This is a genomic window from Mesorhizobium sp. P2_C7 (assembly GCF_056404515.1).
Map to the genome: position 1 here is coordinate 169,921 of NZ_JBFUDW010000004.1, position 55,199 is coordinate 225,119.

General features: G+C 64.3%; 56 protein-coding genes (2 of these 56 only partly in view). 40 read left to right on the forward strand and 16 right to left on the reverse strand.

Going from position 1 to position 55,199, the window contains the following annotated elements; genetic code table 11:
* The 5 genes from AC1D2G_RS10770 to AC1D2G_RS10790 form a co-directional block, all read left to right on the forward strand.
* A protein-coding gene (locus tag AC1D2G_RS10770; protein ID WP_477413825.1) for an ABC transporter ATP-binding protein crosses the window boundary here: on the forward strand, positions 1-614 show its 3' portion. Its footprint begins 115 nt before the window's first position; only the last 614 of its 729 coding nucleotides appear in the window; the start codon falls outside the window, past its left edge; it ends in the stop codon at positions 612-614.
* Positions 611-1,501 carry a branched-chain amino acid ABC transporter permease gene (locus AC1D2G_RS10775; protein WP_477413827.1) on the forward strand — a complete coding sequence of 297 codons (891 nt, stop codon included), beginning with the start codon at positions 611-613 and terminating at the stop codon, positions 1,499-1,501. Before AC1D2G_RS10770 ends, AC1D2G_RS10775 begins: the two co-directional genes overlap by 4 nt.
* A complete protein-coding gene (locus AC1D2G_RS10780) occupies positions 1,498-2,556 on the forward strand; it encodes a branched-chain amino acid ABC transporter permease (RefSeq protein ID WP_477413829.1) in 1,059 nt (352 codons plus the stop codon). The genes AC1D2G_RS10775 and AC1D2G_RS10780 overlap by 4 nt, the downstream gene beginning before the upstream one ends.
* Positions 2,557-2,558: 2 nt before the next feature.
* Positions 2,559-3,344: a coniferyl-alcohol dehydrogenase gene (locus tag AC1D2G_RS10785; protein WP_477414106.1), complete on the forward strand. Its 786-nt coding sequence runs from the start codon at positions 2,559-2,561 to the stop codon at positions 3,342-3,344.
* A 76-nt stretch (positions 3,345-3,420) separates the two neighbouring features.
* Complete coding sequence (locus AC1D2G_RS10790) at positions 3,421-4,866, forward strand: aldehyde dehydrogenase (protein WP_477413831.1); 1,446 nt, start codon at positions 3,421-3,423, stop codon at positions 4,864-4,866.
* An 18-nt stretch (positions 4,867-4,884) separates the two neighbouring features.
* On the opposite strand, the gene AC1D2G_RS10795 is transcribed toward AC1D2G_RS10790, so the two are convergent.
* A complete protein-coding gene (locus tag AC1D2G_RS10795; protein WP_477413833.1) occupies positions 4,885-5,808 on the reverse strand; it encodes an aldose 1-epimerase in 924 nt (307 codons plus the stop codon).
* 52 nt (positions 5,809-5,860) lie between these two features.
* Here AC1D2G_RS10795 and AC1D2G_RS10800 point away from each other — a divergent pair, with 52 nt between their 5' ends.
* The 8 genes from AC1D2G_RS10800 (at position 5,861) to AC1D2G_RS10835 (ending at position 14,130) form a co-directional block, all read left to right on the forward strand.
* Positions 5,861-6,661 (forward strand): FadR/GntR family transcriptional regulator, encoded by an 801-nt coding sequence (locus AC1D2G_RS10800; protein ID WP_477413835.1) that lies wholly within the window; start codon positions 5,861-5,863, stop codon positions 6,659-6,661.
* Complete coding sequence (locus AC1D2G_RS10805) at positions 6,658-8,385, forward strand: IlvD/Edd family dehydratase (protein ID WP_477413837.1); 1,728 nt, start codon at positions 6,658-6,660, stop codon at positions 8,383-8,385. Before AC1D2G_RS10800 ends, AC1D2G_RS10805 begins: the two co-directional genes overlap by 4 nt.
* Positions 8,386-8,398: 13 nt before the next feature.
* Complete coding sequence (locus tag AC1D2G_RS10810; protein ID WP_477413839.1) at positions 8,399-9,175, forward strand: SDR family NAD(P)-dependent oxidoreductase; 777 nt, start codon at positions 8,399-8,401, stop codon at positions 9,173-9,175.
* A gap of 32 nt (positions 9,176-9,207) precedes the next feature.
* The gene (gene araD1, locus AC1D2G_RS10815; protein WP_477413841.1) at positions 9,208-10,206 is read left to right on the forward strand and encodes an AraD1 family protein; all 999 of its coding nucleotides are present in this window, start codon (positions 9,208-9,210) and stop codon (positions 10,204-10,206) included.
* Positions 10,207-10,258: 52 nt separating this feature from the next.
* Positions 10,259-11,284 (forward strand): ABC transporter substrate-binding protein, encoded by a 1,026-nt coding sequence (locus AC1D2G_RS10820; RefSeq protein ID WP_477300858.1) that lies wholly within the window; start codon positions 10,259-10,261, stop codon positions 11,282-11,284.
* A 76-nt stretch (positions 11,285-11,360) separates the two neighbouring features.
* Positions 11,361-12,464, forward strand: coding sequence for an ABC transporter ATP-binding protein (locus AC1D2G_RS10825; RefSeq protein ID WP_477413843.1), 1,104 nt, complete (start codon positions 11,361-11,363; stop codon positions 12,462-12,464).
* A complete protein-coding gene (locus AC1D2G_RS10830) occupies positions 12,461-13,333 on the forward strand; it encodes an ABC transporter permease (protein ID WP_095080915.1) in 873 nt (290 codons plus the stop codon). The genes AC1D2G_RS10825 and AC1D2G_RS10830 overlap by 4 nt, the downstream gene beginning before the upstream one ends.
* Positions 13,330-14,130, forward strand: coding sequence for an ABC transporter permease (locus AC1D2G_RS10835; protein WP_477413845.1), 801 nt, complete (start codon positions 13,330-13,332; stop codon positions 14,128-14,130). Before AC1D2G_RS10830 ends, AC1D2G_RS10835 begins: the two co-directional genes overlap by 4 nt.
* Positions 14,131-14,189: 59 nt before the next feature.
* Here the strand turns inward: AC1D2G_RS10835 and AC1D2G_RS10840 are convergent, their stop codons facing one another.
* From AC1D2G_RS10840 to AC1D2G_RS10870, 7 genes are all read right to left on the reverse strand, one after another.
* Positions 14,190-15,584 (reverse strand): FAD-binding oxidoreductase, encoded by a 1,395-nt coding sequence (locus tag AC1D2G_RS10840; protein ID WP_477413847.1) that lies wholly within the window; start codon positions 15,582-15,584, stop codon positions 14,190-14,192.
* A 162-nt stretch (positions 15,585-15,746) separates the two neighbouring features.
* The gene (locus AC1D2G_RS10845; RefSeq protein ID WP_095080911.1) at positions 15,747-17,006 is read right to left on the reverse strand and encodes an ABC transporter substrate-binding protein; all 1,260 of its coding nucleotides are present in this window, start codon (positions 17,004-17,006) and stop codon (positions 15,747-15,749) included.
* Positions 17,007-17,109: 103 nt separating this feature from the next.
* The gene (locus tag AC1D2G_RS10850; RefSeq protein WP_477413849.1) at positions 17,110-17,538 is read right to left on the reverse strand and encodes a hypothetical protein; all 429 of its coding nucleotides are present in this window, start codon (positions 17,536-17,538) and stop codon (positions 17,110-17,112) included.
* The gene (locus tag AC1D2G_RS10855; RefSeq protein WP_477413851.1) at positions 17,535-18,590 is read right to left on the reverse strand and encodes an aldo/keto reductase; all 1,056 of its coding nucleotides are present in this window, start codon (positions 18,588-18,590) and stop codon (positions 17,535-17,537) included. The genes AC1D2G_RS10850 and AC1D2G_RS10855 overlap by 4 nt, the downstream gene beginning before the upstream one ends.
* A complete protein-coding gene (locus tag AC1D2G_RS10860) occupies positions 18,587-18,940 on the reverse strand; it encodes a TIGR04076 family protein (protein WP_477413853.1) in 354 nt (117 codons plus the stop codon). Before AC1D2G_RS10860 ends, AC1D2G_RS10855 begins: the two co-directional genes overlap by 4 nt.
* Positions 18,941-19,423 carry a DUF3830 family protein gene (locus AC1D2G_RS10865; protein ID WP_477413855.1) on the reverse strand — a complete coding sequence of 161 codons (483 nt, stop codon included), beginning with the start codon at positions 19,421-19,423 and terminating at the stop codon, positions 18,941-18,943.
* Complete coding sequence (locus AC1D2G_RS10870; RefSeq protein WP_477413857.1) at positions 19,420-20,154, reverse strand: GntR family transcriptional regulator; 735 nt, start codon at positions 20,152-20,154, stop codon at positions 19,420-19,422. Before AC1D2G_RS10870 ends, AC1D2G_RS10865 begins: the two co-directional genes overlap by 4 nt.
* Before the next feature lie 127 nt (positions 20,155-20,281).
* Here AC1D2G_RS10870 and AC1D2G_RS10875 point away from each other — a divergent pair, with 127 nt between their 5' ends.
* The 5 genes from AC1D2G_RS10875 to AC1D2G_RS10895 are packed head-to-tail and all read left to right on the forward strand — an operon-like array spanning position 20,282 to position 25,032.
* Positions 20,282-21,082 (forward strand): ABC transporter ATP-binding protein, encoded by an 801-nt coding sequence (locus AC1D2G_RS10875; protein WP_477413859.1) that lies wholly within the window; start codon positions 20,282-20,284, stop codon positions 21,080-21,082.
* The gene (locus tag AC1D2G_RS10880) at positions 21,079-21,846 is read left to right on the forward strand and encodes a branched-chain amino acid ABC transporter ATP-binding protein (protein ID WP_477413861.1); all 768 of its coding nucleotides are present in this window, start codon (positions 21,079-21,081) and stop codon (positions 21,844-21,846) included. The genes AC1D2G_RS10875 and AC1D2G_RS10880 overlap by 4 nt, the downstream gene beginning before the upstream one ends.
* On the forward strand, positions 21,843-22,751 hold the full coding sequence (locus AC1D2G_RS10885) for a branched-chain amino acid ABC transporter permease (RefSeq protein WP_095080901.1): 909 nt from the start codon (positions 21,843-21,845) through the stop codon (positions 22,749-22,751). Before AC1D2G_RS10880 ends, AC1D2G_RS10885 begins: the two co-directional genes overlap by 4 nt.
* Positions 22,748-23,731 carry a branched-chain amino acid ABC transporter permease gene (locus tag AC1D2G_RS10890; RefSeq protein ID WP_167391956.1) on the forward strand — a complete coding sequence of 328 codons (984 nt, stop codon included), beginning with the start codon at positions 22,748-22,750 and terminating at the stop codon, positions 23,729-23,731. The genes AC1D2G_RS10885 and AC1D2G_RS10890 overlap by 4 nt, the downstream gene beginning before the upstream one ends.
* Positions 23,728-25,032: an NAD(P)/FAD-dependent oxidoreductase gene (locus AC1D2G_RS10895; RefSeq protein ID WP_477413863.1), complete on the forward strand. Its 1,305-nt coding sequence runs from the start codon at positions 23,728-23,730 to the stop codon at positions 25,030-25,032. The genes AC1D2G_RS10890 and AC1D2G_RS10895 overlap by 4 nt, the downstream gene beginning before the upstream one ends.
* A gap of 8 nt (positions 25,033-25,040) precedes the next feature.
* Here the strand turns inward: AC1D2G_RS10895 and AC1D2G_RS10900 are convergent, their stop codons facing one another.
* Genes AC1D2G_RS10900 through AC1D2G_RS10915 form a run of 4 tightly spaced genes read right to left on the reverse strand, consistent with a single transcriptional unit; the run spans position 25,041 to position 29,387 of the window.
* Positions 25,041-25,697 (reverse strand): GntR family transcriptional regulator, encoded by a 657-nt coding sequence (locus AC1D2G_RS10900; protein WP_457150394.1) that lies wholly within the window; start codon positions 25,695-25,697, stop codon positions 25,041-25,043.
* 16 nt (positions 25,698-25,713) lie between these two features.
* Positions 25,714-27,030, reverse strand: a complete 1,317-nt coding sequence (locus AC1D2G_RS10905) for an aspartate aminotransferase family protein (RefSeq protein WP_477413865.1) — start codon at positions 27,028-27,030, stop codon at positions 25,714-25,716.
* Positions 27,031-28,089, reverse strand: a complete 1,059-nt coding sequence (locus tag AC1D2G_RS10910) for a phosphotransferase (protein ID WP_477413867.1) — start codon at positions 28,087-28,089, stop codon at positions 27,031-27,033.
* A complete protein-coding gene (locus AC1D2G_RS10915; RefSeq protein WP_477413869.1) occupies positions 28,086-29,387 on the reverse strand; it encodes an ArgE/DapE family deacylase in 1,302 nt (433 codons plus the stop codon). Before AC1D2G_RS10915 ends, AC1D2G_RS10910 begins: the two co-directional genes overlap by 4 nt.
* 179 nt (positions 29,388-29,566) lie before the next feature.
* On the opposite strand from AC1D2G_RS10915, the gene AC1D2G_RS10920 reads away from it, so the two are divergent.
* The 8 genes from AC1D2G_RS10920 to AC1D2G_RS10955 all read left to right on the forward strand — a co-directional run bounded on the left by AC1D2G_RS10920 (position 29,567) and on the right by AC1D2G_RS10955 (position 38,655).
* Positions 29,567-30,235 carry a GNAT family N-acetyltransferase gene (locus AC1D2G_RS10920; protein WP_477413871.1) on the forward strand — a complete coding sequence of 223 codons (669 nt, stop codon included), beginning with the start codon at positions 29,567-29,569 and terminating at the stop codon, positions 30,233-30,235.
* Positions 30,236-32,950, forward strand: a complete 2,715-nt coding sequence (locus AC1D2G_RS10925; RefSeq protein WP_477413873.1) for a winged helix-turn-helix domain-containing protein — start codon at positions 30,236-30,238, stop codon at positions 32,948-32,950.
* 83 nt (positions 32,951-33,033) lie between these two features.
* The gene (locus tag AC1D2G_RS10930) at positions 33,034-34,155 is read left to right on the forward strand and encodes a class II histone deacetylase (RefSeq protein ID WP_477413875.1); all 1,122 of its coding nucleotides are present in this window, start codon (positions 33,034-33,036) and stop codon (positions 34,153-34,155) included.
* 4 nt (positions 34,156-34,159) lie between these two features.
* Positions 34,160-35,017 (forward strand): urea ABC transporter permease subunit UrtB, encoded by an 858-nt coding sequence (urtB, locus tag AC1D2G_RS10935; RefSeq protein WP_477413877.1) that lies wholly within the window; start codon positions 34,160-34,162, stop codon positions 35,015-35,017.
* Positions 35,014-36,000 (forward strand): branched-chain amino acid ABC transporter permease, encoded by a 987-nt coding sequence (locus AC1D2G_RS10940; RefSeq protein WP_477413879.1) that lies wholly within the window; start codon positions 35,014-35,016, stop codon positions 35,998-36,000. The genes urtB and AC1D2G_RS10940 overlap by 4 nt, the downstream gene beginning before the upstream one ends.
* Complete coding sequence (locus tag AC1D2G_RS10945) at positions 35,997-36,701, forward strand: ATP-binding cassette domain-containing protein (RefSeq protein WP_095080870.1); 705 nt, start codon at positions 35,997-35,999, stop codon at positions 36,699-36,701. Before AC1D2G_RS10940 ends, AC1D2G_RS10945 begins: the two co-directional genes overlap by 4 nt.
* Before the next feature lie 2 nt (positions 36,702-36,703).
* Entirely contained in the window at positions 36,704-37,405 is a 702-nt protein-coding gene (locus tag AC1D2G_RS10950) for an ABC transporter ATP-binding protein (protein ID WP_477413881.1), read from the forward strand.
* An 80-nt stretch (positions 37,406-37,485) separates the two neighbouring features.
* Positions 37,486-38,655 carry a substrate-binding protein gene (locus AC1D2G_RS10955; protein ID WP_477413883.1) on the forward strand — a complete coding sequence of 390 codons (1,170 nt, stop codon included), beginning with the start codon at positions 37,486-37,488 and terminating at the stop codon, positions 38,653-38,655.
* Positions 38,656-38,728: 73 nt separating this feature from the next.
* Here the strand turns inward: AC1D2G_RS10955 and AC1D2G_RS10960 are convergent, their stop codons facing one another.
* Entirely contained in the window at positions 38,729-39,631 is a 903-nt protein-coding gene (locus tag AC1D2G_RS10960) for a LysR family transcriptional regulator (RefSeq protein WP_477413885.1), read from the reverse strand.
* A gap of 102 nt (positions 39,632-39,733) precedes the next feature.
* Between AC1D2G_RS10960 and AC1D2G_RS10965 the strand changes: the two genes are divergently transcribed.
* From AC1D2G_RS10965 to AC1D2G_RS10990, 6 genes are all read left to right on the forward strand, one after another.
* A complete protein-coding gene (locus tag AC1D2G_RS10965) occupies positions 39,734-40,723 on the forward strand; it encodes a zinc-dependent alcohol dehydrogenase family protein (protein ID WP_477413887.1) in 990 nt (329 codons plus the stop codon).
* Positions 40,724-40,889: 166 nt separating this feature from the next.
* A complete protein-coding gene (locus AC1D2G_RS10970) occupies positions 40,890-41,189 on the forward strand; it encodes a TFIIB-type zinc ribbon-containing protein (protein WP_477414108.1) in 300 nt (99 codons plus the stop codon).
* Positions 41,190-41,264: 75 nt separating this feature from the next.
* Entirely contained in the window at positions 41,265-42,287 is a 1,023-nt protein-coding gene (locus tag AC1D2G_RS10975; RefSeq protein WP_477413889.1) for a Tim44 domain-containing protein, read from the forward strand.
* A 389-nt stretch (positions 42,288-42,676) separates the two neighbouring features.
* Positions 42,677-43,228, forward strand: a complete 552-nt coding sequence (locus tag AC1D2G_RS10980) for a MaoC family dehydratase (protein WP_477413891.1) — start codon at positions 42,677-42,679, stop codon at positions 43,226-43,228.
* A gap of 2 nt (positions 43,229-43,230) precedes the next feature.
* A complete protein-coding gene (locus tag AC1D2G_RS10985) occupies positions 43,231-44,391 on the forward strand; it encodes a CaiB/BaiF CoA transferase family protein (protein ID WP_477413893.1) in 1,161 nt (386 codons plus the stop codon).
* A gap of 26 nt (positions 44,392-44,417) precedes the next feature.
* Positions 44,418-45,572 carry an extracellular solute-binding protein gene (locus AC1D2G_RS10990; protein WP_477414110.1) on the forward strand — a complete coding sequence of 385 codons (1,155 nt, stop codon included), beginning with the start codon at positions 44,418-44,420 and terminating at the stop codon, positions 45,570-45,572.
* Here the strand turns inward: AC1D2G_RS10990 and AC1D2G_RS10995 are convergent.
* Positions 45,569-46,408 carry an amidohydrolase family protein gene (locus tag AC1D2G_RS10995; RefSeq protein ID WP_477413895.1) on the reverse strand — a complete coding sequence of 280 codons (840 nt, stop codon included), beginning with the start codon at positions 46,406-46,408 and terminating at the stop codon, positions 45,569-45,571. The genes AC1D2G_RS10990 and AC1D2G_RS10995 overlap by 4 nt on opposite strands.
* A gap of 63 nt (positions 46,409-46,471) precedes the next feature.
* Positions 46,472-47,257 carry an IclR family transcriptional regulator gene (locus AC1D2G_RS11000; protein WP_184871614.1) on the reverse strand — a complete coding sequence of 262 codons (786 nt, stop codon included), beginning with the start codon at positions 47,255-47,257 and terminating at the stop codon, positions 46,472-46,474.
* A gap of 168 nt (positions 47,258-47,425) precedes the next feature.
* Between AC1D2G_RS11000 and AC1D2G_RS11005 the strand changes: the two genes are divergently transcribed.
* The 8 genes from AC1D2G_RS11005 to AC1D2G_RS11040 all read left to right on the forward strand — a co-directional run bounded on the left by AC1D2G_RS11005 (position 47,426) and on the right by AC1D2G_RS11040 (position 54,765).
* A complete protein-coding gene (locus AC1D2G_RS11005; protein WP_477413897.1) occupies positions 47,426-48,745 on the forward strand; it encodes an ABC transporter substrate-binding protein in 1,320 nt (439 codons plus the stop codon).
* 162 nt (positions 48,746-48,907) lie between these two features.
* A complete protein-coding gene (locus tag AC1D2G_RS11010) occupies positions 48,908-49,804 on the forward strand; it encodes a carbohydrate ABC transporter permease (RefSeq protein ID WP_477414112.1) in 897 nt (298 codons plus the stop codon).
* A 16-nt stretch (positions 49,805-49,820) separates the two neighbouring features.
* A complete protein-coding gene (locus AC1D2G_RS11015; protein WP_477414114.1) occupies positions 49,821-50,687 on the forward strand; it encodes a carbohydrate ABC transporter permease in 867 nt (288 codons plus the stop codon).
* Positions 50,688-50,690: 3 nt separating this feature from the next.
* Complete coding sequence (locus AC1D2G_RS11020; protein ID WP_477413899.1) at positions 50,691-51,788, forward strand: ABC transporter ATP-binding protein; 1,098 nt, start codon at positions 50,691-50,693, stop codon at positions 51,786-51,788.
* A gap of 4 nt (positions 51,789-51,792) precedes the next feature.
* Positions 51,793-52,905 (forward strand): mandelate racemase/muconate lactonizing enzyme family protein, encoded by a 1,113-nt coding sequence (locus AC1D2G_RS11025; protein WP_477413901.1) that lies wholly within the window; start codon positions 51,793-51,795, stop codon positions 52,903-52,905.
* A gap of 9 nt (positions 52,906-52,914) precedes the next feature.
* Complete coding sequence (locus tag AC1D2G_RS11030; RefSeq protein WP_477413903.1) at positions 52,915-53,244, forward strand: L-rhamnose mutarotase; 330 nt, start codon at positions 52,915-52,917, stop codon at positions 53,242-53,244.
* On the forward strand, positions 53,240-54,313 hold the full coding sequence (locus AC1D2G_RS11035; protein WP_477414116.1) for a Gfo/Idh/MocA family protein: 1,074 nt from the start codon (positions 53,240-53,242) through the stop codon (positions 54,311-54,313). The genes AC1D2G_RS11030 and AC1D2G_RS11035 overlap by 5 nt, the downstream gene beginning before the upstream one ends.
* Positions 54,310-54,765 carry a MaoC/PaaZ C-terminal domain-containing protein gene (locus AC1D2G_RS11040; RefSeq protein WP_477414118.1) on the forward strand — a complete coding sequence of 152 codons (456 nt, stop codon included), beginning with the start codon at positions 54,310-54,312 and terminating at the stop codon, positions 54,763-54,765. The genes AC1D2G_RS11035 and AC1D2G_RS11040 overlap by 4 nt, the downstream gene beginning before the upstream one ends.
* Before the next feature lie 87 nt (positions 54,766-54,852).
* Here AC1D2G_RS11040 and AC1D2G_RS11045 read toward each other — a convergent pair whose 3' ends face one another.
* Positions 54,853-55,199 carry the 3' portion of a DHA2 family efflux MFS transporter permease subunit gene (locus AC1D2G_RS11045; protein ID WP_477413905.1) on the reverse strand. It continues 1,084 nt past the right edge of the window, so only the last 347 of its 1,431 coding nucleotides appear in the window; the start codon falls outside the window, past its right edge — the gene reads right to left on this strand; the stop codon is at positions 54,853-54,855.

The window sequence follows — 55,199 nt, forward strand, 5'->3', positions numbered from 1 at the left end:
GCGCCGGCAAGACGACGCTGCTGCGGGCTATCGCCGGGGCGCATCAGCCGGCAGCCGGCCGCGTGCTGCTCGACGGCGCCGATCTCACCGGCGTGCCGTCGCACAGGCGCGTCGGCATGGGCATCGCGCTGGTGCCGGAGGGACGCAGACTGTTCGTGCGGATGACGGTCGAGGAGAACCTCCTGCTCGGCAGGACTGTCGGCCGGTCGGGCGACTGGAGCGTCGACAAGGTGCTCGAGATGTTCCCCAACCTCAAGCCGCGCCGCCATGCCAGGACGGGCCACCTCTCGGGCGGCGAGCAGCAGGCGACGGCGATCGGCCGGGCATTGATGAGCAACCCGGAACTGCTGCTGCTCGACGAGGTTTCGCTCGGCCTGTCGCCGCTGATCGTCGACCGTGTCTACGCCGCGTTGCAAGGGCTGATCGCTTCAGGCACGACGATCATCCTGGTCGAACAGGACCTCAACCGGGCGCTCGCTGTATCCGACAGGGTCATCTGCATGCTCGAAGGGCGTGTCGCGCTCGAAGGAGCAAGCAAGGAGGTTTCGCGCGACGAGGTGACGAAGGCCTATTTCGGCCTGCACCGGAAAAGCACCGGGAGCGTTCCCGCATGAGCAACCAGATCATCCAGGGTATCCTTCTCGGCGGCTACTACGCGCTGATCGCCTGCGGCCTGTCGTTCATGTTTTCGGTGATGCGCATCATCAACCTCGCGCACGGCAGCCTTGCCGTGTTTTCTGCCTATGCGCTGTGGTGGCTGGCCTCGCGATTCCACGTCTCGCCCTTTGTCGGCCTGCTCATCGTCCTGCCATTGATGGCGGCGATCGGCTGGGCGCTGCAGCGCTTCCTGCTCGAACGCAGCGCGCGCGGTGGAGCCCTGCTGCCGATCCTGACGACGTTCGGCCTGGCCATCGTCATCGACAATCTGCTGTTCGAGCAGTTCGGCGCCGACACGCGTTCGCTGGCGCCCTATATTGGCAGCCTGTCCTATGATTCCTGGGAATGGCCAGGCAGCATCTATGTCGGCAAGCTCGCGGTGATGATGTTTGCCACCGCAATTGTCCTGCTCGGCGGGCTGCAATTGTTCCTCACGCACACCAGGCTTGGCCGCTCGATCCGCGCCACCTCGGAAGACCCCGATACGGCCGGCCTGGTCGGTGTCGATGCCCGCCGCGCCAACGCCATTGCCGCGGCCATCGCCATGGTCACGGTTGGCCTTGCCGGTGCGTTCCTGGGCATGCGCGCTACCTTCGATCCCTATGCCGGGGCGCCGCAATTGCTGTTCGCCTTCGAGGCGGCGGTGATCGGCGGCGCCGGTTCGCTGTGGGGAACGCTGATCGGCGGTATCGTGCTGGCGCTTGCCCAGACGCTCGGCGCACAGGTGCATCCGCAGGGGTTTCTGATCGGCGGCCACGCTGTCTTTCTCGTCGTGCTTTTCGTGCGGCTGTCCGCGTCCGGCCTCGGCCTGCGCGGCCTGCTGCGCCTCGGGAAGACGTCATGAGTGCTCCCGCCGCCATGCCTGTCATCGAGCGCGGCACGGCGACATCGCGGATTGCCGCGATGGCCGTCGCCGTCATCATCGCCTTGCTTGCGATCGCGCCGCAGTTCCTGTCGGCCGGTGCGGTCGACCGCATGACCGCACTGTTCATCTATGTGATCCTAGCGGCGATGTGGAATGCGCTGGCCGGCTTCGGCGGGCTGGTCTCGGTCGGCCAGCAGGTGTTCTTCGGCCTCGGCGCCTATTTCGCCATCCGGCTGGCCGATGCGGGCCTCAACCCGTTCCTGGCGCTGTTCGCCTCCGGACTTGTCGTTGGCGTGGTGTCTATCCCGCTCTCGCTTTTCATGCTGCGGCTGAGAAATGGCGAATTCGCCATCGGCATGTGGGTGATCGCGGCACTCACGCATCTCTTGGTCAATCTCGACCGGCTGGTGCAGGGCGAAACCGGCACCTCGCTGATCTCGCTGAATGTCTACGACGCCGGCACTAGGCGAGCGACGATCTACTGGCTGGCGCTGGCCTCGATGACCGCGCTGCTTGCCATCCTGTTTGGTCTGCTGCGCGGCAGCACCGGTGCCGCGATCCGGGCGATCCGGGACAATGAGGACGCCGCCGCCTCGGTCGGCGTGCGCGTCACCGGCACCAAGCGGCTGCTGTTCGTGCTTGCCGCCTTCGGCATCGGCATTGCCGGTGCGCTGTGGCTGGCGACCTCCATCACCTTCCAGCCGAAGACCTACTTCAACGTGCAATGGACCGCCTACATGATCTTCATGGTGCTGGTTGGCGGCATCGGCACTTTCGAGGGCGCCATTCTCGGCGCGCTGGTGTTCTTCCTCATCGAGACATGGTTCGGCGGCACCGGTGTCTGGTATCTGGTCGGGCTTGGCGCCACGGCGGTGCTGTTCTCGCTTTTCCTGCCGCGCGGCCTGTGGGGGACGATCGAGGAGCGCTTTGGGCTTCGCCTGCTGCCGGTCGGTTATCGCGTCAGGCTCGCGGCGGCCTCCGCAGATGACGACGCGACGCCACAACAAACCACGAAGCATCAGGAAAAGGCATGACCATGCTCTTCGGCAAGACCATCCTTGTCACCGGCGTCGCTTCCGGCATTGGCGCGCGCACCGCAGAACTCGCCGGCCAGTTCGGCGCCGATGTGATCGGCGTCGATGTGCGTGAGCCGGCTGCCGCGGTTGGCAGCTTCGTCAAGGCCGACATCTCCAGCAAGGCTGGTGTCGACGATCTCATCGCGCGTCTGCCGCAGCGTATCGACGCCCTCTGCAATGTCGCCGGCCTCTCCGGCAACACCGGTGCGGCGGCGACACTGGCCGTCAATTTCTTCGGGCTGCGGGCGCTTTCGGAAGGTCTCGTGCCAAAACTTCGCGAAGGCGGCGCCATCGTCAACGTCGCCTCGATCGCCGGCTATGGCTGGCGCGCCCATCTCAATCGCGCCGCCTCGATGGTCGGCATCGAAGGTTTTCCCGATGTCGCCGAGGTGGTCTGCGACCACGCAGTCAGGAACGAGGAAGGCTATCCCGTCTCCAAGGAACTGCTGCTGCTATGGACCTTCCGTGCGGCGCACCAGGACCTGTTCAAACGCCGCGGCATCCGCGTCAATGCGGTAAGCCCTGGCCCGGTCGAGACACCGATCCTCAAACAGTTCCGCACCGTGCTTGGCGATGCCCGCGTCGACAGCGACATTGCCAGGGTCGGGCGCGCCGGCACCTCCGGCGACATCGCGCCGGTGGTGCTGTTCCTGTGCTCGGACGGCGCGCGCTGGATCAACGGCGTCAACGTGCCGGTCGACGGTGGCCTCGAAGCATCGATCAATGCCGAAATGTTCGGATTCTAGACCATGATTCCGAAAAGCGGGAACCGGTTTTCGTAAGAGATCATGGTCAAGCAAGAATAGAGGGATGGAGACAGTCATGGACATCGGACTTCTGATCGACGGCGACGAACGGGCTGCCTCAGGTGCGGCGTCCTACGAGCGCATGGACCCGTTCACCGGCAGGCTGGCGACTCGCGCCGCCGCGGCCAGCATTGCCGACGCCAACGCCGCGGTAGAGGCCGCAGCGGCCGCCTTTCCGGCCTGGTCGAAGACCGGGCCCGGTGAGCGCCGCGCCTTGCTGAGCAAAGCGGCCGACGTCATGGCCTCGAAGGTCGGCGAGTTCACCAAGCTGTTGATGGAAGAGACCGGCGCCACCGCCCCGTGGGCCGGCTTCAACGTCATGCTGGCGGCCAACATGCTGCGCGAGGCGGCGGCGATGACGACGCAGATTTCGGGCGAGATCATCCCGTCCGACAAGCCGGACACGCTGGCCATGGCGATCCGCCAGCCGGCTGGTGTGTGCCTCGGCATCGCGCCATGGAATGCGCCGGTCATTCTTGGCACCCGCGCCATCGCCATGCCGATCGCCTGCGGCAACACGGTGGTGCTGAAAGCTTCCGAAATGTGCCCCGGCACGCACCGGCTGATCGGCCAGGTGCTGGTCGAGGCCGGCCTGCCGAAGGGCGTCATCAATGTCGTCACCAACGATCCGAAGGACGCCGCCGGCATTGTCGAGGCGCTGGTCGCGCATCCTGCAGTCAAGCGCGTCAACTTCACTGGCTCGACCAAGGTGGGCAGGATCATCGCCGAACTCGCCGGACGGCACCTGAAGCCGGCGCTGCTCGAACTCGGCGGCAAGGCGCCGTTGCTGGTCCTGGACGATGCCGACATCGACGCGGCCGTCAACGCCGCCACCTTCGGCGCGTTCATGCATCAGGGCCAGATCTGCATGTCGACCGAGCGTCTGATCGTCGACGAAAAGGTCGCCGATGAATTCGTTTCCAAGCTCGCGGCACGCGCGTCGCAACTGCCAGCGGGCGATCCACGCGGCCATGTCGTGCTGGGCTCGCTGATCAGCAGCCAGGCGGCCGACAAGATGGAGGAACTCGTCACCGATGCCGTCGCCAAGGGCGCCAGGCTGGTGGCCGGCGGCAAGCGCAGTGGCACCGTGGTGGAAGCGACCTTGCTCGACCATGTCACGCCGGCCATGCGCGTCTATGCCGAAGAATCCTTCGGGCCGGTCAAGCCGGTGATCCGGGTCAAGGGCGAGGACGAGGCCGTGCGTGTCGCCAACGACACCGAATACGGCCTGTCGTCAGCCGTCTTCAGCCGCGACATCAAGCGTGCCATGGCGGTCGCCGCGCGCATCGAAGCCGGCATCTGCCATATCAATGGCCCGACCGTCGGCGACGAGGCACAAATGCCGTTCGGCGGCGTCAAGGGCTCGGGCTATGGCCGTTTCGGCGGCAAGGCCTCGATCGCCGAGTTCACCGATTTGCGCTGGGTGACGATCGAGGATCCGGGCCAGCATTATCCGTTCTGACTGTATTCATTCGGACGGTCAGACCGCCTGTGAGGGCGTGAAGCGAACACTGGCGGATCGCATCTGGCCGGGCGCCAGCACGATGCGGCCGGTGTCGATGCCCGCGTCGCGGTTGAAGGCATCGGTGATGTTGGTGACCGGCTCGGCGCAAAAGAACGGCTCGCCGGGCGGCGTGTAGAGAACGAGGAAATCGAGCGGCACCTCGGCCTCGATCTCCAGTTGCCGTCCATGTTCCGGCCAGCAAATCCGGGCCCGGCGCGTCCATCCGGTGAAGACGGTATCGAAGTCCGTCTCGGACACATCGAAGCCCGTGGTGGGGTTGGCACCGGCCGGCGGCAGGACGTGGCGGGTTGGCAAGATGTCCGCATCGGTCTCCCACATGCCGGACACCGGCGCCTGGACATGCGTCCACGGCGTCGACGGGAAATAAGGATGCAGGCCGAACCCGGCCGGCATCGGCGTGTCCGAGAGATTGCGCAGCGAAATGGTGATGCCCAGACTGCCATCGGCCAGCGAGATGACTTGCTCGGCCTCGTAGCTCCATGGCCAGGAGTCGGCGGCGTGGCGATAGCGCAAGACGACAGCGCTGGGTTCGTGCCGCCCGACTGTCCATGGCCGACGCCAGCCATGGCCGTGCTCATGATGCGGGTCATCGGGGCTTGTCGGCAGTGTGACGGTACGACCAGCGAAGGCGAAGCGACCACCCCTTATGCGGTTGGAATAGGGAACCAATGGGAAACAGGCCATGGCGCCGGCATCGCGGCGGCTGATCGCCGCCGGATCGGCCGGGCGTAGCAAGTCCACGACAGAGCCGTCTTGCCGCCAGCGATACGACGCTACCGCACCGCCGGCGGCCGGAGCAATCTCGGCCGTCGCAATGCCGTCGCTGATCGAAAGCAGCTCTGTGTGCTGCTCCACAACGGCTGCTGAATTCTTTGTCATCGGCATGTCCCCATCCCTTGACTCCAATCGCCACGGCTATAAGACATATCATATGAATAGTATGAAGAATAAGAAATCTTTTAGCACGGCGCGGACTTCGCGAGTCGCCGTCGCGGTTTCCAGCGGCTCCACGGCACTGCATGCGACGGTTGTCGAGCAGATCGGGTTGCGCATCGTGCAGGGCGATTTCCTGCCCGGCGAGGCACTGCCCAATGCGGACGATTCCAGCGAGATGTTGGGGGTCAGCCGCACGGTGCTGCGCGAGGCGATCAAGGTGCTGGCCGGCAAGGGGCTCGTCGAATCGCGGCCGAAGACCGGGACAAGGGTGCGTCCCCGCACCGACTGGAACTTCCTCGACCCGGACGTCCTGTCGTGGCGTTACGCCAGCGGCGTCAGCGCCGACGATGTGCGGGCGCTGTTCGAACTGCGCCGGGCCATCGAGCCGATGTCGGCCGCACTTGCCGCGCAGCGCGCCACGCCGGCGCAGATCGCCGAGATCAACGCCGCACTCGCCGAAATGGAAGCCGTTGTCGACGACGGCGACCGCTTCGCCAAGCCTGATCTGCTGTTCCACCAGACCATTCTGCGCATGACCGGCAACGAGCTGATCGGTTCGCTCGCGGCATTGGTCGAAACCGCTCTGGTGATGAGCTTCCGCCTCTCCAACGACAATCCGGAAGGACAGCGCCACTCTTTGCCGCTGCACCGCGAAGTGGCTGAGAAGATCGCCGCGCGCGATGCCGCCGGCGCGCAAAAGGCGCTGCTGGTGCTCATCGACGATGCCGAGGAAGACGTGCGCCGCAGTGTCGAGAACCGCAACAGGCGCCGCACCAATCGGGAGCTGGCATCGTGACCGAGACCAAACGCAAGCTGCGGTCCGAGGCCTGGTTCGGCGGCGAAGGCAAGAACGCCTTCATGCACCGCAGCTGGATGAAGAACCAGGGCATTCCCGCCGACGCGTTCGACGGCCGCCCGGTGATCGGCATTTGCAACACCTGGTCGGAACTGACACCATGCAACGCGCATCTGCGCGCCCTGGCCGACCACGTCAAACGTGGCGTCTATGAAGCCGGCGGCCTGCCGCTGGAATTTCCGGTCATGTCATTGGGCGAGAGCAACATGCGCCCCACCGCCATGCTGTTTCGCAACCTGGTCAGCATGGATGTCGAGGAATCCATCCGCGGCAATCCTATCGACGGCGTCATCCTGCTGGTCGGCTGCGACAAGACCACGCCTGCGCTGCTGATGGGTGCTGCATCATGCAATCTGCCGACCATCACCGTTTCCGGCGGACCGATGCTCAACGGCAAGTTCCGCGGACAAGATATTGGCTCGGGCACGCATGTCTGGAAATTCGCCGAAGAGGTGAAGGCCGGCCGCATGCCGGTCGCCGATTTCCTGGCCGCCGAACAGGGCCAGAGCCGGTCGGCGGGCAGCTGCATGACAATGGGCACGGCTTCGACCATGGCCAGCATGGTGGAGGCGCTCGGCATCGGCATGCCGGACAATGCCGCGATCCCGGCGGTGGATTCACGCCGTGGCGTGCTCGCCCAGATGGCCGGACGCCAGATCGTCGAGCTGGTCCGCAAGGATGTTACGATTGCGCGGATCCTCACCAGGCAAGCGTTCGAGAACGCCATTCGCGTCAATGGCGCGATCGGCGGCTCGACCAATGCGGTGCTGCACCTGATCGCCATCGCCAACCGGATCGGTGTCGATCTCAGCCTCGATGACTGGGACCGCCTTGGCCGCGACGTTCCGACCATTGTCGATCTGATGCCATCGGGCCGGTTCCTGATGGAAGATTTCTACTATGCCGGGGGGCTGGCTGCGGTCATGGCGTCGCTTGATGAAGTGGGGCTTCTTCATCGCGACGCCATGACCGTCAGCAACAAGACCATTGGCGAGTTGATCGACGGCGCGCCCAACTACAACACCGAGGTCATCCGCCCGCTAAGCGACCCGCTGACCAGGGAAGGCGGCATCTCGATCCTGCGCGGCAATCTGGCGCCCAACGGGGCGGTCATCAAACCGTCGGCGGCAACGCCCGAGCTGATGCAGCATCGCGGCAAGGCGATCGTCTTCGAAAACATCGAGCACTACTACGCCCGCATCGACGATCCGGAGCTGGATATCGACGCCTCTTCGGTGATGGTGCTGAAGAACTGCGGACCGCGTGGCTACCCCGGGATGGCCGAGGTCGGCAACATGCCGCTGCCGGCCAAGCTGCTGAAGCAAGGCGTCTCCGACATGGTGCGCATCTCGGACGCGCGCATGAGCGGCACCGCCTACGGCACCGTGGTGCTGCATGTGGCGCCGGAAGCAGCGGCCGGCGGGGCGCTGGCGCTGGTGCGCGATGGCGATCTCATCGAGCTGGACGTGGCCGGCCGGCGCCTGGAGCTTTTGGTGTCGGACGAGGAACTGGCTATCCGCCGGCACAACTGGCAGCCGCCGACGCCGCCCGAAGGCGGTTACCAGAGCCTCTATGTCGAGCGCGTTCTGCAGGCCGACAAGGGCTGCGATTTCGACTTTCTCGTCGGTCGGCGCGATGCCGGCATCCCCCGGCATTCCCACTAGAGAGGCGCGCGCGATGGATGAAATCGGCGGCTACGCCACCTACCCCAGCCTCAAAGGCCGCAGCGTCTTCATAACCGGCGGTGGCAGTGGCATCGGCGAAAGCCTGGTGCGCCATTTCTGCGCGCAAGGCAGCCGCGTTGCCTTTGTGGACCGGGCCGAGGAGCCGTCCCGGCGCCTGGTCGACGCGATCGCGGCTGATGGACATCGCGCGCCGCTGTTCATCGCCTGCGACCTGCGTGACGTCGAAAAACTGCAGGCGGCAACGGTGCAGGCGATGCAGCACAACGGCCCGATCCAGGTTCTGTGCAACAATGCCGGCAACGACGATCGCCATCAAACCAGTGACGTGACGGTCGCCTATTGGGACGACCGCATGGCGGTCAATCTGCGCCACCAGTTCTTTGCGGCGCAAGCGGTGCGCCCGCAGATGGGCTCGCTGGGCGGCGGCTCGATCATCAATTTCGGTTCCATCACCTGGATGGTCGGCGATCCCGATTGCCCCGCCTATGTGACGGCAAAGGCGGCGGTTTACGGCATGACGCGGGCGCTGGCCCGCGAGCTTGGTCCCGAGCGCATCCGCGTCAACTGCATGGTGCCTGGCTGGGTGATGACAGAGCGCCAGATGCGCTTGTGGCTGAATCCGGCCGGAGAGCGGCAGATCGAGGAGAGGCAATGCCTGCCCGACCGGCTGCAGCCCTCCGATATTGCGCGCATGGCGCTGTTCCTCGCCGCCGACGACAGCCGCATGTGCACAAGCCAGCAATTCATCGTCGATGCGGGCTGGGTGTGACCCGCACGGCCTCAAGGGAAGAAGGTTACCTCATGCGTCTTGTTCAGTTCAGAATGCCCGATGGCAACAGGCGGGTTGGCCGTGTCTCCGACGACGGCAATCACCTGCACCCGCTCGAAAGGACCAGCACCGTGCTGGAACTGGCCGAAGCGGCAATTGCTGAGGGCGTTTCCATCGCCGCCCTTGTCGAGAAGCGGACGGACACTGCAACGGTCGACTATGATGAGCTGTTGCGCGACGGCCGCGTGCTGGCCCCGGTCGATCATCCGGAACCGGCGCGCTTCCTGGTCACCGGCACGGGCCTGACCCATACCGGAAGCGCCGCGGCACGCGACAAGATGCATGTGCTTACGCATGGCGAGGACGCCGAGGAATCCGATTCACTGAAGATCTTTCGCATGGGTCTCGAGGGCGGCAAACCCGCCGCCGGGCAGATCGGGATCCAGCCCGAATGGTTCTTCAAGGGCGTCGGCACCTGCGTCGTGCCGCCCGGCGCTGCGCTGCCGATGCCGGCCTTCGCGCGCGCCGGCGCGGAAGAGGCCGAGATCGTCGGGCTCTATCTCAATGGGCCGGACGGCCGCCCCTATCGCATCGGCTATGCGCTCGGCAACGAATACTCCGACCATGTCACGGAAGCCGAGAACTACCTCTATCTTGCCCATTCAAAACTCCGCTCCTGCTCGATCGGCCCGGAGCTTTTGATCGGCGACCTGCCCGATGAAGTGCGCGGCCATTCCCGCATCCTGCGCGACGGCGCCGTCGTCTGGGAGCAGGAGTTCCTGTCGGGCGAGGCGCACATGTCGCACTCGATCGCGAATCTCGAACATTTCCATTTCCGCTACCCGATGCACCGCAGAGCGGGCGACCTGCATGCCTACTTCTTCGGCGCGGCGGTGATGAGCTACGCCTCCGGCATCAAGACGGCTTCCGGCGACGAGTATGAAATCCAGGCACAGACATTCGGAAAGCCACTGCGCAACCGGATGGAGTCGGTGCCGGACGAGGGACTGGTCGCCGTCACCCAGCTGTGACGGCAAAGGTCCGGAAACTGCGGTCCACCAGAACGACAATGGGAGATTAAAAATGGGACTGAAAAAACTGTTTCTAAGAATGGCGGCAATCGGCCTCGGCATCGGCCTGATGACATCGGCAGCCTTGGCCGCGAACCTTCGGGTTCTGGCCTGGGACGGCTACGCCGACCCGGACTGGGTGAAGGACTTCACCGCGGCAACCGGCATCGGCGTCGATGTCGTGTTCATCGGCAGCGACGACGAGATCTGGGCCAAGATCAAGGGCAGCGAAGGGCAGGACTTCGACGTCTTCGCCGTCAACACGGCCCAGTTGCAGCGCTACATCAAGGCCGATCTGGTGTCGCCGATCGACGTGACGAAACTGGCCAACCAGAAAGAGGTGCTGCCGCGCTTCCGGGATCTCACGGCGGTGAGCGGCGTCACCAAGGACGGCAAGGTCTATGGCATTCCGTTCTGCTTCGACTCGATCGGCCTGATCTACGACACCGACAAGGTCAAACCGGCGCCGACATCGATGTCGGTCCTGTGGGACCCGGCCTACAAGGGCAAGGTTCTGGCCTATGACAATGGCGAGCACAATTTCTCGTTCACCGCGCTGACGCTCGGCTACAAGGATCCGTTCAATCTGAATGAAGAACAGATGGCGGCGGTCAAGGCCAAGTTGGTCGAACTCAAGCGCAATGTGCTGAGCTTCTACACCACCGCCGACGAGGCGCAGCAGATCTATCAGAACAATGACGTGGCCCTGATCTGGGCCAATTACGGCCAGCAGCAGGTCAAGGCGCTGCAGAAGATCGGCGCCCATGTCGCCTACGTCAATCCAAGCGAGGGTGCGCTTGCCTGGCTCGACAACTGGGTCATCTCCAAGGGCGTCCGCGACAATGCGGCGGCCGAGAAATGGATCGACTTCATGCTGAGCAAGAAGGTCAGCGGCGAGCTTTCCGAGCGCACCGGTTTCGGCAACACGGTGACGGAGACCGGCAGCGCCGGCGGCAACGACAAGCTGGTCTGGCTCAACAATGTCGAGGACCCGCTGAAGCGGTCGGACATGTGGAACGAGATCAAGGCCACGCCCTGATCTTTCCGCACGAAGACTTCGAGGGACCCGGCGGTCCGGACGTTCCGGACCGCCGAAGCGTATGCGAGAGTATTCAATGAACCAGAACACCGACCTCTTGACGCTGCGGTCCGTCTCGAAATCCTACGGCACCGTTCCGGTGCTGCACGACATCGACCTGTCGATCAAGGACGGTGAGTTCCTGACCGTTCTTGGGCCGTCAGGCTCCGGCAAGACCACGGTGCTGCGGCTGATCGGCGGGCTGGAACCACTGACGTCGGGCGAGATCCGGCTCGACGGCCACGACATCAGCCGCATGCCGATCAACCGGCGGCCATTCAACACCGTGTTCCAGGACTATGCGCTGTTTCCGCATCTGACCGTTTCCGGCAATGTCGGCTACGGGCTTTCGGTTCGCCACCTGCCGCGCAAGGAGATTGCGCGCCGCGTCGCGGAAGCGCTGGAGCTTGTCCAGCTCGGGCGTTTCACCGACCGCTTTCCAGCCCAGCTCTCCGGTGGCCAACGCCAGCGCGTCGCCTTGGCCCGCGCGCTGATCTGCCAGCCGCGCCTGATCCTGCTCGACGAGCCGCTGGCGGCGCTCGACCTGGAGCTTCGCCGGCAAATGCAGGAGTTCCTGAAATCCATCCAGCGCGAAATCAAAACCACCTTCCTGTTCGTCACCCACGACCAGGAAGAAGCGATCGGCATGGCCGATCGGATCTGCGTCATGCAGGCCGGCCATATCCGCCAGCTCGGCACGCCGCACGAGCTTTACTACAAGCCGAATTGCGAGTTCGTGGCGCGCTTCTTCGGCGAGAACAATCTGGTGGCCGGAAAGCTTGGATCCGTCCAGGGCGAACTGCGATCGATCGAGACGGCGCTCGGACGCCTGGTCTGTTCGATCAGTGACCAACCGCATTTGAAGACCGCGGCGGATGGCGCCACTGCCTTCGCTGCCTTCCGTCCCGAGGCCTTGCACCTTGCCGATGCAAAGGCCACAGAGAACCGCTTCTCCGGCACGATCGCCGACATGGCCTTCGCCGGCTCATCGACCGTTGCCACCATCACGGCCGGCGCCGACCATGCTGGGCAACGCTTGCGGCTGCGCATGCCGAGCCGGGTCGACGGCAGCACGCTGAAATCCGGCGCGACGATCTCCCTTGCGTTTGCGCCGCATGAAGGCCACCTGGTGCTGGCATGAGCGGAACCGGCACGATACCGCTCGCGGAACGGCGATGGTCACTGCTGGTGACGGTGCTGGCTTTCGCCTTGCCGGTGGTCTTCGTCCTCGTGCCGCTGGCGATCTTCCTCGGCTATAGCTTCTTCAGCGTCGACCAGGGCACGATCGTTCATACGCTGTCACTGGGCAACTATGTCCGCTTCTTTACCGATCCGATCTTTCTTCCGGTATTCTGGAACACCATCGTGCTGTGTCTCTCGGTGGCGGCAATCTGCATTCTGCTCGCCTATCCCGCCGCCTATTTCCTGACGACCCTGAAGGGGCGCTGGCGCTATGCCTTGCTGATGCTGCTGCTGGTGCCGCTGCTGATGAGCTACGTCATCAAGATCTATGCGATCCGCAGCATCCTCGGCCTTAACGGCTTTCTCAACAAGGCGCTGGTCGGCCTCGGCATCCTGCAGGAGCCATCGACGCTTTTCGTGTTCAACATGAACGCCATCCTGCTGACGCTGACGCTGCTGCTGATCCCGTTCGCCATCCTGCCGATCTTCCTGTCGCTGGAGCGGATTCCGCAGGTGCTGCTGCGCGCCTCCGACGATCTGGGCGCAAGCGGCCTGCAGACGTTCCTGCGCATCACCTTGCCGCTCAGCCTGCCCGGCGTCGCCTCCGCGGCGAGCTTCGTGTTCGTGCTGGCCATCGGCGATTTCCTGACGCCGCAAATGGTCGGCGGGATCAGCGGCTTCACCTTTGGCCGCATCCTCTACAGCCAGTTCGGCACGGCCTATAACTGGCCGTTCGGCGCGGCGCTGTCGGTGGCGCTGGCGGTCGTGGTGATCGCGGCAATTCTTGTCGGCGAGCGCTTCGGCCGCAACCGGGGGACAGCGATATGACCGCCCTGCCCCGGCTATCCACCGTCTTTCTGGCTGCGATCACGACATTGGTCGCGATGCTGCTCTACAGCCCGCTGGCCGTGCCGATCGTGTCGTCGTTCTTCACCATTGCGCATGGCAATGTCGATTGGTCGTCGCCGACGCTTGCGACCTATGTCGCTCTGGCCGAAAACCACGACATTCTGGCCGCCTTGCGGACCACGCTGATCGTCGGCGTCTGCACCGTCATCCTGTCGGTGGCCAGCGGAACGCTTCTGGCGCTCTACTATCACAGCCGCCGTTCCGGGCGCACGCTGCTGCAGTTCATCATCTTCCTGCCGTTCCTGATGCCGCCGATCATCAGCGGTCTGGCGCTGCTGATCTTCTTCCGCGAGATCGGCCTTGAACGCTCGCTGCTGACGGTGGTCATCGGACATACGGTTTTCGTGTTGGCGATCGTCTATCGCACGGTGCTGATGCGGCTGCAGTCGATGAGCCGCACGCTGGTCGAAGCATCCTGCGATCTCGGCGCCACCGGCTGGCAAACGTTCTGGCGCATCGTCCTGCCGAACCTGTCGAGCGCCATGGTCGGCGGTGCCATCCTGGCTTTCGCGCTGTCGTTCGACGAGACCATGATCACCATCCTGGTCACCGGCACCCAAAGCACGCTGCCGGTGAGGCTGTGGGCGATGATGCGGCTTGGCTTTTCCCCCGACATCAATGCGCTGGTGGCGCTGATCCTGATGTTCACCGTACTGCTCTGCGTGCTCGCCGCCCGTTTTCTCATCCCCAGGCAAGTCGCGACGGAACGGACTTGAGTGCGCGGCAGCCACGACCGACGGATGTCGCAGTGCCAAGTTGATTACAGGCTGGCCGCTCAGGCAGACGGGACTAGGTCGAAGACCCGCCCCGGATTGAGGATGTTTCTGGGGTCGAGAGCTGTCTTCAGCCGCCGCATCGTGGCGATCTCGGCATCGCTGCGGACCAGATGCAGCCATTTCTTCTTGTCGAGGCCGATGCCATGTTCGGCCGAAACGCCGCCGCCGGCTGCCGCCACGCCGCGATAGACGATATCGTATGCCGCCGCCGGATCCACCGTGCGGACCTGGTAGTGCAGATTGCCGTCACCGAGATGGCCGAAGACATAGATGTCGGCGCCGGGATCCATGGCATGGATGGCAGCGTCCGCTTCCCGCAGGAAAATACCCATCCGCGCCAGCGGGATGCTGATGTCGACGCCGACAAGGCCTTTGATCGAAAACAGGACGCGATTGGCGTCCTCGCGCACGGCCCACAGCGCCCGGACTTCGCGCGGCGACTGCGAGACGACCACATCGTCGACCACGCCGTCCTCGACCGCCTGCATCAAGACCTCGGCGAAGCGCTCGCCGTCACGGTCGGGTTCGCTGCCCTGGATCTCGACCAGCACATAGACAGGCGAACCCGCCGGCAGCGGCGCCGGCATGTCCATGCTGGCGACCATCGCGTCATAGAGCGGCGCGAAGTTGACCTCATAGGCGGACAACAGCGGGCCGAGCCTTTGCCGCAGCAGCCCAAGCAGGGCGATCGCCGCATCAAGCGATGGGAGTGCGCAGAAGGCGTTTACCTCGGACACCGGCTTCGGATGCAGCCTGAGCGCCGCGCGTGTGACGACGCCAAGCGTCCCCTCCGTGCCGATGAAGAGCTGGCCGAGGTCGTAGCCGGAATTGTCCTTGGGCAGGCCCTTCAGCGAGGTCAGCACGCTGCCATCGGCAAGCACCGCCTCCAGCCCCAGAACCTGCGCCCGGTACATGCCGTAGCGCAGCACGCGGATGCCACCGGCATTGGTGGCGACATTGCCGCCGATAGTGGCCGAACCGCGTGCGCCGATATCGACCCCGAACATCAGACCGGCGCCATCGGCCGCCTCCTGCACCGCCTGCAACGTTGCGCCCGCCTCGGCGACGATGGTGGCGGACTGGCGATCCGGCGCATCGAGACCCGTCATGCGCTCCAGCGACAGCACGATTTCACCCGGCTGCACGCGCGCGGCGCCCGTCAGCCCGGTGCGTCCGCCCTGCACCACGACTGGCTGGCCGAGATTGTTGCATGCGGCAAGAGCTGCCGCGACACCCTCGGTGTCTCGCGGGCGCAGCACTGCTTCGGGGAGAGCGCCAAGCTTGCCATCGGGATCGTCGCGATAGCGCTGGTCCACGTCGGAGCCGGCGAGCACACCGCCCGCGCCCAGCCTGTCGCCGAGAGCAGATAGAAATGTTTCAGTTTCAGGCGACATTGGCCAATCCTGTTGATGGGCCAATCCTATTCGTGATCGCCTGCCGGTCAAACCCTTGTCCGTGCAATCGATATGGTTCTCACGGCCATCCACGTGCCAGACAAACTGACCGTCCGGCGTCGAACGCGATGAGATCGGATCGACGCCGGGCGACAAGTTGTCCTACTGAAGTTTGGCTTGCAACGCGTTGACGTCGTCGGTGGTCATTTCGCCGTCGGTCGTCACCTTGCCGTCGACGATCTTCCAGAGCCGGAAGGGGCCGGTGATGTCGCCATATTTGTCGAAGGCGACGGGACCGATGACGCCTTCGTAGCGGATCGGCTTGCCGTCCTTGATCAGGCCGAGTGCCTTGGCGAATTCGTCCTTACCGGCAAAGATCGGCGTGCCGGCCGGGTCGACCGCCTTGTACATCGCGTCCTTGATCTTGGCCGGATCCTCGGAGCCGGCAATCGCGATAGCGAGGCCGACAATGGCGCCCGCATCATAGGAACGGTCGGCCGCCGGATTGGACGGCTCGATGCCGGAAAATTCCTTGTAGTTCTTCGTGAAATAGTCGGTGGAGGCCGTCGGGCTGGTGCCGGACGACGTACCATAGGCGTCCTTAAGATAATCGGCGCCGACGGACTCGATGAAGTCAGGGCTGTTCATGCCGTCATTGAGCAGGAATTTCTGCACGCCACCCTGTGATATCCAGGTGCGGGCAACCGTCGCGCCGTCGACCGGCGTGCTGACGAGATAGAGCCCGTCCGGCTCGCCGGCCATCGCCGCCGTCACTTCGGAAGCATAGCTCGACTGCTTTTCGTTGTAGGGCGTGTCGGAAACGATGGTGCCGCCGAGCGCTTTGTAGGCGCGCGAGAACTCGGCCACCATGTTGACGCCGAAGTCGTTGTTGACATGGATGATCGACAGCTTCTTGAAGCCCTTGTCGACCGCGTATTTGGCGGCAGCGACGCCCTGCAGCGCATCCGAGGTGATGGTGCGGAAGAAGATGCCATTGGTCTTGCCGTCGCGGCCGAGCGCCGTCAGCGTCGGCGAGGACGAAGCCGGCGACACCTGGACGATCTTTGCCGGTGCCGTGACCGAGGTCAGGATCGGGATCGACACCGACGAGATGATGCCGCCGATGATGACCGGCACTTTCTTGACCTGAACCAGCTGGGTGGCGGCGTCGACCGCGATGTTGCCCTGGCTCTGGCTGTCGCGCGTGTCGGTCGCCAGGTCGCAGCCGCGCACGCCGCCGGCGGCATTGATGTCGCGGAAGGCCATCTCGACCGATTTGGCGCCGGCCTGACCATATTCGCCGGCCGGGCCGGTCAGTTCCATGACGAGGCCGACGGTGATCTTGCAATCGGCCGCTTGCGCCGCACCGGCCATCGTTACGAGGGCGAGCGCGGTGGTGAGTTGAAGTATCGTCTTTCCCATTGTTGTTCCCCTTTGAGCTACACGAACTGGATTACATGTCTCTTTGTCTGCGCATCGAACTAACCCAAAAACCGCTTCGCACTTTTTTTTCCGATGCTCCTGTTCAGCGTTCCGGCACCTGCAGCCAGGTTTCATGCAGATGTCGCCATAGGACGCCGTTGGGCGCCGATGAACTGGTGGTGAAGACGGCGCTCGACTGGCGGCGGCTGTGCTTGCCACCGCGCAGTTGCGCCTCGACGTAGAAAACGACGATCGTCTCGGCATCCTGCCAGCCCGGACGGATGTCCTCGATCGAAATGGCGAACCCGTCGTCACACGTGGCGCGGCTGGTGCGGACATGGCCGACGACTGCGTCGCGATCGAGAATCTGGCCGTCCGGTGCGACCATGGCGAAGCCGTCGCCCATGACGCGCTCGAAGCGGCTGAAGTCCACTTCATTGGCGCGCGCGGCAACGAACCAGTCGACGAAAAAGCGATGCAGGTCGACGATCTCGGCGCTGGCGCGTGAAAACAGGGAGGGCTCGCCGCTCATTGTTTCCCCGCATTGAGGTTGTAATGCATGATCGAACCGTGGCGGCCGTGGCGGTCGCGCTCCAGCGTGTAGACATCACCCTCGAGGCCGGTGCCTTGCGCGATGACGGCGGCAATCCGCGCCCGGTCCTCGGCATCGAGCGTGACGTCCATGATGCCAGCGTTGGCAAGCGCATGTGCCTGGTTGCGAGCACCGACGATGACGGCCGCCACGTGCGGCTGCTCCAGCACCCAGGCGCTGGCGATGGTGGCGATGTCGACGCCGTGGCGGTCGCCGACTGCCTTCAGCGCCTGAAGCAACTGCTGGAACAGGTCCCAGCCGCCGAAGTCATCGATGATCAGCTTGTATTTGACCAGCGAGCGGTTTTCGAGCGGGGTGGCCGGCTCGGCCACGCCTAGCCATTTGTTACTGAGGAAGCCGCCGGCAACGGAGCCATAGCAGAGGAAGCTGACGCCGTTTTTCGCGGCGAGTGCGGCAAGGCTGTTGCCCGGCCTCTGGTCGAGCACGGAATATTGCAGCTGCTGGCTGACCAGCGGGATGCCGGCGGCGAGGATTTCGGCCAGCCGCGGCGTGTCGAAATTGGTGGTGCCAAGATTGCGCACCTTGCCCTCAAGCCGAAGCTCGTTGAGCCAACCCATCGCCTCGACATAGCGCGGCTGCGCATAGTCCCACCAGTGGAACTGCACGAGATCGAGCCGCTCGGTCTTCAGCCGCCGCAGCGACTGGTCGACGATACTCCTGATGTAGTCGCGGCTGATGCCGGCCAGCCGTTCGAGGTCGGGCACCAGCTTGGTGTGCACCTTCATCCTGGCGGCGGCGTCGAGGCCGCGCTCGCTGGCCAGCCGCAGGCGCGCCGCGCCGATCAGCTCCTCGACACCGGTGTAGATGTCGGCGCAATCATAGGTCCAGATGCCGGCATCGAAGGTGGCGATCAGATCGGTCACCGCCTGCTGGCGGTCGATGGCGCCGTGGCCGCCGGCCAGTTGCCAGCCGCCGCGGATGACGCGCGAGATGGTGTAGCCGGAGCCGAGTTCGAAGGTCTGGGTACTCATTTGTCGTCTCCCCGCTTCGGCAGCGGCACGGCCGTGGTCTCGGCATGGCTGAACCGCCGCTTGGCCACCCTGACGATCCTCAGCCGACTGGCGCAATTGGGATCGGGACAGGCGATCTCGGCGTCCGAGGTCATCCAGTCGTTCGGGTGAGTCGGGCGCTGCTTGGCTGCCAGCAACGGCAACACGGCCGATATCGAATAGATCGAAAAGCCCTGGCCAACCGGCATCGACAGCATCTCGCCCTTGAGCTCGAAATAGTCGCCGTCCTTGGCGCCGCAATAGATCGGCTTGCCCTCCGGGATGACCGCTTCGACGCGAAGATCGAAGAGCTCGAAACTGTCGTCGGCCATTCAGTCCTCCACCTGTCTGAAGGTGACGTCGCAGGCGCCGTTGCGGCGGATGATGCCGCAGGCGGCGGCGAACCGATCGCGCTCTTCGGCGCGCACTTGCGCCACCACGCTGCCAGCGAGCCAGCCGATCGGGAACAGCAGGCGCGCGCCCTGCCCGTAGTAGAGCCCGATGTCGAAGATCGCATTGGGATTGCCGCCCCACATGCGCGGCGGCACATAGGACAGCACGATGTCGCCCGGCTGCGGCGTCAGCGTCGCGTTTTCGGCCGGCAAGGGCGTGGCATAGGGTTGGCCCTCGAGATCGGCAGCGGGAACCGGACAGGAGATTTCCGGCCCCGTCCACATAGCATGGATGCCCGGGACGACGCGTGGCGAGCCTAGATATGCCTTGAGGAAGGCAGCATTTTCCGGCGCTTTCTGCGGCAGCAACAGCGCCGTCACGGAAAGCTGCGAGCGTGGCTCGGTGATCCTGATGGCGGTCATGTCTGGTCTTTCGCGGCGGCGGATTGCAGCTTGCTGCGCAGGAAGGTGAAGGGCCGGCTGATGTCGGCGGCCAGCGACTCGCGCGCGGCTTGTGCATCCTGGGTGGCCAGTGCCGTGACGATGCGGCGGTGATACTGGGCGGTGTCGACCTCGCCGGCTTCCGAGAAGGCGTAGATGGCGACACGAATGCAGGGGCCCGATTGCAGCCACAGGCTTTCGATCATCGGGATCAGCACGGCCGAGCCGCAGGAGCGATAGATCTCGAAATGAAAGCTCTGGTTGAGCGTCACTTCGCGATCGACGTCCTTCTTGTGTTTCAGAGCCCGCATCTCGTCCCATTCGCCGAGAATGGTCTCGATGGCGGCGATCTGGCGCGGCCCCATGCGGGCGGCGGCCAGCGCGATGGCCTCGCCCTCGATCAGGATGCGGGCACGCAAGAGATCGTCGAGGCGTTCCAGCGTGATCGGCGGCACCCGCACCGAACGGTTGGGCAGCGCCTCCAACGCCTTTTCGGTGATCAGCCGGCCGAGCGCCTCGCGCACCGGCATGGTCGAGGTGACCAGCGCATCGGCGAGCCCACGGATGGTCAGCACCTGGCTTGGCTCGAACAGGCCGCCGATCAGGGCACGGCGCAATTCCGAATAGACGCGATCCTGCACGGTCTCGCGGCCGACCGGCGCCAGCTGGGCCGCGATGGCCTCGTTGTTCTTTTCGATGGCAGCCTTTTGCATGGAATTCCGTTCTCGGCCGGTTTTCGGCTTGCAGACGAAATTAAAGCCGAATAGCGTGATCAAAGCAAGTGTGATCACAAATCAAAAATCAGGAGACGACAACGATCGTTTTCGGCCAGAGGGTTTGATGAGCGAGGCAGCGGAACAGCAGGGACAAGAGACCCATGCGCCGGTTCTGACGGCAAGGAACGTCGTCAGGCGGTTCGGCGGCCTCGTCGCCGTCAACGATGTCTCGTTTGACGTCAGGGCGGGAGAAATCCTCGGCTTGATCGGGCCGAACGGCGCCGGCAAGACGACGATGTTCGATCTGCTTGCCGGCAGCATCCTGCCGACCAGCGGCGATATCCTGCTTAACGGTGCGCGCGTTTCGGGCGAAGCCGCGCATCTGCGCATCAGTCGCGGCCTTGGCCGCACCTTCCAGATCCCGCGTCCGCTGCCCAACCTGACGCTGATCGAAAACATCATGCTGGCGGCGCAGGGTCAGGCCGGCGAAAAGCTGCTTGCCAACTTCGTCACGCCATGGCGGGTGGCAGCGCAGGAGAAAGCCGCCAGGACCAAGGCGCTCGAACTGCTGGATCTGGTCACCCTCACCCACCTCGCGCATGAACCGGCGCGCGTGTTGTCCGGCGGCCAGCGCAAGCTGCTCGAACTCGCCCGCGTGATGATGGCCGATCCGGCGATCATCCTGCTCGACGAACCGGCGGCCGGCGTCAACGCAACGCTGCTCGAAGTCATCATCGACCGCATCCGCGATATCAACGCGCGCGGCATCACCTTCCTGCTGATCGAGCACAACATCGACATGGTGACGCGGCTCTGCCATCGCGTCCTCGTCATGGCGAGCGGCCAGTTGCTCAGCGAAGGCACGGCGAAAGAGGTCGCCAGCGACCCGCGCGTCATCGAGGCTTATCTCGGAGGCGCGGCATGAGCGAGACGGTCCTCGATGTCCGCAATCTCGAGGCCGGCTACGAGCCCGGCGTGCCGATCGTGCGCGGCGCCTCGATCACCGTTAGCAAGGGCGAGATCGTCGTCGTGCTCGGCCCCAATGGCGCCGGCAAGTCGAGCTTCATCAAAGCCATCGCCGGCCTCGTCCCGATCACCGGCGGCACTGTGTTTCTGGACGGCAAGGACATCACCGCCGCGCCCGCGCACACCATGGTGCGGCTCGGCCTGGCCTTCGTGCCGCAGACCGAAAACATCTTCCCGCTGATGTCGGTCGAGGACAATCTGAAGGTCGCCTGCGGCATTCTCGAGCGGCGCGAAATCCCTGCCCGCATCGACGAAATGTATGCCGCCTTCCCCGACCTCGTCCGCCAACGGCGAACCGCCGCCGGCAACCTTTCGGGCGGACAGCGGCAGATGCTCGCCGTCGCGCGGGCGCTGATCGTCCATCCCAAGGTGCTGGTGCTCGACGAGCCGTCGGCCGGCTTGTCGCCGAAATTCGTGTCGATGGTGTTCGAGATGCTGGCCGGCATCCGCAAATCCGGTGTCACCATCCTTTTGGTCGAACAGAACGCCAAGGCAGCACTGGCCATCGGCGACCGCGCCTATGTGCTGGTCGAAGGCAAAGACCGCCACGAAGGCATTGCTTCCGAACTGTGGAACGACCCGGTCGTCGCCGAACTCTATCTTGGCCAGCGCCCCCTCAAGGCAGAGAAAACGCCGGACGCCGGGAAAGGAGGCGCGGCATGAGCCTGCAATTCATCGTCGACGGGCTTTTGACCGGCTCGATGATCGGCCTTGGCGCCATTGGCGTGACGCTCACCTATTCGATCCTGCGCTTTTCGAACTTCGCCCATGGCGACTTCATGGCCTGGGGCACCTATGCGACGCTGGCCGTCGTCAGCGCCATCGGCGCGACATTCGGCAAGGTGGCACCGATCGGACCGCTGTCCTTCGGCTGGCCGCTGATCGTCGCACTGATCATCGGCATGGCCTTCACCGCTTTGCTGGCGCTGCTGCTCGACAAGGTTTTGTTTGCACGGCTGCGATCGCAAGGCCAGGCGATCATCGTGGTGATGGCGAGCTTCGGCGCCTCGATGGCGCTCAGAAGCCTGCTCGAATTCACCTTCACCTCGCGGCCGACCTATTTCAGCCGGGCGATCCAGATCGCCATGCCGGTCGGCTTCGGCATCCGCATCACGCCCGACCAGATTGCTCTCTTGCTGCTGACCGCCGTGCTGGTGCTCGGCGTGCATCTGTTGATGACGCGCACGCAGACCGGGCGCTCAATGCAGGCGCTCAGCCAGAATGCGGCACTGGCCCGCATCGTCGGCATCGATGTCGCCAGCGTGGTGCGCGTGACCTGGATCATCGGCGGCGCGCTGGCCTGTGTCGCCGGCGTGATGATCGGCATTCTGGTGCAAATCCGCCCGTTCATGGGCTTCGACATGCTGCTGCCGATGTTCGCCGCCGCCATTCTCGGTGGCATCGGCAGCATTCCCGGCGCCGTGCTCGGCGGCCTGATCATTGGGCTCGCCGAAGCTGGCGCGGTGCAGTTGATCGGCGCCGAATGGCGCGCCGCCGTCTCCTTCATCATCCTGATGGCGGTGCTGTTCGTGCGACCAATCGGCCTGTTCGGTGTGAGGGAACGCTGATGGATCTGCTCGGCTACGGCGCCTTCTTCCTGACCACCGCGCTGATCTTTTCGCTGGTCACGCTGGGGCTCAACCTGCAATGGGGGCTGACCGGGCTGTTCAATGTCGGCCTCGCCGGCTTCGTCGCCATCGGTGCCTACACCTCGGCGCTGCTGACCACACCTGACGATGCCGCGCGACTGGGTGGCTTCGGCCTGCCGATCCTTGTCGGCTGGCTCGGCGCCATGGCCGTCGGCGGCATCGCCGCGGCACTTACCGGCATGGCCACGCTGCGGCTGAGATCCGACTATCTGGCGATCACCACATTCGGCGTCGCCGTCGTCGTGCAGCTGGTCGCGCTCAACGCGCAGGGATTGACCGGCGGCCCGTTCGGCATCGGCTTCATCCCGCGTCCCTTCGGCAGCCTTGCGGAGACACCGCTGCTGTTCAACCTGTCCAACCTTGCCGTCGTCTCGGCGGTGACGCTGGTCGCCTATCTCGCCCTGGAGCACCTGTCGCGCAGCCCGTGGGGACGCGTCTTGAAAGCGCTGCGCGAGGACGAACGGGCGGCGATCTCTCTGGGCAAGAGCGCACGCTTCTATCGCGTCCAGGCCTTTGCAGTCGGTGGCGCCATCATGGCGCTGGCCGGCGCGCTGCAGGCGCATTTCACCGGCTTCATCGCACCGGACAATTACCTGCCGATCCTGACCTTCCAGGTCTGGGTGATGCTGATCGTCGGCGGCTCGGGCAGCAATGTCGGCGCTGTCGTCGGCAGCATCCTGGTCTGGGCGATATGGGCTGGATCGGGCACGTTGACCAGCGTGCTGTTCCCGCCCGAACAGCAGGCCCGCGCCGCCGCGCTGCAGATCGCCGCCATCGGCGTCATGCTCTGCGTCATCCTGCTGATCCGGCCGAATGGCCTGTTCGGCGACCGGCCGCGGCGGCCATGGTTCGGCAAGCGGGCGAAGATGGTTGCCGGCAAGAGCAGCTCCGGGCCATGAATGCCGCGGTCCGGCAGGAAGCGCATCATGCTTCGCTCTGGCATGCCGTCAGCCGCAATCGTCGCGACCGGCCGGTGCTGCAAGGCGGGCTCGATGTCGATCTCGCCATCGTCGGCGGTGGCTTTTCCGGCCTCTCGACCGCGCTGCACGCTGCGGGGAAAGGTCTGTCGGTCGCCGTTCTCGAAGCCGAAATCATCGCCTGGGGCGCGACCGGCAGGAATGCCGGTTTCGTCGTGCCGAACTTCGCCAAGATGGACCCGGACAACATCATCGGCCATCTCGGCCCCGAGCGTGGTGAACGGCTGATCGATTTTGCCGCCGCCAGCGCCGACCTGGTCTTCGGCCTGATCCGCCGGCACGGCATCGACTGCGACGCCGTGCAGAGCGGATGGATCCAGCCGGCGCATTCGCACGCCGCATTCGAGAAGGTCAAATCACGCGCCGGGCAATGGGCGCAGCGCGGCCGGCCTGCCGTTGCCTTGGACCGGCAGAGCGTCGAGGCACTGACCGGCGCGCGCGGCTATGTCGGCGGCTGGATGGATCGTTCTGGCGGCGTGCTCAATCCGGTGGACTACGCGCGTGGGCTGGCCGATGCGGCCGAGAAGGCCGGCGCGCGCATCTTCGAGCATACGCGCGTCACCGCGCTCGATCGCACGACGGATTGCTGGGTGTTGAAAACGCCAGAGGGCTCGGTACGCGCCGGCAAGGTGCTGATCGCCACCAACGCCTATGGTGGGGCGCTCAATCCGTTGCTGCAACGAACCTATGTTCCGCTCAAGGTTTTCCAGATCGCCACCGCGCCGCTGCCGCGTGAAATCCGCAGGCGTCTCCTGCCCGACGGGCAAGGTGTCGGCGACACCAGGCGCAATCTGTTCACCTTCCGCTTCGACGCCGAGAACCGGCTGATCAGCGGCGGCATGCATATCCTGGGCGCCGGAGCCGATGCGCGCGTGCCGCAGACGATCTGGCGACGGCTCGCCAGGCATCTTGAATTGCCTGACCTGCCGCCCCTTGCCTATAGCTGGTCGGGAACGGCCGCGGTCGAGCCGGACTTCCTGCCGCACCTCATGGACCTCGGGCCGGGGCTCATTGCCGGTCGCGCCTGCAACGGGCGGGGCATTGCCATGACGACGGCGATGGGCAAGGTGCTGGCCGACTGGGCGACTGGAACCGATGCCCGTGATCTGCCGCTGCCGTTTGCGCTGCCGGCGCCGATCCCGTTCCATGGCTTGTTGCGGCACGCACCCAACATGCTGCTCGGCTGGAGCATGCTGCGCGACCGGCTGGACGAAACGAGATAGGCGGACCGTCACCTGGCCGCGTCAAGGTTTGACGACAGAACAGCGGCTGCCATGGCGATGTCTTGTTCGATAAAGGTCCGGACGGCGGGACCGCTGCGCTGCTCCAGCGCGGCGACGATCTTGCGGTGCGCGTCGTTCGACTGTGGCACGTAACGATCAGCCTGCATCAGCAGCTTGAGATACGGCCCGACCCGCCCCCAGAGATCGCGGATCATATTCAGAAGGATCGGCGCGCCGGCATGCTGGTAGATGGCGAAGTGAAAGGCCTCGTTCAGCGTTAGATAGGCCCTGGCGTCGCCCGCCTCGATGGCGTGCTGCATGCCGGCGAGCGTAGCGTGGATGTCGACCAGACCGCTTTCGGTCATCCGCGACGCCGCCATCTCGCCCGCCAGACCCTCGACGGCGATGCGGATGCGCGTCAGTTCCTCGAAGGCGGGGGCGGACAGCAAGGGCACGATGACCGAGCGGTTGTTCTGCATCTCGAGCAGCCGTTCGGCGACCAGCCTTTGCAGCGCCTCGCGGATCGGCGTGGTCGATATGCCGAACGTCTCGGCGAGCTTGCGGATGACCAGTGTCTGGCCCGGGCTGAAGCCGCCGGAAATCAATTCCTGCTTGAGCGCGCCATAGGCACGGTCGTTCAGGGTTTGATGTTCAAGCTTCAGCATGCGCGGCCCGCTCCGGTCACCAGTTCGACAGTGCGCGGTCGAGCGTCTCGGCCAGTTGCTCGGCATTGTCCCTGGCAAAGGGCAGCGGCGGCCTGATTTTGAGCACATTGCCGCGCGGACCGCAGGAGGAGATCAGCACGCCGTCCTCGCGCATGGCCTCGACGACTGCCGATGTCTTGCTGGCGGCCAAGGCCTCGTCGCCCTCCGCCGTCAACTCGACACCGAAATAAAGGCCGTTTTGCCTGACGTCGGCGACCATGCCGTGCCGGCCCTTCAGTGAGCCCAGCAGATCAGCCGTATAGGCGCCGACCATGCGTGCATTCTCGATCAGCCCCTCGCCCTCAATCACCTCGAGAACGGCAATGCCGACGGCAGCAGCGACCGGGTTGCCGCCGAAGGTGTTGAAGTAACCGGTGTTCGAGCCGAAGGAGGCAACAAGCTGCGGCCGTACCATCACCGCGCCCATCGGATGCCCGTCGCCGATCGGCTTGCCCATCGTAACGATATCTGGCTCGATGCCATAGTTGGCGAAGCCCCACATGCCCTGGCCGAGCCGGCCGAAGCCGGATTGGACCTCATCGGCAATGACGATGCCGCCGGCTTTTTTGACGAGGCTTGCCGCCTCGCGCATCACGGCCGCATCGGGAAAGAAGATGCCGTCGCTGGAAAACGCCGAGTCGAGAAGCATTGCCGCGGGACGGACATTGCGCGCGCGCATGTCCTCGATGGCGGCGGCGACGTTTTTCGCGAAATCGCGCGCGGCGCGGCCATGATCGCGGAACGTGTCCGGCGCTGCGACAGTGCGGTGCTGCGGGGGCACCGCTTTCACCCCGACCGCGGCCGGCGACAATTGTGCGGTCGCGATCGTGGCGCCGTGATAGGCGAAGTCGGTGATGATCACCCCGGTGCCGCCGCTGGAATGCTGGGCGATGCGGATGGCAAGGTCGTTGGCCTCGCTGCCGGTGCAGGTGAACATGGCATGGCCGAGATGGGGCGGACAGGTGCCGAGCAATTTCTCGGCGTAATCAAGGATGATCTCGCTGAGATAGCGTGTGTGCGTGTTGAGCGTCGCGGCCTGCCCCGACAGGGCCTCGACGACACGCGGGTGGCAGTGGCCGACCGAAGCGACATTGTTGTAGGCATCGAGGAATTTTCGGCCCTGGGCATCGTAGAGCCAGACGCCGCTGCCGCGCACGAGATGGATCGGGTTGCGGTAGAAGGCGCGGTAGGTCGGGCCAAGCAGCCTGGCGCGTCGCTCGAGCAGGGCGTGCTCTTGTGCCGAAGCGCCGGCATCGGCAGAGGCATTAGCAGGCGAGGACTGGGACACGGGCATCTACTCCGGATTGGAATGGTCGAGAAAATAGCGGCGGGCATCAGCGGACGACAGCCCGTCCAGCCGTTCGAGCGAGGCCCAGACCTCGGTGGCGAGGCGCAGGACATAGTCGCGCTTGGCCGGGAAACGCTCGGCCTGCCAGCTGGCGATGTTGACGATGAGCGCAAGCCGGGCCCGGATCAGATCGAAGAGGATGCCCAGCTCTTCGGTCTCGAGCGGTTGCACCGACCGGTAGCCGGCGACAAAGCGCGCGGCCGGCACCAGCGGATGACCTTCGGCCGGCCAGCGATAGACGGCGCCGATGGCGAGATCGCAGATCAGCGGCGAGTGGATCATGTCGCCAAAGTCGAGAATGCCGCTCACGACCTCCGGCAGCGACGCATCCATCACCACATTGTAGGAGTTCATGTCGTTGTGGACGATCTGGGCGCGCAGTTTCGGGATGACCGGCGCCGCATGCTCCTCGAAGGCGTCGATCGCACGCTCGACCATGGCCCGCCGACCAGCGTCGGCGATATGCGCCAGCATCGGCCGCGTCTTGGCCACCTTGCGGATATCCCAGAGCAGGTCGCTGCCGGCGGCCGAATGGAAGAAGCCGCGCAGCGCGCGGCCAAGGCGGGCGAGGAAGATGCCGAGATTACGATCTTGCGCCGGGGATGCAGGCGACCGCGACAGCAACTGGCCGGGCAGATAGGTGACCAGCCGGACGATGCGTGGCGCCGATCCACCGACGCTGACCGTGAATTGCGCTTCACCTTGCAGGCTTTTGCACACCGAGGGAACCGGCAAGGTCGGATCGACCGCAAGGATGTGATCGAGTGCCTTGTTCTGGAAGTCAGTGAAGCCCGCTTCTTCCGCCGGATGGGAGATTTTCAGGACGAACTCGCCGTCACCGTCCGTCTGGATGTGGAAGTTGTGGTCGCGTTCACCAGGCAACGGACGCGCGGTGCCGGCAAGGCCGTAGTGCCGGCGCAGGATGGCAAGCGCGTCGGCCGTCGAAACGTCGGGCGCGTCCTCGGCCAGTGTGTCCCCGAAGGCATCGGGCACTGCCGCGTTCATGGCCCGGCCTCTGGATCGACGGGCTCAAGGCCGCACCAGTCGGCGATGAACAGCGCGATGGTCTGGGTGACCTTGCGCACCGAGTCCAGGTCGACGGCCTCGTCATAGCCATGCGGCATGCGGCAGATCGGACCGTAGACGATCGCCGGCGTGTCGGCATAGAGGCCAAAGAAGCGCGCATCGGTGGTCGCCGAGGTGACATGTTCCGTAAGCGGCTCGCCCCAGACAGCGGTATGGCTGCGGCGCAGCACGGCTTCCATCTCGTCGGCCCCTTGCAGCACATAGGCCTCGGCCATGAACCCGTTGTAGCTCATCTTGGGCGGGCGGTTGGCCAGGAACGGATCGGCGCGGGCCGCATCGGCGATGCACGCCTCAAGCTCTGCTCTGGCATCCTCGAGCTTCTGGCCGGGATAGGTCGCGACCCGCATCTCGAAAACACAGCGCGCCGGAACGCTCGACGTCCATTCGCCGCCTTCGATCTTGCCGAGATTGAAGCGGATCGGGTGCGGATGGTCGCAAAAATGCGGGTCATCGACCTTGCGGGCGTTCCAGACGATTTCGAGCTGCTTCAGCGCCTGGATGATCACGAATGCCTTTTCGATGGCATTGGCACCGGCCGAGAAAGCGCCCGACGCGTGCTGCGGATCGCCGTCGACCTCGACCCTGAACCAGATCGGCCCGACCTGCGCGCGCATCAGCCTCGGCTCCAACGGCTCGGGGATGAAGGCGGCATCGGCGCGGTAGCCGCGCTGCAGGCAGGCGAGCGCGCCATTGCCGGTGCACTCTTCCTCGACGACCGACTGCAGGAACAATTTCGCGGCCGGTTGATAGCCGAGGCTGCGCAATGCGGTCAGCGCGTAAAGACAGGCGGACAGGCCAGCCTTCATATCACCGGCGCCGCGGCCATGCATCCAGCCGTCCTCGATCGCCGGATCGTAGGGATCGCGGGTCCAACGGTCGAGTGGTCCCGTCGGCACGACATCGATATGGCCGTTGAGGATCAGCGAACGGCCGGTCGCGTTTTTTGGCGTATGGGTGGCAACGACATTGAAGGCATCGTCATAGGACACCGCCACGGGTGAAAAACCCGGCAGATCGCGAATCGCGTCGACATCGACGCGCCACATGTCGACCGCATAGCCGTCGGCCTCATAGGTGGCCGCCATGAAGGATTGCGCGGCATGTTCCACGCCGCGCTGGGAGGGAAAGCGTACGAGATCGGCCAGGAACGCGACCTGTCGCGCGAAGCCGTCGTCGACCGCGCTGAGAATGGCCTCGTCCGCAATCCGCTCAGGCATTGTATTTCACTTTCATTTGGATGGTGTATCATATCTCATATGCCATTCCCATGAAATGCAAGAGGTAGTGCCGCCAAAAAATCCGATACAGGCCAGCCGCTCTTGTCAGACCATTCGCGGGTGTTGGCATCAGCGGTCGTAAGCCGATACTGCTATCGGCAGAGATGAAGAGGAATGCGTTGATCCCCGAAGACACGATGCCGGCCGAAATCACCGATCTCGCCATTGGCTACCGGCGCCTGCCGGCGGGCAAGCTCGCCAATGCGGTGACATGGATGGAGGCGCGCGCGCCGCAGCCCGACCTCGCGCAACCCCTGGCCATGATCCGGATCACGACGCTCGACTGCGCGTCCTATCGGGCGATCTTCCTCGAAATCGGCGCCCCCTGGCTGTGGGACCGCGTGTCTGAAATGTCCGACGCCGAGATAACGGAGCACTTCGCCGATCCGCGCCAGCATCTCTACTACGGCCATGATGAAGGCGGCGTGCATCTCGGCATAGTCGAATTCTTCGTCGCCGACAGCAACGAGATCGAGATCACCTATTTCGGCCTGTTCCCGTCCTTGACCGGCCGCGGTTTCGGCAAGCGTCTGATGGCCGGTGCGCTCGAGCAGGCATGGCGCCTGAAACCAAGCCGTGTCTGGCTGCATACAAGCAGCTTCGACCATCACAACGTGATAGGCTTCTACGGCGCCTGTGGATTTGTGCCGTTCGCGTCCGGTTTTGAGATCGTCGACGATCCCCGGATAAGGGGCACCTTGCCGCGCAATGCCGCGCCGCAAATTCCGCTGATCGAAGCGGAGTGGAGCAGCTGCAGTCCGGAGAACCGACAGGTTGCGCGAGCCTAGATGAGAACAGCTCCGCAACCCACCCCGCACGCGTCGCCGCATCACCGCCGATGGGTCCGTCGCGAGTCCATCCTGTCGACGCTGAAGCGCCACATCGATACGCGCATCGTGCTGTTCGCCGCGCCGGCCGGCTTCGGCAAGTCCACGACGATGGCGCAATGGGCTGCGGAAGCCGCGCGCCTCGGCCGGCTGACTGCGTGGCTGTCCTGCGAGGCATCAGACAATGATGAGGGCGCCTTCCTGTCGCATCTGGTGGGCGGGCTGCGCCACCTCGTACAGAGCCCGGCGGAGCTCGACCTTGCCTTCCAGTCGAGCCCGATCCCGCAGCTTGACGTCGTGCTCGCCGCGCTGGTGGCGGGATTGGCGGTGCGCGAGGCCGACATCACCTTGTTCTTCGACGACTATCACGCCATCGAGGCGCCCGCGGTCAAGCGGTTCATGGAGCGCTTGACCCGACAGGCGCCGGCCAATGTCGCCTTCGTCATCGGCTCGCGCAGCCTGCCCGACCTGCAACTCGGCAAGCTCAGGGTGCTGGGCGATGTCTGCGAAATCGGCCCCGACGACTTGCGCTTCGCCTCCTCCGAAGCCGAGGCCTTCTTCAACGAGAAGCTCGGCCTGAGCGTCAGCAGCGGCACTGTGGAGACCTTGTGTTCACGGACCGAAGGATGGGCCGCCGGCCTGCAGCTCGCCTCGCTGTCGCTCAGTGCTGCGCATACGCCCGAAACCGTCATCGGCAATTTCACCGGCGCCAACCGCAACGTCGCTGATTTCCTGATGGGGGAAGTGTTTCTCGAACTGCCGCCTTCTATCGCGAAGTTCCTGCTCTACAGCTCGATCTTCGAACGCTTCAGCGCCGAGGCCTGCCGGGCGGTGATGCGGGCGGCGGATGCCGAGGCGGCGATCACCGAGATCGAGACGCGCAACCTGTTCCTGGTGCCGCTCGACGAGGAGCGGCGCTGGTTCCGCTATCATCATCTGTTCCGCGACTTCCTCAGCCGCGAGATGGAACGGCGCGAACCGGAGATGATCGCGCCGCTGCATTTGGCGGCCGCCGAATGGTTTGGCGAACGCAAGATGCTGACCGAGGCGATCGGCCACGCGCTCGCCGCCGGCGACCAGGCCCGCGCGGCGGTGTTCGTCGAGAACAACGCGCTCGACCTCATCGCCCAGTGCCAGCTTCTCTATGTGCGCCAATTGCTTGCGCTGTTGCCCAAAAAGCTGATCGACCAGCGCATCCGGCTGCAGCTTGTGGTGATGTGGCTGGCGGTGCACAGCAGCCAACCCGAGCTTGCCCAACAGACGCTGAGCAATGCGCGCAAGCTGGTCGAAACCGGGCCGGCCGACGGCAAGGATCCCGGCACGTTGACCGGCACCACGATCGATACGGAACTGGTGGTGCTCGCCGCCGCCGTCCACAGCACGCTGGAGCAGTTCGAGCAGGCGCGCGACACCGCACTGGCGGCTCTGCGCGTCATTGCGCCCGACGCCTGGTTCATGGAGGGCGCTACCGCCAATGTCATCGGCTACAATCTCTATGCGCTGGGCGACCTCGACGGTGCGCGCGCGGCGGTGGACGCGGCGCGCAAGGCGCATGAGCGAAGCGGCAGCCTGCTCGGCGTCACCATCGCCAATTGCTACATGGCCGTCATCGAACGCTCGGCCGGCCGCCTGCCCGCAGCCGAACGGCTGCTGCGCGATGCAATCGCCGAAGCCAGGGCGCGGATCGGTCCGAATTCCTATGCCGAAGCGCTGGCGGGCACGCTGCTTGCCGAACTTGCCTATGAGACCAATGCGTCGAGCGAAGCGCTGACCTTGGTCGAGAATCTCGGGCCGCTGATCGAGGGAGCGGCGGTCATCGTCTATCCGCTCGCCAGCGTTCCGACCTATGCCCGCGTGCTGCAGCTGACCGGCCGCGCGGAGGCCGCACTCGATATGCTGGAGCGGGTCTACCAGCGCGTGCGTGGCTCCGTGTATCGTCGTCTCGCTTCGGTGCTCGTGCATGATAGCGTCAGGCTGCTGCTCGACCAGAACCGCGGCGCCGAGGCGCGCGCCCTGCTGAATGAGCATCGCCGTGGACGGGCCGAAACCACTCCCACTGTCGCCAACGAATTCGAGTTCTTCGCCGAGGGCCGCTTGCTGACCGCGGAGAAATCCTATGCAGATGCGGCGCGGGTCTTCGACGCGCTTCTGGAGCGCACGAAAAGCGGCGGGCGGATGCGCCGCCATATCCTGGCGCTGATCCAGCGCGCCAAAAGCGCCGGCCAGGACCAACGCGAGGCCGATCGCTATCTGCTCGAAGCGCTGCGCCTTGCCCACCCCTCTGGCTTCATCCGCTCCTTCATCGATGAGGGAAGGCCCGTTGTCGAAGGGTTGATGCGGCTGCGTGCGGCCCAGGCAAAGACCGATCCGGCACTCTCAGCCTATGTCACGCGCATCATCGATGCCGCGCAGACGATGCCTGTGGCGACGCGCAGGCCAGCCCCGCCGGCCGTAGAGAGGGAACACCTCACCCAGCGCGAGGCCGAGCTGCTGCGCTGCCTGACGGAAGGCATGTCCAACCGCGATATCGCGCTTGCGCTGTCGGTCAGCGAAACCACGGTGAAGTGGCATCTGAAGAACATTTTCGGCAAGCTGGCGGTGAGCAACCGGGTCCAGGCCGTGCGCGCCGCGCAAGGGTCGGCAAGCCTCCAAACCCCTCCGAAAGGAGGGGCATAGATAACGGGCACAACCCCTCTTTCGGGTCGGGCCATGCCACCGCAAGCCTGTTAGCGTCACCCGGTTTTTAGAGGACGCTGCGAATGGCGACAGGTTACGTTTTTCACGAACAGCTGATGTGGCATGATACCGGCTCCAGCGCCGACATGATGCCTCCCGGCCGTTTCGTGGAACCCGGCCGGCATCTGGAATCGCCCGGCTCGAAGCGTCGGTTGAACAATTTGATCCAGGTCAGCGGCCTGTCGCGTCACCTCGTGCCGATCATTCCCGAGCCGGTTTCGGTTGAGGATCTGCTGCGCGTGCATACCCAACGCCACGTCGACGATATCCGCATGCTCAGCGAACGGGGTTCCGGCTTCGCCGGACCGCAGGCGCCGATCGGCCTCAACAGTTTCGACATCGCCTTGCTGTCGGCCGGCACCACCTATGCCGCCATGCGCGCCGTGCTGACCGGCCGGGTCGACAACGCCTATGCGCTGGCGCGGCCGCCGGGGCACCATGCCGAGCCCGACCAGGCATTGGGCAACTGCCTGTTCTCCAACATCGGCGTGTCCGTGCGCCGGCTGCAGCATGAAGGGCTGCTTGGCCGCGCAGCGGTGGTCGACTGGGATGTGCATCACGGCAACGGCACAGAGACGGTGTTTTATTCCGACCCATCGGTGCTGACCATTTCCGTGCACCAGGACAATCTCTATCCGACCGGGCGCGGTGCGCTGGCCGACAACGGCAAGGATGCCGGCGAAGGCTATAACATCAACATCCCGCTGCCGGCGGGCAGCGGCACCGGCGCCTATGAATCGACCTTCGACCGCGTCATCGCCCCTGCCCTGCGTGCCTACAAGCCGGACCTCGTCATCGTCGCTTCCGGCTTCGACGCATCGGGTTTCGACCCGCTCGGTCGCATGATGCTCAACAGTGAATGCTTCCGGCGCCTAGCCGCACGCATGGTGGCGCTGGCTGCCGAGACGTCGCGGGGACGCCTGATGATGAGCCATGAAGGCGGCTATTCCGAAGGTTATGTGCCGTTCTGCGGCCATGCCGTCATCGAGACGCTGGCCAATCATCGCACCGAAGTGGTCGACCCGCTGTCGGACCATATCGACGAATGGGCCGGGCAGGAATTGCAGTCGCATCAGACTGGTGTGATCGATGCCGCCGAAGGATTGCTTGCCGGCCTGCGCCAACGCCTCGCCAGTGCGGCCTGACGCAATGGATTTTGTCGTCACCACGCTTCTCAACGCGCTGACGCTGATCAGCATCCTGATGCTTGTGGGGCTCGGCCTGGCGATCAGCTTCGGCCTGATGAACGTGACCAACCTCGCGCATGGCGAGTTCGTCACCGTCGGGGCCTTCGCGGTCTATTTCGTCCAGAGCATCGGCGGCTCGTTCTGGCTGGGGCTGGCCGCCGCCCCGATCGCCGGCGCGGTTGTCGGCTGCATCCTCGAGTTCGCCATCATTCGCCATCTCTATTCGCGACCGGTCTCGACCGTGCTCGCCACCTGGGGCGTCAGCCTGATCCTGCAGCAAGGGCTGGAACTGACCTTCGGTCTCGGCGCCAAGCCGGTGTCGCCGCCAATCGAAGGCACGCTCGATCTCGTCTTCACCGTCTATCCGGCATACCGGCTGATCCTGATCACTATAGCAGCGCTGACCCTGCTCGGAGTCGTGCTGTTGATCAGCCGAACGTCGTTCGGCCTCGACATCCGCACCGTCATCCAGAACCGCGAGATGGCCGAGGGCGTCGGCATCAACACGCGGCGCACCTATGCCATCGCCTTCACCTTCGGTGCCGCCATTGCCGGACTGGCAGGAGGACTGGTCGCGCCGCTGGCGATCGTGCTGCCGCAGATGGGAGTGAACTATCTCGCCAACGCCTTCTTCGTCGTCATCGTCGGCGGCGTCGGTTCGATCGGCGGCCTTGTCGCCGGAAGCGTCTTCGTCGGCGGCCTGACGAGTGTCCTGAACTACCAGATATCGCCATCGCTGGCGCAAGCGATCGTGCTGCTCGCGGCCATCGTCGCCGTGCGGCTGCGGCCCAACGGCCTGTTCAACGGGGCTTCGCGATGATCGCTGGGGATCGCAACTGGCTGCTGATCTTCGCCGCGTGCGTGGCGCTCGCCATCATCTATCCGCTCATTGCCGATGGCTATCAGTTGACGGTGATCCGCGACGCACTGATCTTCGGCCTGTTCGCGGCGAGCCTCGACTTCTTCTGGGGTCGCACCGGCATTCTGTGTTTCGGCCACGCCGCCTTTTTCGGCATTGGCGGCTACATCATGGCGCTGGTCACGCTCAACGACGCGATCCCCTTCGCCAGCCTGCTTGGCATCATGGGCGCGGTGGCCGGCGCGGCCGTCGTCGCCGCCATCATCGGCTATTTCCTGTTCTTCGGCGGCATCCGTGGCAGCTATTTCACCATCGTCACGCTGGCCATGGGCGTCATCTGCCAGCAGGCTGCGGTCTCCTGGAGTTCTGTCACCGGCGGCGACAGCGGTTTGATCGGCATCCCGCCGATCGAGTTCGATGTTGGCGGGCTGCATGTCGATCTCAGCCAAGACCTGCCCAGCTACATTTTCGTCGCAGCCATCGTCGCGGTGGCCGTGCTCACCCTGTGGTCGATCAGCCGCGGGCGCTGGGGCACGGTGCTCACCGCCATCCAGGACAATGAAGTCAGGGCGGCCGCGCTTGGCCACAACGCGCCCTTGCGGCTGCTCGTCACCTTCGTCCTGTCGGCGGCCATCGCCGGACTTGCCGGCGCCCTTTATGTCTGCATGGCCGGGCTGGTGGCGCCGGACCTTTCGGGACTGCTTTTGTCGACGGAAGTCATCGTCTGGGTGGCGGTCGGCGGGCGCGGCACTCTGCTTGGTCCGGTGCTCGGCGCCATCTTCATCCAGCGGGCGCAACAGACGATCAGCAGCTTCAACCCAAGCCTGTGGCCGCTGCTGCTTGGCTGTGTCTTCGTCGTCATCGTCTTCATCTTGCCGGACGGCATCCTGTCGATCTACGCGCGGCTGAAGGTCCTGTTCAAAGGCCGGAGGCGCGCGCAATGAGCGATGTCCTCCTCCAGGCCGAAAATGTCGGCATCCGCTTTGGCGGCCTGCAGGCGCTGGAAGCGCTTGATCTCACCGTGCGCGACAAGGAGCTTTGCTGCATCATCGGGCCGAATGGCGCCGGCAAGAGCACCTTCCTCAACGTGCTGACCGGTACGCTGCGCCCGACCAGCGGCAGCGTGCGCTTCCTCGGCCGCGATATCGCCGGCCTGCCGCTGCACCGCATCGCCCGGCTCGGCATCGCCCGCAAGTTCCAGATCCCGTCGGTCTTCCCCAGCCTGTCGGTTGAGGACAATCTGAAGGTCGCGCGGTGGGGGGCGCCCTCACCTGTCCGCCCGGTCGCTGAATTGCTGGAACTGGTCGCGCTCGGCAATCGTGCCGCCACGCTGGCCGGCGAACTCGCGCACGGCCAGAAGCAATGGCTGGAGATCGGCATGGCGCTGGCGATCGAGCCAAGGCTGCTGCTGCTCGACGAGCCGACCGCCGGCATGACGCCGCAGGAGACGCTGGCGACGGCGGAAATGCTGCTGCGGCTCAAGGGCGAATTCTCGATCGTCGCGGTCGAACATGACATCCGCTTCGTGCGGGCGCTGAACTGCGAAACGCTGGTGCTGCATCAGGGGCGCCGGCTGCGCAGCGGTCCTTTCCATGACATCGAGACCGACGAGATGGTCCGCGACGTCTATCTGGGGAGGCGCTGACGATGCTGCGGACAATGGCGATCTCGGCCGGCTACGGCCTGCTCCCGGTGCTGAACGGCATCGACCTCAGCGTCGCGCCGGGCGAGGTCGTCGGCCTGCTCGGCCGCAACGGCGCCGGCAAGACGACGCTGCTGCGCGTCATCGCCGGAGCCTTGCGGGCGAGCGGCGGCGCCATGCTTCTCGGCGACCAGGACCTCACCAATGCGCCGGCCTTCCGGCGCGCGCGGGCGGGCATCGCGCATGTCCCGCAGGGACGCGGCATCTTCAACCAGCTGACCGTGCGGCAGAACCTGGACGTCGGCACACGCGCCGCCAAGGGGCGCGGCGACGGCGGCATTCCGGCCGATATGTTCGGCTATTTCCCGATCCTGCGTGAACGCGAAGCGCAGGTTGCCGGCACGCTCTCGGGTGGCCAGCAGCAGATGCTGGCGATCGGCCGCGCGCTGTGCGGCCTGCCGTCGGTGCTGCTGCTCGACGAACCCTCGGAAGGCATCCAGCCGAACATCGTGCAGTCGATCGCTGAGCTGGTGCCGCGCATCGCGCGCGAGCGCGGCATCGCGATCGTTCTTGTCGAGCAGAATCTCGATCTCGTTCTTAAGGCGGCGGACCGCTGCCTGGTGATGGAAAAAGGCAGGATCGTGCATGAAGGCGCGCCGGAGGCGTTCGCCGACGAGACACTGCTCAAGGATCTGTTGGCTCTATAGGCGCGCTCAAAGCGCGCCCGGGATTTGTTGGCTTTGTAAGGCGTGCATGGGGCGCGCCTGGACTGGAAGGGAACACAAAAATGATAAGCAGAAGAACTGTTCTGAAATCGGGCGGCGCCGCGGCCGCCTTCGCCATGGTCGGCGCGCCGTCGATCCTGCGCGCCGCCGACACCGTCAAGGTCGGCCTATCGATCCCGATCACCGGATTGCAGGCGATCCTCGGCGAGACGCTGCTCAATTGCTACAAGCTGGCGGCTGCCGAACTCAACGCCGCCAACGGCATTGGCGGCCGCCAGGTCGAATTGTTCATCGAGGACAACCAGACCACGACCAAGGGCGCGATCGACAAGGCACGTAAGCTCATCAACGAAGACAAGGTCGACGTGATCATGGGCACCATCATCTCGCCCGAGCGTAGTGCGACGCTGTCCGTAACCTCGAAGGCCAAGAAACTGTTCTTCTACCCGACCAATTTCGAAGGCGGCGAATGCAACCGCTACTTCGTCGCCACCGGCCCTATCCCGATGCAGCAGGTTGACCCGATGATGCCCTGGGTGGCCGAGAACCTCGGCAAGACGATCTATGTCATGGCCTCCGACTATGCCTGGCCGCAAAAGATGACCGAGGCGATCACGGCGGCCTACGAGAAGGCCGGCGGCAAGATCATCGGCGCAGACTACTATCCGTTCGGCACCACGGATTTCGGCCCGGCATTCCAGAAGATCAAGTCGCTGAAGCCCGATGTCGTCTGGTCGATGGTGGTCGGCAACGACGCCGTCACCCAGCTCAAGCAGTATCGCAGCTTCGATATCAAGCAGCCGCTGATCGCGCCGCTCGACGAGGTCTTCAACAAGGATGCGCTGCCGCCCGGCGTGGCGGCCGGAACCTACGCGCCGCAGCCCTACTGGATGGCGCTCGACAATCCGGTCAACAAGAAGTTCATCTCGAGCTTCCGCGAAAAGTTCGGCCAGGAGAAGATGGTCAACGGCATCGGCGAGGCCGGCTACAATGGGCTGCATCTCTACGCGCTGGCCGCCGAGAAGGCCGGATCGCTGAAGGACGACGATGTGCTGGCGGCGCTGCCTTCGATCGAGTTCGACGCGCCGCAAGGCAAGATCCGCGTCGACGCCACCAACAACCACACGCTCTGCCATTCCTATGTCGGCAAGGCGGCGGCAGATGGCATCGGCTACGAGATCGCTAAGGATTTCGGCGTCATCGCGCCGGTGACGCCTTACTGCAAGATATAGCGAACCAAGCTGCGCGGTTCAGGGACCACAAGGTGGCCTGAGCCGCGCAGACCTCCGACGGCGACGCCTGCGATCAGGCCATCGATTTCGGCAAAGCAGCCGCCAGGGCATCGACGGCCAGCCGTACCTTCAACGGCAGATGCGGCGTCTGCAGCCAAAGCGCGTGACAGTCGTAGAGATATCGCGGCTGATCCGGCAGCAGCGCCACCAGCGCGCCGGCCTGAATGCGCTCGCGCACCAGCCAATAGGGCAACCAGGCGAGGCCCATGCCTTCGGTAGCGGCATCGGCGATGGCATCGAGATCGTCGAGCCGCAGCCGGCCGGCCGGCATGAACTCCTGTGCGGCTTGCCCCTCGCGCACGAACAGCCACGGCTGAACGACCTGGCCGAGCCGGCGGTAGACAATGGCCTGATGGTCGGCGAGATCCTCGATCCGCCGTGGTTCGCCATGGCGTTGGAGATAGGAGGGTGCCGCGCAGACGACCATGTCCTGGCGCGCGACACGACGCGCGATCACCCCTGCCTTGTCGTCCAGGGCGCCGGTGCGGATGGCGAGATCGAGGCCGTCCTCGGCAAGGTCGGCGAAGCGGTCGCTGAGGGACAGGTCGAGTTCCAGCATCGGATATTGCCGCGCCAGCCGCAGCAATATGGGTGTCACGCAGTGGCGGCCGAAATGCGCCGGCATGGTGACGCGCAGTTTGCCTCGCGGTTCGGAAAACTCGTCGGCGGCGAGCGCATCGGCGGCTTCGGCCTCGGCCAGCACGACCCGGCAGCGTTCATAATAGGCGCGTCCGAAGTCGGTCAGGCTCTGCCGGCGCGTGGTCCGGTTGAGCAGCCGCACGCCCAGCCGTTCCTCGAGAAACCGGACATGCTTGCCGACCATCGGCCCGGACAGATCGAGCGCGACCGCCGCGGCCGCGAACGAGCCGAAGTCGACCGCCTTGACGAACACGGCCATGCTCTCAAGCCGATCCATATTCAGAACTCCTGGTTTCTACTGTTCTACCTTTATAGCCATTTATCGCCGAGAATCTTGCCTGCATAGCTCATTCGGTTCAGATAATTTGGAGTGACCCGAATGGCACGTCTTGTTCGCTTCCACCACCATGGTGGCCCCGAGGTCCTGCGTATCGAGGATGTCGAGCTTCCCGGACCGGGGCCGGGCGAAGTTCAAATCCGCGTCAAGGCGCTCGGCCTCAATCGCGCCGAGGCGCTGCTGCGCGCGGGTGCCTATATCGAAACGCCGACGCTGCCCTCCGGACTTGGTCTTGAGGCTGCAGGCATAATCGAGGCGGTGGGCGACGGTGTGAAGGATTTTGCGCCAGGCGACAGCGTCAGCATCATCCCGCCGCAATCGATGATCCGCTGGCCCGCCTATGGCGAGCTCGCCACCTATCCTGCCGGGCTCGTCGTCAAGCACCCGCCCTCGCTCGACTGGCCAATGGCGGCGGCGGTCTGGATGCAATATCTCACCGCCTATGGCGCACTGATCGATATCGCCAGGCTGCACAGCGGGGATTTCGTTGTCATCACCGCGGCATCGAGCAGTGTCGGGCTTGCCGCGATCCAGATCGCCAACAGGATTGGCGCCACCGCGATTGCGGTGACGCGGACATCGGCCAAGAAGCAGGCCCTGCTCGATGCCGGTGCAGCTTACGTCGTGGCGGCGACAGAGGAGGATCTGGCCGCACGGCTCGATGAAATCGCCGGGCCGCAAGGCGTGCGCGTCGTGTTCGATGCGATCGGCGGCCCGATCTTCGAGCCGCTGACGGCGGCGATGGCGCGGGGTGGCATTCTCATCGAGTATGGTGGCCTCAGCCTGGAGCCGACGCCGTTCCCGTTGTTCGCCGTACTGGCCAAGACGCTGACGCTGCGCGGTTATCTCGTCCACGAGATCACCGGCAACCCGGCGAAGCTGGAAGCGGCCAAAGCGTTCATCCTCGAAGGCCTGGAGACCGGCGCGCTGAGGCCGATCATCGACAGAACTTTCCCGTTCGAGCAAATCGTCGAGGCGCATCGCTTCCTGGAATCGAACCGGCAGTTCGGAAAGATTGTGGTGACGGTTTGAGCAACAATCCCTTGAAGGCGCGCCTCTGCATTCCTAATTGCCTTGTGCGGGCCGGGCCCCTCTGACTGTCGCTTCCTTGGCGATTGTGATGTCGGACCGCTATAACGGGCCCGTTTCCATTCTTTTCGGTCAAGCGGGCTCATTCTTTTTTGGTTTGGAGCCCCTCATGACATCTTCCCTCCTGGGTTTGGTTTGCCCCTCCTGCCGCGTCGCGCTCGTGATGAGCGAACGCCAGGGGATCGAGATCGATTATTGTCCGCAGTGCCGAGGCGTCTGGCTTGATCGCGGCGAACTCGACAAGATCATCGAGCGTTCCGGCAGGGACGCTGCGCCTGTGCAACAGCCACAGCCGGCAGCGCTCTCCCAGCCGCAACATGGCCAAGGGCGCGATAACGACTATTCCCGCTCGCAGGGCCACCGCTATCCGAAGCGGAAGAAATCATTCTTCGAAGAGTTGTTCGACTGACCGCATGATGTCCGGCGTCCGGGCCGGCGTTTGCTGAAAATTTCCGAAACCACATCGAAAAAAGGCCACCCCCCGATGATGTCTCGCTCAAGCCGATTTGCCGCCCTGATTGCAGGGCTGGTCCTTGCATTCTCCATGGTCGCGATGGAGCATGCCGAGGCTCGTCGCGGCGGCAGTTTCGGCAGTCGTGGCACACGTACGTTCCAATCGGCACCGCCGACCAGAACGGCGCCGGCGCCGATCGCTCCGGTCGAGCGTTCGATGACGCCCAACACCGGCGTGAACACTCCGGCACGGCAACCGCAGGCCGGCCTGCAGCGGCCCGGCTTCATGAGCGGCTTCGGTGGAACGATGATGCGGGGCCTGCTGCTCGGCGGCCTGATCGGCCTGCTCGTCGGCCAAGGCCTCGGCGGCCTGGCCGGCATGTTCGGCTTCTTGCTTCAGGCCCTGCTGATAGGTGGCGCAATCGTGCTGGCCATTCGCTTTTTCCGGTCGCAATCCGCGCGTGGCCCGGCCCCAGCGCTCGCCGGTGCCGGCAATGCCCAATCTTCCAATGCCCAGGCTTCCGATGCCCAGGCTTCGAGATTTGAGAACCGCGCAACGGCACAGCAGCAGGCGGACACGGCACGCTCCTTTACAATTCCAGGCTTTGGCGGCGGTTCGGGCGGAGGCTCTCCAGCCACCGGTTCCGAGGAGATCACGCTGGCTCAGACCGACCTCGACGCATTCCAGCAGCTGTTGACCGACGTCCAGGAAGCATTCGGGCGCGAAGACCATGCCGCCCTGCGCCGGGCGACGACCCCCGAGATGGTGTCCTATCTGTCCGAAGAGCTGGCCGACAATGCCCAGAAAGGTCTCAGGAACGACGTATCGGACATCACTTTGCTGCAGGCCGACATCGCGGAAAGCTGGCGCGAGGATGACCGCGACTACGCCACGGCCGCATTGCGCTACGAGTCTCGCGACGTGATGCGCGAACGGGCCAGCGGCAAGGTCGTCGAGGGCAACGATGAACATCCGACGGAGACGACGGAGCTGTGGACATTCATGCGTGTGAATGGCTCAAGCTGGAAGCTCTCGGCAATACAACAGGCTTGAGCCCGGCCAGCTTTGTTCCGAGGCTTCAAGGGAAGTTGCGGCGTTCAGCGCACGTTCTTGACACACATCGGCGTGCCGATCTCGACGGCCTGTCCGGTTTCGGTCAGCATGCCGCTGTCGGTGTCGCGCCCTGAAAATACGGCGCTTCACGATTCAAGCAGCCGATAAATACCAGACAGGCATTGCGCATTGTTTGCTCCCCTGCCCGCCAGCGCTTCGGCGCGCGGGAACGGCCTAGATTTCGCCTGTTCATGCTTGCAACGTAGCCCCATATGTGAAAATACTATTTACAAAAGAAGATTGACGAGAGGAAACGTCGTGCTTTCTGGCGCTTTGATGCGTGCTCCAGCACCTCTGCGGTGCCCGCCACAGGGCTGGCGGAGCCGACCATGAACGGTTTCGCGCCCACCGTCGGCGTCGCGTCTACGCACCCCGCCAACATGCCTGAGGAGCACGCCGCCCTTCCGGTGTGGAACGCCGAGAACTGGTTCTATGAGGACTGGCCGGTGGGCCAGAAAATCCGCTCGTTGCGGCGCACCATGGCGGAAGGCGACAGCCACCTGTTCAACACCCTGGTGCTCGACATCCACCCCTATGTGCAGGACCAGATGTTTGCCGAGACGGAAGGCATTTTCGGCAAGCGGCTGATCGCCGGCGCTTTCGTGTTCTCGGCTGGCCTCGGGCTGGTCGCCACCAATTGCATCAACGCCTTTTCCTATGGCTACGACAAGCTCCGCTTCATAAAGCCTGTCTTCATTGGCGATACGATTTATTCGATCCGCTCCAACCTCGACAAGAAGCCGCGCTACAAGGAGATGGGGCTGATCCGCGCCAGCTACGAGGTGTTCAAGGGCGAAGGGGAACTCGTTCTCTACTGCGAGCATCTGCAGACGGTGAAATACCGCAACCCGGCCGACTTTGTCGGCAAGACGGAGAAATAGCGATGCCGGCTGCAGCCGAATTGCCGCTTGCTGGTCTCGTCGTCGTCGACATGAGCCAGTTCCTGTCGGGGCCTTATTGCTCGCTCAGGCTGCTCGACCTCGGCGCCCGCGTCATCAAGATCGAGCGTCCGGATGGCGGCGACCTGTCGCGCCGACTCTATCTCAGCGACACCGAGATCGGTGGCGACTCGACAATCTTCCATGCCATCAACCGGGCCAAGGAAAGTTTTGCAATCGACCTCAAGAACGAGGCCGACCTCAAGGTGCTGCGCGGCCTGCTGGCCAAGGCCGATGTGCTGATCCAGAATTTCCGGCCGGGCGTCATCGAGCGGCTCGGCTTCGACTACGAGGCCGTCCGCAAGATCAACCCGCGCCTGGTCTACGCCTCGATCAGCGGCTATGGCGAGGACGGCCCCTGGGTCAAGCGGCCGGGCCAGGATCTGTTGGCCCAGTCGCGCTCCGGCGTGATGTGGCTGAACGGCGACGAAGACCAGGGCCCGGTGCCGTTCGGCCTCGCCATCGGCGACATGCTGGCCGGTGCCGCCTGCGCGCAGGGCATCCTGGCAGCACTTGTGCGGCGCGGCATCACCGGCCAGGGAAGCCATATCGAAACCAGCCTGCTGGAAGCGCTGGTCGATTTCCAGTTCGAGGTGCTGACCACGCATCTCAATGACGGCCGTCGCTTGCCCCGACGCTCCAACTTCCGCAGCGCGCATGCCTATCTTTCTGCGCCCTACGGCGTTTACCCCGCCAAGGACGGCTATCTCGCCATCGCCATGACGCCGATCCCCAAGCTGGCCGATCTGTTGTCGCTTGGCGAACTGGCGCCCTATCGCGACAAGCCGGCATCGTGGTTCACTGCGCGCGACGACATCAAGGCGATCATCGCGCAAAGGATCGCCACAAAGACCATCGACGAGTGGCTTGATATCCTGGAGCCGGCCGACATCTGGTGCGCCAAGGTGCTGACCTGGCCGGAAATGCTGGCAAGCGAAGGGTTCCAGTCGCTGGACATGCTGCAGACGGTGACGCGCGAGGACGACGTCTCGATCCTCACGACCAGCTCGCCACTGAGGGTCGATGGTGTCAGAGCCAAGGTCGACCGGGCGGCACCGCGCATCGGCGAGCACAGCGCTGCGATCCGCGAGGAGTTCGGGCTGTGACCAAACTCGCGCCCACCCTCAGGGGCATGACCTGGAGCCATCCGCGCGGCTACGATCCGATGGTCGCCTGCTCGTCGCTGTGGCAGCAGACGACCGGCGTTGCCATTGAATGGGACAAGCGTTCGCTGCAGGATTTCGAGTCCTTTCCGGTCGAGGAACTGGCGCGGGCCTATGACCTCATCGTCATCGATCATCCGCATGTCGGCCAGATCACGGCGCAGCGCTGCCTCGAGCCGCTCGATGTCACCGGCCGCGAGGTGGAGCGCGCGGCGCTTGCCTCTGGTAGCGTCGGAAAATCCTATCCGAGCTACAGCTGGCAGGGACGGCAGTGGGCGTTTCCAATCGATGCGGCAACTCAGGTCCAGGCCTGGCGGTCGGATGTACTCGATGCGCCGCCATCGCGTTGGAGCGAGGTGCTCGATCTCGCCCGGCAAGGCCGCGTGCTGTTGCCGTTGCGCCCACCCCACTCGCTGATGGTGTTCTACACGCTTGCCGGCAATCTCGGCCATGCCTGTACGACCGATCCGTCCCGCGATCTCATCGACATCGAGACCGGCAGCGACGTCTTCGAGGCTATGCGCGAGATCGCAGCGCTGGTCGACCCGGCCTGCTTCGAGATGGATCCGATCGCTGTCTCGGAACGCCTGGCAGAAGCCGATTCCCGGATCGTCTGCGCGCCGCTGATCTATGGTTACGTCTCCTATGCGATGGCTGGGTTCCGCGCACACCGCCTGGCCTTCGCCGATATCCCGGTCATCGGCGCCGGCGGTCCCATCGGTTCGGCGCTTGGCGGCACCGGCATAGCGGTTTCAGCCTTTTCCAAGGCAAAGGATGCAGCGATCGACTTCGCCTACTGGGTCGCCAGCGGCGATGTCCAGCGCGGTGCCTATGCCGCCGCGGGCGGCCAGCCCGGCCATGCGGCGGCGTGGGAAGATCAGAAGGTCAACGCCGCCACCGGCAACTTTTATCGCGATACGCGCGTGACGCTGGAAGGCGCATGGGTGCGGCCGCGCCATGACGGTTATATGGTGTTCCAGCAGGCGGCGTCCGACCGCATCGTCGCCGGCCTGACATCCAGGCACCGGGCTGGCCAGGTCGTTGCCGATCTCAATCGCCTGTTCCGGGAAGGTGTTCCGGTGCAGGTGTCCCGTGCTGGGGCGAGAACGAACGAACCCAGCTAGTCGAGCCGCCACAGCTGGCGGGCATTCGCGAACAAGAGCCTGTCGCGTTCATCGAGGCTGCAACCCGACAGCAGCGCATGGGTCGCCGCCACCCAGGTCGAGAGGCCGCCGCCAAGCGTGCAGACCGGCCAGTCGCTGCCCCAGACAACGCGGTCCCAGCCGAACGCACCGATTGTGTGTTCGACATAAGGCCGCAGCGTCCCGGCCGTCCAACTGCCGGGATCGGCATAGGCGACGACGCCGGAAATCTTGGCCATGACATTCGGGCGGCGCGCGATCTCGCTCATGTGTTCGCGCCATGGATGTTCGCCATTGCCTTTGATATCGGGGACGCCGCAATGGTCGAGCACGAACTGGACATCAGGCGCCAGGTCGGCAAGCGCGATCGCCTTGGGAATCTGATGCGGCAGCACGACCAGATCGAAGGTCAGGCCGGTGCCGCCAAGCCGCTTGATGTTGTCCCGAAACAGCGCGCCTTCCGAGAGATCGTCGGGCACGACATGGAGGACGCGGCGGAAACCCTTGACGAAGGGATCTGCCCGCTGCCGCTCGAGATAGGCGGCAAAGTCTGCTTGTTCCGGCCGGCAGGACGCGATCGCACCGGCCAGCATGCTGCCGGGCTGCAGCGACAACTTTTCGACACGAGTGGTCTCGGCTTCGATGTCCGCCGGATCGACGTCGACCTCCATATGCAGCACGCGCCCGACGCCGACGCGGTGAGCCTCCACGGCGTATTCGTCATAGGAAAAGTCGCGGTCGAGCGCCGGCACGCCGGCAAGCCAGGGATAGCGCAGCACCGAACGATCGATGAGATGCAGATGGGTGTCGACGATCACTGTAGCTCCTCCTCTTGGGTCGTTAGATCATCTCACGGAGGAATTCTTCATTCAAATAAGAATTTACGTGGATGAACCGACCGCCGAGCCGGCCAGGTGCGACAGCTTTTCAGCAGTGACCAGCAACAATTCGATGGTCCTGGTGATGTCAGGTGCGGAGGGCGCGTTGACGACGGTGATGTAGGGAATCGACAGTGCCGCGATCGCCTTGCCGTCGGAACTGCGCACCGGGGCCGACAGGTTGAAGACACCGGCGGTCTGCATCGAAGCCATCATCTCGTAGCCACGGTCGCGGATCTGGTCGAGCCGGGCGAAGAATTCGGCCGATTGCGCCGTCTTGTCGGTGCTGCGGACGTGTTCCGAAATCATCATCTGTCGCTCTTCCTGGGAGCGGAAGGCCAGCAGGACATGGCCTGAGCCGGTGTCGAACAGGCTGATGTGCGAGCCGACGCGGATCGAGATGCCCCAGTAATTCGGTGCCTCCTGCTGGGCGATCACAACGGCGGAACCACGATCAAAAACAACGAGTTGGTTGGCCTGCTGCGATGTCTCTGCCAGCTCGCGCATCAGCGGCGTGGCGTAGGAAACCAGCCGCCGCACCGGCGCATGCAGTTGCGCCAGGCCAAACAACTTCAGCGTCAGCGAATAACGATCGCCATCCAGCCGGGTGACGTAGCCGCGACGCACCAACCGGTCGAGCATGCGGTAGAATTCGTTGGGGCTGCGGTCGAGTTTCTTGGCGATTTCGGCTTGCGTCAGGCCGCCGTCCACGCCGGCCAGCAGTTCGAGGATGTCGAGCCCCTTGTCGAGCGCCGGCGCGCGATAGCGCTCGTCTTCGCTGTCATCCATGGCGCATCTCTCCAGTGAATTCGATTCTTCATATACGCAGGAACGCAGCCGACGGAAACAAATTTCGCCTTGACGTACCCGTGAATGTTTTGTTTGTATATGAATGTAGCACTTCTTGTCATCAGACGAGTTGCGGTCGCCACTGAGGCGCACCAAGGGAGGATACCAATGAACAGATTGCTTTCCGGCGTGTCCGCCGGCGCATTGTTGCTTGCATTCGGTGCAGGCACGGCCCTTGCCGGCGACCTGCCCGGCAAGTTCGAAGGCGTCACCATCGACGCAAAGCTGATCGGCGGCCAGCAATATGAAAAACTCTATGAGCGTATCCCCGAATGGGAGAAGCTTACCGGCGCCAAGGTCAACATCCTGACCAAGAAGAACGGCTTCGACATCGACAAGGAGCTCAAGTCCGACATCGCCTCGGGCAGCACCAACTGGTGCGTCGGCTGGAACCATTCGTCCTTCGCGCCGCAGTATACGAGCCTCTACACCGATCTCAGCAAGCTCTTGCCCAAGTCAGAGATCGACGCCTTCGTGCCTTCGACGATCAAGTCGGCAACCATCGACGGCAAGCTGGAGATGCTGCCCCGCGCACAGTTCGACGTTTCGGCGCTCTACTACCAGAAGAGCCTGTACGAGAACGCCGACAACAAGACCAAATTCAAGGCCAAGTACGGCTATGATCTGGTGCCGCCGGACACCTGGAAGGAAGTCACCGACCAGGCCGAGTTCTTCGCCAAGCCGCCCAATTTCTACGGCACCCAGTTCGCCGGCAAGGAAGAGGCGATCAACGGCCGCTTCTACGAGATGGTGGTCGCCGAAGGCGGCGAATACCTCGACAAGGACGGCAAGCCGGTCTTCAACTCCGAGGCCGGCATCAGGGCGCTCGACTGGTTCGTCAACCTCTACAAGGCCAAGGCCGTGCCGGCCGGAACGACCAACTACCTTTGGGACGACCTTGGCCAGGGTTTTGCTTCCGGCACCGTCGCCATCAACCTCGACTGGCCGGGCTGGGCCGGCTTCTTCAACGATCCGAAGTCGTCGAAGGTCGCCGGCAATGTCGGCGTCAAGGTTGCGCCGAAGGGCTCTTCGGGCAAGCGCACCGGCTGGTCCGGTTTCCATGGCTTCTCGGTGACCGAGAACTGCCCCAACAAGGAGGCCGCGGCTTCCCTGGTGTGGTGGCTGACCAACGAGGACAGCCAGAAGCTCGAGGCCGCCGCAGGCCCGCTGCCGACCCGCACCGCGGTCTGGGATTGGGACCTAAAGCAGGCCGAGAACGATCCTTACAAGAAGGAGGTTCTGTCGGCCTTCCAGGAAGAAGCCAAGCACGCCTTTGCCGTGCCGCAGACGCCTGAGTGGATCGAGATCTCGAACGCCGTCTATCCCGAGCTGCAGGCGGCGATCCTCGGCGACAAGACTTCCAAGCAGGCACTGGATGAGGCCGCCGCCAAGGCGACGCAGATCCTCCAGGACGCCGGCAAGCTCTAGCGACTGCTCCCAAGACGGCCTCCCCCATCAGCGATGGGGGAGGCGATCGCGCCTTGCCGGGGCGAGTGTGCTGACCGATCCATGATAGCCTTCCGTTCCCCGGTCCGGGCCTCGACGAAGAAGAGGCACCGATAGTTGAATGCAACACCCCACAGGATCCTGATGAAGGGCTTCAAGCCATCCCCGCCATTCCTGCTGCTGCTTCCGGCTGTCATCGTGCTGGCGGCGGTTGTCGTGGTGCCGCTGCTTTTGTCGCTCTATTCCAGCTTCACGCCTTTCCGCCTGACGCGGCCCGAGACTTTCTTCGTCTTCATCGGCTTCCGGAATTATCTTTCGATCCTGTCCAACACCGATTTCTGGTGGGCGTTCGGCCGCACGGTGCTGCTGCTGACGATCGCGCTCAATCTCGAAATGCTGCTTGGCCTCGGCCTGGCGATGCTGGTCGAGAAGGCGACGCGCGGCCAGCGCATCCTGCGCACGCTGATGATGTTTCCGATGATGTTCTCGCCGATCCTGGTCGGCTTCCAATTCAAATTCATGTTCAACGACAATATCGGCCTGGTGAACAATGCCTTGCAGTCGCTCGGCATCACGCAGGACGCCATACCGTGGCTGATCGAGAGCCATCTCGCCTTCATCGCCATTTCGATCGCCGAAATCTGGTCGTCAACCGCGATCTTCGCCATCCTGATCCTGGCCGGCCTGCTCGCCATGCCCAAGGAACCGATCGAGGCGGCGCGCGTCGACGGCTGCACGCCATGGCAGACATTCCGTTATGTGACGTGGCCGTTCGTCATGCCCTTCGCCTACATCGCCATGACCATCCGCTCGCTCGACGTCGCGCGCGCCTACGACATCGTCAAGATCATGACCGATGGCGGACCGGCGGGCCGCACCGAGCTGTTGTGGACGCTGGTGGCGCGCACCGCCTATAGCGACGGACGCATGGGCATGGCCAATGCCATGGCCTATTTCTCGATCCTGCTGTCGATCGCCTTCACCGTCTACTTCTTCAACAAGCTCGCCGCGGCGCGCACGCAGATCGGTGCTGAGTGGTGAGGGCTGGGTGGTGAAGATCGACGAGAATTCTTCCGCCCGCTTGAAGCGCCGGCTCACAGGCATCGTCTACCGCATCGGCCTGTTCCTGGCGATGCTGACCATATGCCTGCCCGGTCTGTGGATCGTGTTGTCATCGCTGCGGCCGACCGTCGAGATCATGGCCAAGCCGCCAGTGTGGATCCCGCAGGAAATCTCGTTCGACGCCTATGTCGCCATGTTCAGCGGCATCGGCAAGGGCGGCATCCCGGTGATCGAATATTTCCGCAACTCGCTGATCATCTCGGTGACATCGACGGTCATTGCGGTGGCCATCGGCATGGCCGGCGGCTATGCGTTTGCGCGCTACCGCTTCCGCGGAAAGTCGAGCGTCTTCCTCGGCCTGATGCTTACGCGCACGGTGCCAGGCATCGCGCTGTCGCTGCCGCTGTTCTTCCTCTATGTGCGGCTTGGCATCATCGACACGCATTTCGGACTGATCCTTGCCTATGTCGCGCTCAACGTTCCGTTCACGATCTGGCTGATCGACGGCTTCTTCCGCCAGGTGCCGAAGGATCTCGCGGAAGCGGCGCAGATCGACGGCTGTACGCGCTGGCAGGCGTTCTGGCAGGTCGAGTTCCCGCTCGCCGGGCCGGGCATCGCGTCGGCCGCCATCTTCGCCTTCCTGACCTGCTGGAATGAATTCGCGCTGGCCTCGCAACTGACCCGCTCGGTGAGCGCCAAGACGCTGCCGGTCGGCCTGCTCGACTACACGGCCGAGTTCACCATCGACTGGCGCGGCATGTGCGCGCTCGCCGTGGTGATGATCATTCCGGCGCTCACCCTCACCTACATCGTCCAGAAACACCTTGTCGGCGGCCTGACCTCCGGCGCGGTGAAAGGCTGACCCATGGCAACCGTTTCCCTCACCAAGCTGACCAAGCGCTACGGCAATGTCGGGATCGTGCACGGTATCGACCTCGACATCGCCGACCGCGAATTCATCGCACTGGTCGGCCCCTCCGGCTGCGGCAAGTCGACGACGCTGCGCATGATCGCCGGGCTGGAGGAGATCAGCGCCGGTTCGATCGAGATCGGCGGCCGCATCGTCAACGACCTGCCGCCACGCTCGCGCAACATCTCGATGGTGTTCCAATCCTACGCGCTCTATCCGCACATGACGGTGCGCGAGAATCTCGGCTTCTCCCTGAAGATCGCCGGTGCGGCCAAGGAAGACATGGACCGACGCGTCGCCGAGGCCTCGGCCATCCTCGGCCTCGACACGCTGCTCGACCGCCGCCCGTCGCAACTGTCCGGTGGCCAGCGCCAGCGCGTTGCCATGGGCCGCGCCATCGTGCGCGATCCCGACGTCTTCCTGTTCGACGAGCCGCTCTCCAACCTCGACGCCAAGCTGCGCACGCAGATGCGCACCGAGATCAAGAAACTGCATGCCAAGGTGCAGTCGACGGTGATCTATGTCACCCATGATCAGGTCGAGGCGATGACGCTTGCCGACCGCATCGTCATCATGCGCGACGGCCATATCGAACAGGTCGGCACGCCCGACGAGGTTTTCCGGCGGCCGGCGACGCGCTTCGTTGCCGGCTTCATCGGCTCGCCACCGATGAACCTGCACGAAGCCACGATCGATGACAGCCAGATGGTTTTCGCCAGCGGCGAAAAACTGCCGCTGCCCGGCCAGTTCAAGTCCAATGTCGCCACTGGCGACAAGGTGGTGTTCGGGCTGCGGCCGGACGACATCTATCCGACCGGCCATGGCATCAGTTCCGGCGGCGCCGCCGACGTCCACCAGATCGAGCTGCCGATCACCGTCACCGAACCGCTCGGCAACGAGACGCTGGTGTTCGTCGAATTCAACCGCACTGACTGGGTGTCGCGCATGCTGAACCCGAGGCCGCTGAAATCGGGCGAGCGGATCGCCATGAGTTTCGACATGTCGCAGGCACATCTGTTTGCCGCCGACACCGGGAAGACATTGCGGAGCTGACGACATGGCCAGAATCGAGAAAGTCGAACTGCGGATGGTGGACCTTGTTCCCAAGGTCAAGCGCACCGACGCCATCCAGAGCTTCGTCAGCCAGGAAACGCCGATCGTGACGATCACCGATTCCGACGGCGCGGTCGGCACCGGTTACAGTTACACGATCGGCACTGGCGGCTCGTCGGTGATGCGGCTCTTGTCCGACCATCTGGTGTCGCGCCTGATCGGCCGCGACCCCGATATGATCGAGGCGATCTGGCACGATCTCGAATTTGCCACCCACGCCACCACGATCGGTGCGATCACGGCCATCGCGATCGCTGCGATCGATACGGCGCTGTGGGACCTGCGAGCGAAAAAGCAGAACCTGCCGCTGTGGAAACTGGCCGGCGGCGCCAAGGACCGCTGCCCGCTCTACACGACCGAAGGCGGCTGGCTGCACATCGAGACTCAGGCGCTGGTCGACGATGCGCTGGCCGCCAAGGCCAAGGGCTTTCGCGGCTCAAAAGTGAAGATCGGCAGGCCGCACGGGTCGGAGGATCTTGCCCGCCTCTCGGCGGTGCGCAAGGCGGTGGGCGACGGCTACGAGATCATGACCGACGCCAATCAGGGGTTCTCTGTCGACGAGGCGATCCGGCGCGCGGCCAGGCTGCGCGAGCTCGACCTCGCCTGGATCGAAGAGCCGCTGCCGGCCGACGATATCGACGGGCACGTGCGGTTGTCGAATTCAACGCCGACGCCGATCGCCATCGGCGAGTCGCTCTATTCCATCCGCCATTTCCGCGAATACATGCAAAAAGGCGCCTGCTCGATCGTCCAGGTCGATGTCGGCCGCATCGGCGGCATCACGCCCTGGCTCAAGATCGCCCATGCAGCGGAGGCCTTCGACATTCCGGTCTGCCCGCATTTCCTGATGGAACTGCATGTCAGCCTGGTCTGCGCAGTTCAGAACGGCCGCTATGTCGAGTACATTCCGCAGCTCGACCAGTTGACCGGCAAGCATATGCGCATCGAGGATGGCCAGGCGCTGGCGCCCGACGAACCGGGCATCGGCATCGATTGGGACTGGGACGCGGTCGGGGCCATGAGCATCGCCGAATTCACCACGACGATCACCGGATAGGAGACTGATATGCAGCGGATGGGGATGGTTCTGGGCCTGAAGCCGGAAAAGGTCGAGGAGTATGTCCGCCTTCATGCCGCCGTCTGGCCGGACGTGCTGACCATGATCTCGGCCTGCAACATCAAGAACTACTCGATCTACCTGAAGCGGCCGGAGAACCTGCTGTTCAGCACGTTCGAATATCACGGCACCGACTACACGGCCGACATGGCCAAGATGGCGGCCGACCCGAAGACGCAGGAATGGTGGGCTGTTTGCATGCCTTGCCAGGAACCGCTGGCGACGCGCGGGCAAGGCGAATGGTGGGCAGCGATGGACGAGGTCTTCCATCATGATTGAAGGCGGTTTCGACCCTGCCTTACTGGCCCAGTTCTGGCCCAAACCTTCGACGCCCCGGCCGATCGTCACCTTCGGCGCCGGGTCGATTGTCGGCGACGCACATTTCCCAGCCTACAGGAAGGCCGGCTTTCCGGTCGCCGGGCTTTACGATCCCGATCATGCTCGAGCTGAAAAGCTGGCCAACCATTGGGGTGTGACAGCCTTTCGTTCCGCCGAGGAGGCTGCCGCCGTCAAGGGCGCGATCTTCGACCTTGCGACGCCGCCGTCGCGCCATGCCGATGTGCTGAAATCCTTGCCTGACGGCGCGGTGGCGCTGATCCAGAAGCCAATGGGCAGCAACCTCACTGAAGCAACCACGATCCTCGAAATCTGTCGCGCCAAAAAGCTTCAGGCAGCGGTGAACTTCCAGTTGCGCTTCGCGCCGATGATGCTGGCGCTCAAGGACGCCATCGCCAAGGGCTGGCTCGGCGAGATCGTCGACTTCGACGCCTGGCTGGCGCTGGCGACGCCGTGGGAACTGTGGGAATTCCTGCTCAAGGCGCCACGCGTCGAGATCGCCATGCATTCGATCCACTATCTCGACCTGATCCGGCAGTTGCTCGGTGACCCCCGAGGCGTGCACGCCAAGACGCTCGGCCATCCCAACCATGCGGTGGCGCAGACGCGCACCAGCGCCATTCTCGACTATGGCAACACCGTGCGCTGCGCGCTGTCGGTCAACCATGACCACAAGTTCGGCCGCCGGCACCAGGCCTGCGAGTTCCGCATCTGCGGCACCGAGGGCGCTGCCTATCTCAAGCTTGGCCTCAACCTCGACTATCCGCGCGGTGAACCGGATGTGCTGGAAATCTACCCCAAAGGCGGGACGGACTGGGTCGCGGTGCCCTTGGCCGGCGAGTGGTTTCCTGATGCCTTCGTCGGCCGCATGGCCAACGTCCAGCGTTTTGCAGCCGGCGAAGACGCGAAGCTGATCAGTCCGGTCGAGGATGCCTGGAGCACGATGGCGCTGGTCGAGGCGGCCTATCAGTCGAGTGCGGCACCGGCGACACCGATCGCGGAAAGACCCTGATGGAACAGATCCAGTATTTCGAGGACTACGAGATCGGTGCGTCGCGCCTCACCAGCGGCCGCACCATTACCGAAACCGACTTTGTCGTCCATGCCGGCCACACCGGCGATTTCTTCCCGCATCACATGGACGCCGAGTTCATGAAGACGACGCCGTTCGGCCAGCGCATCGCGCATGGCACGCTGGTGTTCTCGATCGGCATCGGGCTGACGGCGACCATCGTCAATCCTGTCGCCTTTTCCTATGGCTACGACCGGCTGCGCTTCATCAAGCCGGTGTTCATCGGCGACACGATCCGCACGCGCACCACCATCGCGGCCAAGGAAGACGATCCCAAGCGGCCGGCTTCGGGACGGGTCATCGAGCGCTGCGAAGTGATCAACCAGCGCGGCGAAGTGGTGCTGGCGGCCGACCACATCTACATCGTCGAACGCAAGCCGGCGGAGAGCTGAAGCTCAGGGCACCCTAACGATGGTTCCCTATGTGGATGCAAGTATGCCCGTATACGCGCCCGATGCTACGTCATAACTTTCGTCGCCCTATTTGCGAGAATTGTCCTTCCGGACGTGGCCGCTGACCTGCACGCCGTCCTCGGCGCGCAGATACAGGAAGCCGGGAATGGACAGCAGCGGGATGATCGCGGTCAGCAGGAACACCTGATGAAAGCGCTCCGGTGTCACGATGTGGGTTTCCCCGGCAACCAGACCCAGCACCATGGCGGCGATTGAAACGCCGAGCGAAACGCTGAGCTGCTGCAGGACGCCGCCGAGGCTGGTGGCGCGGCTCAATTTGTCCGCCGGCAGGTCGGCGTAGGACAGCGTGTTGGAGGTCATGAACTGCGCCGACCGGATGATGCCGAACACGAAGACGTAGAGGCCGATCATCC

What these genes read in the sequence shown, in the direction of transcription:
- AC1D2G_RS10775 (WP_477413827.1), top strand. Translation starts at nt 611, where the DNA reads ATGAGCAACCAGATCATCCAGGGTATCCTTCTCGGCGGCTACTACGCG.
- AC1D2G_RS10780 (WP_477413829.1), top strand. Translation starts at nt 1,498, where the DNA reads ATGAGTGCTCCCGCCGCCATGCCTGTCATCGAGCGCGGCACGGCGACA.
- AC1D2G_RS10785 (WP_477414106.1), top strand. Translation starts at nt 2,559, where the DNA reads ATGCTCTTCGGCAAGACCATCCTTGTCACCGGCGTCGCTTCCGGCATT.
- AC1D2G_RS10790 (WP_477413831.1), top strand. Translation starts at nt 3,421, where the DNA reads ATGGACATCGGACTTCTGATCGACGGCGACGAACGGGCTGCCTCAGGT.
- AC1D2G_RS10795 (WP_477413833.1), bottom strand. Translation starts at nt 5,808, where the DNA reads ATGACAAAGAATTCAGCAGCCGTTGTGGAGCAGCACACAGAGCTGCTT.
- AC1D2G_RS10800 (WP_477413835.1), top strand. Translation starts at nt 5,861, where the DNA reads ATGAATAGTATGAAGAATAAGAAATCTTTTAGCACGGCGCGGACTTCG.
- AC1D2G_RS10810 (WP_477413839.1), top strand. Translation starts at nt 8,399, where the DNA reads ATGGATGAAATCGGCGGCTACGCCACCTACCCCAGCCTCAAAGGCCGC.
- araD1 (WP_477413841.1), top strand. Translation starts at nt 9,208, where the DNA reads ATGCGTCTTGTTCAGTTCAGAATGCCCGATGGCAACAGGCGGGTTGGC.
- AC1D2G_RS10820 (WP_477300858.1), top strand. Translation starts at nt 10,259, where the DNA reads ATGGGACTGAAAAAACTGTTTCTAAGAATGGCGGCAATCGGCCTCGGC.
- AC1D2G_RS10825 (WP_477413843.1), top strand. Translation starts at nt 11,361, where the DNA reads ATGAACCAGAACACCGACCTCTTGACGCTGCGGTCCGTCTCGAAATCC.
- AC1D2G_RS10830 (WP_095080915.1), top strand. Translation starts at nt 12,461, where the DNA reads ATGAGCGGAACCGGCACGATACCGCTCGCGGAACGGCGATGGTCACTG.
- AC1D2G_RS10835 (WP_477413845.1), top strand. Translation starts at nt 13,330, where the DNA reads ATGACCGCCCTGCCCCGGCTATCCACCGTCTTTCTGGCTGCGATCACG.
- AC1D2G_RS10840 (WP_477413847.1), bottom strand. Translation starts at nt 15,584, where the DNA reads ATGTCGCCTGAAACTGAAACATTTCTATCTGCTCTCGGCGACAGGCTG.
- AC1D2G_RS10845 (WP_095080911.1), bottom strand. Translation starts at nt 17,006, where the DNA reads ATGGGAAAGACGATACTTCAACTCACCACCGCGCTCGCCCTCGTAACG.
- AC1D2G_RS10850 (WP_477413849.1), bottom strand. Translation starts at nt 17,538, where the DNA reads ATGAGCGGCGAGCCCTCCCTGTTTTCACGCGCCAGCGCCGAGATCGTC.
- AC1D2G_RS10855 (WP_477413851.1), bottom strand. Translation starts at nt 18,590, where the DNA reads ATGAGTACCCAGACCTTCGAACTCGGCTCCGGCTACACCATCTCGCGC.
- AC1D2G_RS10860 (WP_477413853.1), bottom strand. Translation starts at nt 18,940, where the DNA reads ATGGCCGACGACAGTTTCGAGCTCTTCGATCTTCGCGTCGAAGCGGTC.
- AC1D2G_RS10865 (WP_477413855.1), bottom strand. Translation starts at nt 19,423, where the DNA reads ATGACCGCCATCAGGATCACCGAGCCACGCTCGCAGCTTTCCGTGACG.
- AC1D2G_RS10870 (WP_477413857.1), bottom strand. Translation starts at nt 20,154, where the DNA reads ATGCAAAAGGCTGCCATCGAAAAGAACAACGAGGCCATCGCGGCCCAG.
- AC1D2G_RS10875 (WP_477413859.1), top strand. Translation starts at nt 20,282, where the DNA reads ATGAGCGAGGCAGCGGAACAGCAGGGACAAGAGACCCATGCGCCGGTT.
- AC1D2G_RS10880 (WP_477413861.1), top strand. Translation starts at nt 21,079, where the DNA reads ATGAGCGAGACGGTCCTCGATGTCCGCAATCTCGAGGCCGGCTACGAG.
- AC1D2G_RS10885 (WP_095080901.1), top strand. Translation starts at nt 21,843, where the DNA reads ATGAGCCTGCAATTCATCGTCGACGGGCTTTTGACCGGCTCGATGATC.
- AC1D2G_RS10895 (WP_477413863.1), top strand. Translation starts at nt 23,728, where the DNA reads ATGAATGCCGCGGTCCGGCAGGAAGCGCATCATGCTTCGCTCTGGCAT.
- AC1D2G_RS10900 (WP_457150394.1), bottom strand. Translation starts at nt 25,697, where the DNA reads ATGCTGAAGCTTGAACATCAAACCCTGAACGACCGTGCCTATGGCGCG.
- AC1D2G_RS10905 (WP_477413865.1), bottom strand. Translation starts at nt 27,030, where the DNA reads ATGCCCGTGTCCCAGTCCTCGCCTGCTAATGCCTCTGCCGATGCCGGC.
- AC1D2G_RS10910 (WP_477413867.1), bottom strand. Translation starts at nt 28,089, where the DNA reads ATGAACGCGGCAGTGCCCGATGCCTTCGGGGACACACTGGCCGAGGAC.
- AC1D2G_RS10915 (WP_477413869.1), bottom strand. Translation starts at nt 29,387, where the DNA reads ATGCCTGAGCGGATTGCGGACGAGGCCATTCTCAGCGCGGTCGACGAC.
- AC1D2G_RS10925 (WP_477413873.1), top strand. Translation starts at nt 30,236, where the DNA reads ATGAGAACAGCTCCGCAACCCACCCCGCACGCGTCGCCGCATCACCGC.
- AC1D2G_RS10930 (WP_477413875.1), top strand. Translation starts at nt 33,034, where the DNA reads ATGGCGACAGGTTACGTTTTTCACGAACAGCTGATGTGGCATGATACC.
- urtB (WP_477413877.1), top strand. Translation starts at nt 34,160, where the DNA reads ATGGATTTTGTCGTCACCACGCTTCTCAACGCGCTGACGCTGATCAGC.
- AC1D2G_RS10940 (WP_477413879.1), top strand. Translation starts at nt 35,014, where the DNA reads ATGATCGCTGGGGATCGCAACTGGCTGCTGATCTTCGCCGCGTGCGTG.
- AC1D2G_RS10945 (WP_095080870.1), top strand. Translation starts at nt 35,997, where the DNA reads ATGAGCGATGTCCTCCTCCAGGCCGAAAATGTCGGCATCCGCTTTGGC.
- AC1D2G_RS10950 (WP_477413881.1), top strand. Translation starts at nt 36,704, where the DNA reads ATGCTGCGGACAATGGCGATCTCGGCCGGCTACGGCCTGCTCCCGGTG.
- AC1D2G_RS10955 (WP_477413883.1), top strand. Translation starts at nt 37,486, where the DNA reads ATGATAAGCAGAAGAACTGTTCTGAAATCGGGCGGCGCCGCGGCCGCC.
- AC1D2G_RS10960 (WP_477413885.1), bottom strand. Translation starts at nt 39,631, where the DNA reads ATGGATCGGCTTGAGAGCATGGCCGTGTTCGTCAAGGCGGTCGACTTC.
- AC1D2G_RS10965 (WP_477413887.1), top strand. Translation starts at nt 39,734, where the DNA reads ATGGCACGTCTTGTTCGCTTCCACCACCATGGTGGCCCCGAGGTCCTG.
- AC1D2G_RS10970 (WP_477414108.1), top strand. Translation starts at nt 40,890, where the DNA reads ATGACATCTTCCCTCCTGGGTTTGGTTTGCCCCTCCTGCCGCGTCGCG.
- AC1D2G_RS10975 (WP_477413889.1), top strand. Translation starts at nt 41,265, where the DNA reads ATGATGTCTCGCTCAAGCCGATTTGCCGCCCTGATTGCAGGGCTGGTC.
- AC1D2G_RS10980 (WP_477413891.1), top strand. Translation starts at nt 42,677, where the DNA reads ATGAACGGTTTCGCGCCCACCGTCGGCGTCGCGTCTACGCACCCCGCC.
- AC1D2G_RS10985 (WP_477413893.1), top strand. Translation starts at nt 43,231, where the DNA reads ATGCCGGCTGCAGCCGAATTGCCGCTTGCTGGTCTCGTCGTCGTCGAC.
- AC1D2G_RS10990 (WP_477414110.1), top strand. Translation starts at nt 44,418, where the DNA reads ATGACCTGGAGCCATCCGCGCGGCTACGATCCGATGGTCGCCTGCTCG.
- AC1D2G_RS11000 (WP_184871614.1), bottom strand. Translation starts at nt 47,257, where the DNA reads ATGGATGACAGCGAAGACGAGCGCTATCGCGCGCCGGCGCTCGACAAG.
- AC1D2G_RS11005 (WP_477413897.1), top strand. Translation starts at nt 47,426, where the DNA reads ATGAACAGATTGCTTTCCGGCGTGTCCGCCGGCGCATTGTTGCTTGCA.
- AC1D2G_RS11010 (WP_477414112.1), top strand. Translation starts at nt 48,908, where the DNA reads ATGAAGGGCTTCAAGCCATCCCCGCCATTCCTGCTGCTGCTTCCGGCT.
- AC1D2G_RS11020 (WP_477413899.1), top strand. Translation starts at nt 50,691, where the DNA reads ATGGCAACCGTTTCCCTCACCAAGCTGACCAAGCGCTACGGCAATGTC.
- AC1D2G_RS11025 (WP_477413901.1), top strand. Translation starts at nt 51,793, where the DNA reads ATGGCCAGAATCGAGAAAGTCGAACTGCGGATGGTGGACCTTGTTCCC.
- AC1D2G_RS11030 (WP_477413903.1), top strand. Translation starts at nt 52,915, where the DNA reads ATGCAGCGGATGGGGATGGTTCTGGGCCTGAAGCCGGAAAAGGTCGAG.